Source organism: Rathayibacter sp. AY1C9 (assembly GCF_002932315.1).
Lineage (GTDB): Bacteria > Actinomycetota > Actinomycetes > Actinomycetales > Microbacteriaceae > Rathayibacter.
Genome location: NZ_PSVZ01000008.1, coordinates 1 through 54,836 on the forward strand (window position 1 = coordinate 1; position 54,836 = coordinate 54,836).

Consider the following 54,836-nt stretch of genomic DNA (forward strand, 5'->3'; position numbering starts at 1 on the left):
ATTGGCATTGAACATAGTGCACGCTGTTGAGTTCTCAAGAATCGGACACATCCCGCCTCCACACCAGAACGGTGCTTCACAACGAAAGTGATCGAAGATATTGTTGCTTGCGTCATACGCGTCTTCTCGGTAGACTAGGAGAAGTTTCTTTCTCCCTGTCGCCGTGGCAACTTGTATAACTTAGCACATCCGCAGGCCGTGTCAAATCCGGCTTCTTCGCGATGCCGTCACGCTCATAGGCGCTCCGACGTTGCTCGGTTCAGGACCTGAGTCCTGCGCCGGGCGGCGAAGTTGCTGGATCCGAGGGATCCTGCGAAGGCTTTACATCCGTTCGGCAGACCTGCTCCGAAAAGCTGTCTTGCCGAGTGGATGGTCCCGATTGAGGCCGGGACGTAGGAGCTGCTGCTCTTTCCGTTTCCCTGCGGCCTTTGTGGCGACTCGGAATAAGTTACGCAGCGATCGCGGTGCTGTCAAACGACGGGCCGAAATCGCACATCCCGGGCGTGTCGGGATCAGGGGTCCTCCCCGTCGGCGCCCGGTTCCGCGGGCGGATCCGGGGTCCGAGCCGGCTGCATCGGACCGAGGCGGGCACCCGCGCGCGCGGGAACCGACTCCACCGAGTGGAAGGACCCTCCCCGGTAACGACGAGGAGCGCGCGACCCGGATCGCTCCGGTACCGCGCGCTCCTCGAGGGGATGCCGGGACTACGCCCCGATGCCGACCGCCTCGGGGGAGACGTCCGCACCGGGAGCCGAGGGCTCGAGCGCCTCGGCGACGCGCTGCGAGAGCGACGAGTCGACGTTCGCCCAGTACTGGAGCACGCGCTGCCGCAGCTCCGGACGGGTGACCTTCGACACGTGGCCGGCGATGTTCGCGACCAGGCGGGCGCGCGCGTCGTCGTCGAGGACCTCGCGGTAGAGCGTCCCCGCCTGACCGAAGTCGTCGTCCTCCGGGTGGAGGGTCGCCGCGGCGCGCGTCAGCTCGCCGTCGGTCTCCCAGCCGGCCGACTCCGCCGCCCGGGCGGGATCGGCGTGGGCGCCGCCCATCGTGTTCGGCGCGTAGACGGGCACCTCGGACTTCTGGAAGTCGAACCGCATGGGGCCGTCCTTCGAGTACGAGTGCACGGGCGACTTCGGCGCGTTCACCGGCAGCTGCGCGTGGTTGGTCCCCACGCGGTAGCGGTGCGCGTCGGCGTAGCTGAAGATGCGCGCGAGGAGCATCTTGTCGGGGCTGGCCGCGATCCCGGGCACGAAGTTCGAGGGGGCGAACGCCGCCTGCTCGATCTGCGCGAAGTAGTTCTCGGGGTTCCGGTCGAGCGTCATGGTGCCGACCTCGATCAGCGGGTAGTCCGCGTGAGGCCAGACCTTGGTGAGGTCGAACGGGTTGAACCGGTAGCTCTTCGCGTCCTCGTACGGCATGACCTGCACGGACAGCGTCCACGAGGGGAAGTCGCCGCGGTCGATGGCGGAGGACAGGTCGCGGATGTGGAAGTCCGCGTCCTCACCGGCGATCTGGTCGGCCTGCTCCTGGCTCAGGATCTCGACGCCCTGGTCGGTCTTGAAGTGGTACTTGACCCAGAAGCGCTCGCCGGCGGCGTTGATCCACTGGTAGGTGTGCGAGCCGAAGCCGTCCATGTGCCGCCACGAGGAGGGGAGGCCGCGGTCGCCCATGAGCCACGTGACCTGGTGGGCCGACTCGGGCGAGAGCGTCCAGAAGTCCCACTGCATGTCGTGGTCGCGCAGGTGGCTGCCGGGCAGGCGCTTCTGCGAGCGGATGAAGTCGGGGAACTTGATGCCGTCGCGGATGAAGAAGACGGGGGTGTTGTTGCCGACGAGGTCGTAGTTGCCCTCGCTCGTGTAGAACTTCAGCGCGAAGCCGCGGGGGTCGCGCCAGGTGTCGGGCGAGCCCTGCTCGCCGGCGACCGTGGAGAACCGCGCGAGCATCTCGGTCTCGACTCCGGGCTGGAAGAGCGCGGCACGCGTGTAGGCGCTGACGTCGGCGGTGGTGGTGAAGCGTCCGAAGGCTCCGCCGCCCTTGGCGTGGACGACCCGCTCCGGGATGCGCTCGCGGTTGAACTGGGCCAGCTTCTCGACGAGGTAGTGGTCGTGGAGCGCGAGGGGTCCGTCGGCTCCGACGCTCAGCGAGTGGTCGTCACTCGCGACCGGTGCTCCGGAGTTCGTGGTGGTGAATCGTTCCTCGGTCATGTTCCTCCTGTCGGCGAGGGGCACGGAGCCCGCCGGTGCGGTGTAGCGGATGTCGGTCAGTGGGCCAGGGCCAGGCAGTCGGGGCAGGTGCCCCAGAACGTGACGTCGGCGGTGTCCACGGCGAAGCCGCTCGCGGTCTGCGGATGCAGGCACGGCGCCTCCCCGACGACGCAGTCGACGTCGGCCACGGCCCCGCAGCGCCGGCACACCACGTGGTGGTGGTTGTCGCCGACCCGCAGCTCGAACCGGCGGGGGTGGCCCTCCGGCTCGATGCGGCGGACGATCCCGGCGTCGGTGAACGCCGAGAGCACTCCGTAGACCGCCTGGGCCGAAGCCTCAGGGAGGCCCTCGCGCACTCGGGCCAGGACCGCGTCCACCCCGGAGTGCGGGTGCTCCTCGAGAGCGAGGAGCACCGCGCGCCGGGTGGCGGTGACCTTGAGCCCGGAGGCTCGGAGCCGCTCGTCCACTGTCGTCATGCCGAGGACACTACCCGAGTTGTCTTGAGCGGATCAAAACAACGGGCGGCGTGGCGCGCTCGTCCGGGTGAACGGCCGGGAACGCTCCGGCGGCCACGCGGAGGCTCCGATCAGGCGACCGGACCCTCGACCAGCACGACCTGGGCGGAGCGGGCGGCGCCCGCGGAGTCGGTCCACGAGATCGTCACCGACTCCCCGGGCTCGCGCTGCGCGAGCGAGGCGGACAGCTGGTCGGCCGAGGCGACGGCGACCCCGTCGACCGCGGTGACGACGTCCCCCGCCTCGAGGCCCGCCTGCGCGGCCGGCCCGCCCTCGACGACTCCGCCGATCACGGCGCCGGACGCGGTGGTCGCGAGCGCGCGCGAAGTCGGCGACGCGGTGCCGGAGGAGAGGGAGACGCCGAGGAAGGCCGGGTAGCCGATCTCGACGGTGGCCGTGTCGGCGCCCGCCTCGATGGTGGCGACGATGTCCAGGGCCTTCGAGATCGGGATCGCGAAGCCGGTGATGTCGGCCGTCCCGCTGGAGGCGGCGGTGTCCATCCCCACGACGCGGCCGGCGGAGTCGACGAGCGGGCCGCCGGAGTCGCCGGAGACGATGTCGGCGTCGGTCTGGATCAGCCCGGTCAGCGTCTCGGCGGAGATCCCCGACTCGGAGCGGGTGGTGATCTGCTGATCGAGACCCGTGACCGTGCCGGTGGCGGCGACCAGGTCGCCCGTCCCTCCCGCGTTGCCGACGGCGGTCACGGTGTCGCCCACAGCGACCCCGTCCGTGTCGAGCGAGGCGGGGGTGAGGCCGGAGGCGTCCTCCAGCTGCAGGACGGCGACGTCGTTCGTCGCGTCGGTGCCGACGACGCGGGCGGTGTAGCTGCGGCCCGTCGACTCCACCGTGACCGAGATCGCGGTGGCGCCCTCGACGACGTGGTTGTTGGTGAGGATCATGCCGTCGGAGGTGAGGATCATGCCGGTGCCGGCCGAGCGGGCGCCCTGGTAGGTGAGCTCGGAGGTGATCGTGACGACGCCGGCGGTCTGCGCGGTGCTCGCGGCCACGGCGTCGGTCGCGCCGGTGGCCGGCTCGGAGGCGGAGGAGCCGCCCTGCGTCGAGCCGTACGGGGAGGAGCCGCCCTGCGTCGAGCCGCCCCAGGAGGGGACGATCACGTACCCGCCGCCGAAGGATCCGCGCGAGCCGCCGGGGTAGACGATCGTGGTGGCGCCGGCCGAGGCCGAGGAAGCCGCCTCGGTGCGGCCGGCGGTGGCGACTCCGCCTGCTGTCACTCCGATCAGCACGGCGAGGCCGAGGCCGCCGGCGATCAGCGCCCGACGACGACGACGACGGTCGTCCGCGCGCAGCGCGCGCACCTCGTCGGCGCCCGTCGCCTCGGTGATGGCGGGCTGGTCGGTGAGCTCTCGCTCGTCGGATTCGTGTCGCTCGTTCATGGTGTCGTCCTCGTGCCGGGGCCGCCCCTGACGGCGACCGGTTCCCATTCCACGCCCGGCCTCCCCGCGTCGCCTGGACGCTGCTTATGCGGTTCCTATGAGCACTCGCCCCTCTTAATGGTTGTAGCTTCAACCAAAAGCGGGTAGCGTCTCCGCGTGACCACCTCCTCCCCCGACCTGCTCGCTCCCGACACCGCGATGGGCGCGGTGACCCTCCGCGTCGCCGACCTCGACGGGATGATCGCCTACTACCGCGACGCCGTGACGCTCGAGCTGCTCTCGCACGACGGACCGGTCGCGGTGCTCGGCCGCGGCGGAGTGCCGGCCGTGATCCTCCAGCACGCGCCCGAGCTGGTGCACGCCTCGCCGCGCAGCGCCGGCCTCTTCCACACGGCGATCCTCTTCGAATCGGAGGCGGCGCTCGCCGCGGCCGTGTACAGCGTCGCGACCCGGCACCCCGGCTCGTTCACCGGCAGCTCCGACCACCTGGTCAGCAAGGCCTTCTACTTCGACGACCCCGAGCACAACGGCGTCGAGCTCTACTGGGACCGCGACCGCACGCAGTGGTCGTGGACGCACGGGCGGATCGAGATGAGCACGCTCTTCCTCGACCCGAACGCGTTCCTGCAGGAGCACCTCACCGAGGAGTCGATCGCGCAGCCGCGCCTCGGCGGCGCCTCCGTCGGCCACGTGCACCTGAGCGTGGGCGACGTCGCCACCGCGAAGGAGTTCTACGTCGACCGGCTCGGCTTCGAGACGACGATCGCGTACGGCGGGCAGGCGCTCTTCGTCTCGGCGGGCGGCTACCACCACCACATGGCGATGAACACCTGGAACTCGGCGGGCGCCGGACGCCGGCAGCAGGCCCTCGGCCTCGGACAGGTCGAGATCGTGGTGCCCGGCGCCGACGACCTCGGCGCGCTCGGCGAGCGGCTGGCCCGCTCCGGAGTCGCCACCCGCGACGACGGCCGCACCCTCGCCTTCGAGGACCCCTGGGCGAACGCGATCCGCGTCACGACCTCCTGAGCGCCGCCGACCGCGGGGACCCCCGCGGGTACGATGGTCGCGCGGAAGACCGCACTCCCCCGAGACTCCGGAGAACACGGTGCCCACGATCGTCGTTGAAGTCATGCCCAAGGCCGAGCTGCTCGACCCGCAGGGGAAGGCCGTCGCCGGCGCGCTCGCGCGGCTGGGCCACTCCGCCCTCCACGGCGTGCGGGTGGGCAAGCGCTTCGAGATCACCGTCGACGAGGTGACCGACGAGGTGCGCGCCTCGGTGCAGCGCATCGCCGACGAGATGCTCTCGAACTCGGTGATCGAGGACGTCGTCGGGATCCACTACCCGGCGGAGGCCGCCCGATGAGGATCGGCGTCATCACCTTCCCCGGCTCGCTCGACGACCGCGACGCCCAGCGCGCCGTCCGGTTCGCGGGTGCGGAGCCGGTCGCGCTGTGGCACGGCGACCACGACCTCGACGGCGTCGACGCGATCGTCCTGCCGGGGGGCTTCTCCTACGGCGACTACCTGCGCTGCGGCGCCATCGCCTCCCACTCCCCGATCATGCGCGAGGTCGTCGACGCGGCGAACGCCGGGACCCCGGTCCTCGGCATCTGCAACGGCTTCCAGATGCTCACCGAGGCGCACCTGCTGCCCGGCGGCCTGATCGCGAACGACATCGGATCCTTCGTCTGCCGCGACCAGCGCCTGATGGTCGCGAGCACCGAGACCGCCTGGACGAACGGCTTCGAGCCCGGCCAGGAGATCACGATCCCGCTGAAGAACGGCGAGGGCGGCTACATCGCCTCGGCCGACACGCTGCTCGAGCTCGAGGCGGAGGGACGCGTCGTCGTCCGCTACCTCGGCCACAACCCGAACGGCTCCATGAACGACATCGCCGGCATCAGCAACCGCCGCGGCAATGTGGTGGGGCTCATGCCGCACCCGGAGCACGCCGTCGAGGAGGGCTTCGGGCCCGACACGGCCGCCGCGATGCGCTCGGGTGTGGACGGGCTGACGTTCTTCACGTCGGCGCTGAAGTCGCTGCTCGCCTCCGCCTGACGCATCCGGTCCGGGCGGCTCCGCCCGCCCGCGACGCACGAGACCCCCGGTTCCGGCCGGGGGTCTCGTGCGTGATGGGCGATGTTCGCGGAGCCGCTCAGGGCCCGGTCAGGACCTCGGGCTCGGGGGTCATCGAGATGGTGGGGATCGAGGCGGTGATCACGGTGCCGTCGGAGCGGCGGGTGCCCTCGATGTCGGACGTGGTCGGCGCGCCGTGCAGGCGGCGGCCCTGGTGCGTGAGCGGGACGCGCACGGGGCTGCCGGCAGCGACGTGCACGCGCTCGTCGCGGACGGTGATCGCGGCGGAGTCGCCGGTCTCGACCGTCAGCAGGACCTCGGTCTGCGTCACCTCGACGCGCACGCGCGTGCCGTGGAGGGTGATGCGGAAGGCGAGGCGGTCCCAGTCGTCGGGCAGGCGCGGGTCGAGCGTGATCCGCCCACCGTGGTCGCGCATCCCGCCGAAGCCGTAGACGAGGGCGCTCCAGACGCCGCCCGTCGAGGCGACGTGGATGCCGTCCGCGGTGTTGCGGTGCAGGTCGGCGAGGTCGACGAACAGCGCCGACAGGAAGTAGTGGCGGGCCAGGTCGCTGTAGCCGACCTCGGCGGCGATGATCGACTGCACGACGGCCGAGAGGGTCGAGTCACCGGTGGTCAGCGCGTCGTAGTACTCGAAGTCGGCGCGCTTCTGCTCGGCGGTGAACTCGTTGCCCTGCAGCAGCAGCGCGAGCACGACGTCGGCCTGCTTGAGCACCTGGAAGCGGTAGATCACCAGCGGGTGGAAGTGCAGCAGCAGCGGGCGCTTGCTCGCGGGGGTGTTCTCGAGGTCCCACAGCTCCTTCTCGAGGAAGGCCGCGTCCTGCGGGTGGATGCCCGCCCGCGCGTCGAAGGGGATGTGCATCTTCTCGGCGGCGCGCGCCCACTCGAGCACCTCGCCCTCGTCGAGAGCGAGGCGGTCGGCCATCCGCTCGTACGCGGCGGGCTCGACGGCCTTCAGCAGCTCGACGGCGCGGGCGGCCGAGCGGAGGTTCGCCCGGGCCATGACGTTCGTGTACAGGTTGTCGTTGACGACGGTCGTGTACTCGTCCGGCCCCGTCACTCCGTGGATGTGGAAGTGATCGTCGCCGTTGCTGCGCCAGAAGCCCAGATCGGCCCACATCCGCGCGGTCTCGACGAGGATGTCGATCGCTCCGCGGGCGAGGAAGTCGTCGTCGCCCGTGGCACCCACGTACTGCATGAGCGCGTAGGAGATGTCGGCGTCGATGTGGTACTGAGCGGTGCCGGCGGCGTAGTACGCCGACGACTCCTGACCGTTGATGGTGCGCCAGGGGAAGAGCGCGCCGCGCTGGTTGAGCTCGGAGGCGCGCGCCCGGGCGGCCTCGAGCATGTTCTGCCGGAAGCGCAGGGCGTTCCGGGCGACGAGGGGCGCCGTGTAGCTGAGGAACGGGAGGACGTAGACCTCGGTGTCCCAGAAGTAGTGGCCGCCGTAGCCGGAGCCCGAGACGCCCTTGGCCGCGACTCCGCCGCCGTCGGTGCGGGCGGTGGACTGGGCGAGCTGGAAGAGGTTCCAGCGGGTGGCCTGCTGGATGGCGGGCTGGCCGTCCAGCTGCACGTCGGAGCGGGTCCAGAAGTCGTCGAGCCACTCGCGCTGCTTGACGAACTGCTCCTCGACCGGCGTCTCGCGGGCGCGGTCGAGCGTGCGGTCGCAGCGGTCGGCGAGCTCGCGCACGGGCACGCCGCGGGAGGTGTGGTAGGTCAGCGTCTTGACCAGGCGGACCGGCCGGCCGGCCTTGGCCTTCACGCGGTAGACGTGCTTGGCGAGGTCGTCGTCGATCTGGGAGGTCTGGTCCCACTCGTTCTCGGTCTCGAGCTGGTGCTCGGCGCCGCAGGCGACGGTCATCTGGGAGTTGGTGGTCCGGTAGCCGAGGAGGTAGCGGGTGCCGCTGACGCGCTTGAGGCGCGGCTGGAGCACGCGGTCCTCGAACGACTCCGCCTTGCGCGGGTCGAAGCCGGCCCCCTCGCTGCCGGAGGGGGCGTGGTACTCGTCGACGCCGTCCTGGCGGTTGAGGATCTGGCTCGAGATCAGCACGGACGCGTCGTGGTCGAGCATCTCGACCTCGTAGTCGAGGATCGCGAGGTGCCGGTCGGTGAACGAGACCAGGCGGCGCGAGCGGATCAGGACGCGCTTGCCGGAGGGGGTGCGCCACTCCAGCTCGCGGGTGAGCACGCCGTTCGCGAAGTCGAGGCGGCGCGAGTAGGCGAGGACGTCGGCCTCGCTCAGCACGAAGGGCTCGTCGTCGACGTAGAGGCGGATGATCTTGGCGTCCGGCACGTTGACGATGGTCTGGCCGACGCGGGCGAAGCCGAACGCCTCCTCCGCGTGGCGGATGGGCCAGGTCTCGTGGAACCCGTTGATGAAGGTGCCGTAGGCGTAGCCGTCGCGCCCCTCCTCCACGTTGCCGCGGAGGCCGAGGTAGCCGTTGCCGGTGGCGAAGAGCGTCTCGGTGCGGCCCTGCAGCTCGGAGGCGAACTCGGTCTCGACGAGGGCCCACTCGTCGATCGGGAAGCGGTTCCGGTCGAGCGGGTCGGAGGTGATGGGGTTCATGCGGCGTCCTCGGGGGCGGGAGCGGTGGGGAGGAAGGGGAGCAGCTCGGCCAGGTCGTCCACGACCAGGTCGGCGCCGTGCTCGAGCAGGGTGTCGGCCCCGACTCCGCGGTCGACGCCGACGACGAGGCCGAAGCCGCCCGCGCGGCCTGCCGCGACTCCGGAGTGCGCGTCCTCGAGGACGGCGCACTCGGCGGCCGGGAGGCCGAGGAGCTCGGCCGCGTAGAGGTAGGTGTCGGGCGCGGGCTTGCCGGCGATCGAGCGCTCGGCGGCGAGGAGCCCGTCCACGACGACCTCGAAGCGGTCGCGGAGGCCGGCCGCCTCGAGCACCGGCACGCCGTTGCGGGAGGAGGTGACGACGGCGACCTGCACGCCCGCGGCGATCGCGGCGTCGACGAAGCGGAGCGAGCCCGGGTAGGGAGCGACGCCGGTCTCGGCGAGGGTGCGGTTGAAGGCGTCGTTCTTGCGGTTGCCGAGCCCGCAGACGGTCTCGAGCGACGGGTCGTCCTCGGGCGCGCCCTCGGGGAGGGTGATGCCGCGCGAGGCGAGGAGCGCCCGGACGCCGTCGTACCGCGGGCGTCCGTCGATGTACCGGAAGTAGTCGGCGTCGGTGTAGCCCTCGGCGATCCCGCGCGAGGAGAGGTACTCCGTGAACAGCCGCGACCAGGCCTGCATGTGGACGTCGGCGGTCGGCGTGAGCACGCCGTCGAGGTCGAACAGGAGCGCGCGGACTCCGCGGAGGGCGGAGGCGTCGGGGCGCGTCGGGGATGCAGTCACGGCGGGGAGGACCTCTGATCGGGGGCAGGCGTTCGGCGGTTCCGCCGATGACGGTCGTCCGCCGCGGACTGCAGGTATCGTATACGCCCCCCGGCCGCCGTGTGGAACCGTTTACACGTCCGTCATCTGCGCGCCGCCGGGGGCGTCGATCCGCTCGGGGGCGAGGCGGTGCCGCCCGAGGGGGAGCATGAGCGGAGTGCCCGAGGTCGGGTCGGTGATGATGCGGCTGTCGAGGCCGAACACGGCGAGCACCGTCTCCTCGGTGAGCACCGCGGCCGGGCTGCCGGAGGCGTGCACCGCGCCGTGCGCGATCGCCACGAGGTGGTCGGCGTAGCGGGCGGCCATGTTGAGGTCGTGCAGGACCATCACCACCGTCGTCCCGCGGGTGCGGTTGAGGTCGACGAGCAGGTCGAGCACCTCGATCTGGTGGCTGACGTCGAGGAAGGTGGTCGGCTCGTCCAGCAGCAGCACGTCGGTCTCCTGCGCGAGGGCCATCGCGATCCAGACGCGCTGGCGCTGCCCGCCGCTGAGCTCGTCGACGGAGCGGTCGGCCAGGGCGGCGGTGTCGGTCGCGTCGAGCGCGGTCGCGACGGCCTCGTCGTCGTAGACGCTCCAGCGGCTCAGCATCCCCTGGTGCGGATGGCGGCCGCGGCCGACGAGATCCGCGACGGTGATGCCCTCCGGGGCGATCGGCGACTGCGGGAGGAGGCCGAGCGTGCGGGCGAGCTGCTTCGCCGGCGTCCGGTGCACGGCCCTGCCGTCGAGCAGCACGGCGCCGGAGCGGGGCGCGAGCAGGCGCGACATCGAGCGCAGGAGCGTCGACTTGCCGCAGGCGTTCGCTCCGACGATCGCGGTGATGCGGCCGGGCGGGACGACGAGGTCGAGGCCGTCGACGACCGTCCGGTCGCCGTAGCCGAGGGTGACCCCCTCGGCCGTCAGGGTGTGCGCGGTGGTCACAGTGAGCCTCCCGCTCTGTTGCTGCGGACGATGAGGTAGACGAGGTACGGCGCCCCGAGGACGCCGGTGACCACTCCGACCGGGTAGCGCAGGCCCAGCCCGAACTGCCCGACGAAGTCGGCGACGAGCACGAGCAGCGCGCCGACGAGGGCCGAGGGGATGAGGAGCGACGCGCCGGGCCCGATCAGGCGGGCGGCGATCGGGCCGGAGAGGAAGGCCACGAACGCGATCGGGCCGGCGGCGGCCGTCGCGAAGGCGATCAGCCCGACCGCGGCGACGATCACGACGAGGCGGGTGGCGTTCACGCGGATGCCCAGCGCGGAGGCGGTGTCGTCGCCGAGCTGCGTGGCGGAGAGGTCGCGCGAGCGCGAGAGCAGGACGGGGGTGAGGACGACGACCGCGGCGAGGACCGGCACGACCTCGCTCCAGCTCGCGCCGTTGAGGCTCCCGGTGAGCCAGCGGGACGCCTCCTGCAGGTCCCACGCGGCGGCCTGCGAGAGCACGTAGGCGGTGAGGGAGTCGAGCATCGCGGCGACCCCGATGCCGATCAGGATCAGCCGGGTGCCGGCGACTCCGCTGCGGTAGGACAGGGCGTAGACGAGCAGGGCGACCACAAGTCCCGCGACGATCGCGAGGGCCGAGACCTGCGCCGCCCCGAGCGAGAGCGTCACGATCGCGAAGGCCGCGGCGGCGCTCGCCCCGGCGCTGATCCCGATGATGTCGGGGCTGGCGAGCGGGTTGCGGAGCATGGTCTGGAAGCTCACTCCGCCGAGCCCGAAGCACAGGCCCACCAGCAGGGCGAGGACGGCGCGCGGGAGGCGGAGGCGCCCGACGGTGAAGCTCGCCCCGGGGACCTGCTCGCCGAGGATCACGCGCAGCACCTCGTCGGGCGAGTAGACGGTCTGGCCGACCAGCAGGGAGACGGCGAGGACGGCCGCGATCAGGACAGCGAGCACGGCGACGACGATCCGGCGGCGGGCCCCGCGGCGGCGGCGGCCGGCCGCGACGGCGCGGGCGGTGGCGGAGGGCGCCTCGACCAGCGCGGTCACAGCTCGCGCACCTTCTGGCGGCGGACGATCGCGATGAACACCGGGGCGCCGACCAGCGCGGTGACGATGCCCACATCGATCTCGCTCGGGCGCGCGACGACGCGGCCGACGATGTCGGCGGCGATCAGGAGCACGGCGCCGGTCACCGCCGAGAACGGCAGCAGCCAGCGGTGGTCGACGCCGACGAGGAGGCGGCAGGCGTGCGGGACGACCAGGCCGACGAAGCCGATGGGCCCCGTGACCGCGGTCGTCGCTCCGCAGAGCACGACCGCGCCCAGGGCGGCCCCGCCGCGCGCGAGGGCGACCCGCTCCCCCAGGCCCGCGGCGAGCTCGTCGCCGAGCGCGAGGGTGTTGAGGCTCTTGGCCGAGAGAACGCAGAGGACGAGGCCGGCCAGGAGGAAGGGGAGCACCTGCGCGATGCTCGCGGACGTGGCGCCGCCCACTCCGCCGATCTGCCAGGAGCGGATGCCGCCCGCGACGTCGGCGCGCGGCAGGACGATCGCGCTGATCACCGAGACCAGCGCGGCCGAGGTGGCGGCCCCGGCCAGGGCGAGCTTGAGCGGAGTCGCGCCGCCGCGCCCGAGCGACCCGACCGTGTAGACGAAGACCGCGGCGACCGCGGCCCCGCCGATCGCGACCCAGACGTAGGCGGCGGAGCTCGTCAGCCCGAAGAAGACGATGCCCGTCACGACCGCGAGCGAGGCTCCGGTGTTCACCCCGAGGATGCCGGGGTCGGCCAGCGGATTGCGGGTCACCCCCTGCATCAGCACGCCGGCGACGCCGAGGGCCGCGCCCGCGATCGCGGCGAGCACGGTGCGCGGGATGCGCTTGGCGACCGCGGCCTGCGCGAACCCGTCCGTGGACCCGCCGAACGCGGCGACCACGTCGCTCCACGCCACCTCCCGCGACCCCACCAGCACCGAGACCACGGCGGCGGCGAGCAGCACGGCCACGGCCGCGACCAGCCAGAGGGCGCGCAGCCGCCTCGGGCGGCGCACGGCGGCGACGCCCGAGGCGGCGGGAGGAGCGGCGAGGGTCACGCGGGTCGGATCCCGGCTCAGGCGGCCGGAGTGCTCTGCGCGGCCTTGGCGGCGGCCTCGTCGAGCAGGTCCAGGTAGTCGTCGAGGACCCACGAGATCGAGAGCGGCGTCGGGTTGGCGGCGGTGCCGAGCGGGGTGGAGGGCAGGCGCACGATGGCGTCGTCGGCGACCGCGGGGATCTGCGAGAGCAGCGGGTCGGCCTTGAGGGTGCTCACGAGCTCGTCGGCGCCGTAGGTGACGATCACGTCGACGTCGCTGAAGGCGTCGGCCTGCTCGGCGCTCTGCGTGAGCGAGAACTTGTCGGTCGCGGCGGAGGCGGTCGCGATGCTGCCCGGGGTGGCCATGCCGAGGTCCTCGAAGAACGCGGGGCGGGTGTCGTGCGAGGTGTAGAAGCTGACCTGGCTGAGGTCGGTCGGGTCGACGTGGGTGAGGAACATCGCCGAGGTGCCGGCCAGCTGCGGGTGCGCGGCGACCTTCTCCTCGATCTCGCTCTCGAGCTCGGTGATCAGGGCGGCGCCCTCGTCGGCCCTGCCCATCGCCTCGCTGTTCAGCGTGATCATGTCGCGCCAGGAGGTGCCCCAGGCGGTCTCGGGGTAGGCGACGACCGGGGCGATCTCGCTCAGGGTGTCGTAGTCCTCCTGCGTGAGGCCGGAGTAGGCGGCGAGGATGACGTCCGGGTCGGTGTCCGAGACGGCCTCGAAGTCGATGCCGTCGGTCTCGTCGAAGAGGACGGGGGTCTCGGCGCCGAGCTCGTCGAGCTTCTCGCTCACCCAGGGGAGGAGTCCGTCGCCGTCGTCGTCGCCGAAGTTGGCGGCGGCCATGCCCACGGGGACCACGCCCAGCGCGAGCGGGACCTCGTGGTTGGCCCAGTTGACCGTCGCCACGCGCTCGGGCGCCGACTCGATGGTGGTGGTGCCGAGAGCGTGCTCGATCGTGATCGGCGTGAAGCCGCTGTCGGCGGCGGCGTCGTCTCCGGCGGCCGAGCCGCTGCAGCCGGCGAGGCCGATCGTCAGCGCGGTGGCGGCGAGCAGGGCGAGGGGCGTGGTGGCGCGGGGCATGGGTCCCTTTCGAGAGGCTGTGCGGGAGGCGGCGCAGGGTCCGAGTGGACCGGCACTAAGGACAGCCTAACCAAAGAATGTGCGTGCTCTCAGCCCCGATTCCTCGCCTCCCGAGGTCGGAGGCGCCCCGAGGTGCCGCTCGCGGAGCCCGGAGACGGCCCCGCCACGGCCGCGGACGTCACGCCGTCGCGAGCCTCTCGACGGTGCGCAGGTTCCGGGTCGTGGTGCTCGAGCGGTAGGCGGAACGGGCGAGGATCCTCGCGACCGGAGTGTCCGTCGAGGAGCCGCGCGGGCAGCGCCAGTAGAGGACACCGGCACCCCGGGCGACGAGCTCGACCGCCGGATCCGGCTCGCCGATCGCGGCCTGCGCGGCGTCGAGCGCCTCCTCGTCCGAGCCGAAGACGGCGTACGGATGCGCCTCCTCGTCGATCCGCGGGAACGGATAGGCGGCGAGCACCGCGGCGAGCGCCTCCTGCGTCACGAGCACGATCCAGGCGTCGTAGCCGAACCGCTCGGCGAGCGCCGCCTCGAGCGCGGGCTTCAGCTCGGCGGCCGGGCGATCGGAGTCGAAGGCCGCGTTGCCGCTCGCGAGGACCGTCCGCACCCGGTCCACGCCGATCCCGGCGACCGTCTCGGCGAGCTCGGCGCTGCGGACGGTGCGGCCGTTGACGTTCACTCCGCGGAGGAGGGCGAGGAACCGGGTCATGCGGCCGACGGTAGCGTGACGGCATGGCACGCGGAAGCGGACGACGACGACCCCGGCGGACCCTCGAGGAGGAGATCCTGCGGGCGAGCGAGCGCGGACCCGGGGCGAGGACGCGGGCGGAGACCGTCCCTCCCTCCGGACGCCGGCTGGTGGCGCCGCCCGCCTCGGGCACCCTGCTCCACCTCGACGTGGACGCGCTGGTGGCGCTCGCCGCGCGGGAGGACCTGCTGATCGCGCTGGAGCGGCGGATCGGCGAGCACGCGGTGGCCGCGACTCCGGTGCTCTCGTGGTGGTCGGCGACTCCGTCGGTCCCGGGCGAGGAGGAGGAGCGCCGGCTCGACGCGCTCGTGCTGCGGACGGTGGAGCTCGGGGCGGGGCCGGCCGACGACGTGGACTCGCGGCTGCGGGAGCTGGCGCACGAGGGCGGTCTGGACGAGCTGGGCGCCGCGCTGGCGCTGCTCGCGCGGGTCCCGGATCCGCCGGCGGCGTTCCAGGATCCGGACGGGTTCCTGCGCGTGACGGTCCCGGAGTCGCCGTTCGAGCGGCGGCTCGAGGTCCTCGCGGAGGCGCAGGGCCGGGCGGGCGAGCTGCTGGTGCTGCTGCGCGACTGCGCGTTCACCGCGACCCTGCCGCGGCGGCGCTCGGCGATCGCAGCGATGAGCGGGCGGATCCGGGCGGCCGCGGTCCCGGGGCGCCTCGACTCCCGGCGGCTGGACGAGCTCGCGCAGGCGGTGGACGCGGCGCTCGAGAAGCGGTGGACCGTGCTCTGACGGCGGTCCGCGTTACGGGCGCGCCCGTCGCGGTGACCGTTCGCGCACCGGTTCAGCCCCCGCGCACCCCGGGTGAATAGGCTGGACGGATGCCTCTCACCGGTCTCGACCTCCGCCGCTTCCCCGCCGCCCTGAACGACGAGGGCGGTCCCGACGCCGCCACCGCCGCGTGGGCCACCGCGATCAACGCGGGCTTCCACGAGAAGGAGTTCACGCCGGAGAAGCTGCGCGACTGGGCCGAGCACATGGTCGCCGATCAGCGCGTGCTCACCGCGGTCGTCGACTCCTCCGCCCCCGAGGGACTCGACGGCGCGGGCGTGCCGGTCGGCACCTACGCGGCGTTCCCCGGTGCCCTGCAGGTCGGCGGGGGACGCGAGCTGCCGGCGCACCTCGTCTCGCAGGTGACCGTGCGGCCCACGCACCGGCGCCGCGGCATCCTGCGCGCGATGATCACCGAGGACCTGCGCCTGGCGAAGGAGGCCGGCACCCCGGTCGCCGCGCTCACGGCGAGCGAGGCCTCCATCTACCGCCGGTTCGGCTTCGGCCGCTCGGCCTTCACCCGCTCGATCCGCGTCGACACCGGACCGCGCTTCGGCCTGCAGACCGAGCCCGCCGGTCGCGTCGAGGTGGTCGCGACGAGCTGGCTGCAGCCGCGCATCCCCGCGGTGTTCGCCGCGTTCCAGGCGTCGACCCCCGGCTCGCTGACCCGCCAGTCGCGCTACGAGGCGAACTCCGTCGGCACCGCGTCCGGCGAGACCGCGCCCGGCCTCGACGTCCGCTCGGCCGTCCACCTCGACGAGGAGGGGACGCTCGACGGCTTCGTGACCTACCGCGCGGTCGGGCCCGAGGACGACAAGACCCTCGAGATCGTCGACCTCGTCGCCCCCGGCGCCGACGCCTACCTCGCGCTCTGGGGCTACCTCGGCGCGGTCGACCTCGCCTCCGCGGTGACCTGGGACATGGCGCCGGTGGACGATCCGCTGACCTGGGCGCTCCGCGACGCACGCGTGGTCCAGGTGAGCCACGTGGGCGACCTGATCTGGCTGCGGATCCTCGACGTCGCCGCCGCGTTCTCGGCCCGGCCGTGGACCACTGACGGCTCGGTCGTGGTCGAGGTGGCCGACGGGCTCGGGCTCGCCGACGGCCGCTACCGCCTCACCGCCTCGGGCGGCTCCGCCACCGTGGAGCGCACCGGGGACGAGGCCGAGCTCGCGCTGGACGTGGCCGACCTGGGCTCGCTGCTGCTGGGCTCGGTGCGGCCGTCGATCCTGGCGAAGGCCGGGCTGGCGCGCGTCACGGGCGAGGCGGGGCGGATGGACCGCCTGTTCGCGCCGATCGCGACGCCGTACTGCATCTCGTTCTTCTAGGGGGCACCGCCCTCCCGGGGGCACCGCCCTCTCGGCGGCAGTGCACGGCCGGCGGCGTCCGGCTCCCGCGCCGCCGGCGTCCCCGCGCACCGCAGCCGCCGCGGACTGCCAGCCGCCTCCGGGCGTCCGCGCATCCCGCGTCGGTCATGCTGGAGGACCCGTCCCCGACACCGGCAGGAGTTCCGCGTGGGTGCATCCGTGATCGTCGACGTCATCGTCGTGCTGAGCCTCATCGGCGCGCTCGTCGACGGTCTGCGGCGCGGCCTGCTCCGGACCCTCGGCGGTCTCGCCGGGATCGTCGCGGGCGCGATCGGCGCCTCGTTCGCCGTGCCCGCCGTCTCGTCGTGGACGGCCGGCAGCGAGTGGCGCCTGCTCGCCGTGATCGGCACCGCCGTGCTGCTGCTGGGCGTCGGCTACGCGATCGGAGCGACGCTCGGCGCGGTCATCGGCCGCGGAGCCGACCGCGTGAAGCTCGGCCTGCTCGACCGGCTCGCCGGCGGCGTCGCCGGCGTCGCGATCTCCGGCCTGGTCTGGATCGCCGTCACCTCGGCCGTCTCCCTCCTCGGCGTCCCCCTCGTCACGACCTCGGTCGCCGGATCGACGGTCATCCGCACGATCGACGACCTCACCCCCTCCCCCGTCCGCGCCTTCCTCGCCCAACTGCAGTCGACCGTGGTCGACGAGGGCACGTCCTGGGTCGTCGAGGCGCTCGACGCTCCCACCCAGGCGCCCGCGATCCCGGACGTCTCGACCGACGACCCGGAGGTCGCCGCCGCCACCCGCTCGGTCGTGCGCGTCTCCGGCACGGCCTGGGCCTGCGACGTCGGAGTGACGGGCAGCGGCTTCGTCGTCTCGGACGACCGCGTGATCACCAACGCGCACGTGGTCGGCGGAGTCTCGCAGCCGGTCGTCGAGGCGCCGGGCGAGGCCCCGCGCACCGGCCGCGTCGTCTACCTGGACCCGGCCGCCGACCTCGCCGTGATCGCCGTCGACGGGCTCGACGCCTCTCCGCTCCCGCTCGACGACGCCGTCGCCGCCGGGGACGACGCCGTGGTCGCGGGCTACCCCTTCGGCGGCCCGCTGACCCTCGGCTCGGCCGAGATCTCCTCCGACGCCACGGTCTCGCTGATGGTCGACGGAGCACCGACCTCACGGGAGGTGCTGACCCTCGCCGCCGTCGTCAACCAGGGCAACTCGGGCGGCCCGCTGCTCTCTCTCGAGGGCACCGTGTCGGGCGTCGTCTTCGGCAAGGCCGCCTCCGTCGACAACGTCGGCTACGCCATCCCGCTCTCGGTCCTCACTCCCGTGGTCGAGCAGGCCGCCTCGCTGACGGATGCCGTCGATCCGGGGGCCTGCCGCTCGAAGTGAGCGGTCACGGCAGCGGTCCGTCGACCAGCACGAGGGTGAGGTCGTCGAGCCGCACCGTCTCGGGCCGCGCCGACTCGAGGTAGGCGGACACGCGCGGATCGACGGGGAAGCGCGCCGACCGCTCGATCGCGATGGCGACGATCCCGGCTGACGACGGATCGGTCGTCACCCGGTCGCCGAGGTAGGGCACGTAGACGCCCGAGGACATGCCCTGTGCGAGGACCAGGCCGCCGTCGAGGCCGCGCTCGCGCAGCACGTCGGCCACCCGCGCGATCCCGGTCGGCCGCTCCTGGGCGATCCCCGCCGAGGTGGCGATCGCGATCACGAGGGAGGCGGCCACCAGCACCGCGCCGACGCCGCGGGCGAGGGGTGCGGGCAGCACGATCCCGCCGCGCAGCGCCTCCGCGATGCCGATGCCCGCCAGCGCGCAGAGGAGCCACGCCCACGCCGCGTAGTAGTGCGGCAGCGCGACCGAGCTGATCGCCAGGTGGAACACGAGGAGGAGCAGCGTCGCGGCGCCCAGGTAGAGCACCAGCGCGCGGCGCCGCGGAGCGAGCAGGGCCAGCAGGGTCCCGAGGAGCAGCACGGCGAGCGCCGCCGGCCCGATGCCGACGACCATGAACCAGAGGTTCGCCCACCACGGAGGGAAGACGTACGCGGTCCCGGCGACCTCGATCAGGTGGCCGTCGGCGTTGTGCTCGGACTGGAACTCGAGCAGGTACCGGATCGCCTCGACCGGGTGCACCGGCAGGTAGGCGAGCACCCCGGTGACGACGAACGCGACGGAGAGGGCGAGGCCGCCCCGCAGAGCCCGGGCCCTGCTCCCCGACCAGAGCAGCGGCAGCAGGAGCACGGGCGCGAGGACCGCGGTGGTCAGCTTCGAGGTGACCGACAGCGCCAGCAGCGCACCGGCCAGCGCGATCAGCCAGCCGCTCCGCCTGCCCGGGGAGGCGTGCGACCAGGTCCACGCCGCCGCCATCGCCGCGACGGCGAAGAGCACCATGAACGGCTCCAGGAGCGCGAGGCGGTCGATCCGGGTGCCGGCGCCCACGGCGGTGCGCGGGAGGAGGAGGAACAGGCCGGCCGGGACGAGCGCGAGCGTCGGGCCGAGCTCGCGCCGGAACCAGAGCCAGAGCACCACCCCGGTGAGGAACGCGGCCGCGCCGGCGGCGATCCTGCCCGCGAGCAGCCCCTCGCCGAGCAGCACCTGCGCGAGCCCGATCAGGTACTTCGCCGTCGGCGGATGCTCGAGGTTCGCGCTCACGTCGCCGTGCAGGTAGTCCCAGCCCGCGGCGAGGTACACGGGCTCGTCCGACGAGATGTTCGCCGCTCCGAGGTTCCCGAAGCACTGGTAGAGCCCCCACAGCACGGTCCCGATCAGAGCCGCCCGCTTCACCCGCCCGATCCTAGGCGCCGGTGCCCGCACCGCTCCACCGGAGGGCCCGGACCCCGGCGACCGCGGCGGGTAGGATCGACGCGCATCCCGTCCCCCTCCCCTGGAGCCTCCAGCACATGGCAGACAGCCGCACCGCCGTTCCCGACACCACTGCGAACGCGGAGGCGACGCCCGAGCGGGAGCAGCCCTACGCGGCCCTCGGACTCAAGCCCGACGAGTACGCGAGCATCCGCGAGATCCTCGGCCGCCGCCCCACGAGCGGCGAGCTCGCGATGTACTCGGTGATGTGGAGCGAGCACTGCTCCTACAAGTCGTCGAAGATGTACCTCCGCCAGTTCGGGCAGAAGGTCTCCCCCGCCATGAAGAAGAACCTCATGGTCGGCATGGGCGAGAACGCCGGAGTGGTCGACGTCGGCGAGGGCTGGGCCGTCACCTTCAAGATCGAGAGCCACAACCACCCGAGCTACATCGAGCCCTTCCAGGGTGCGGCGACGGGGGTCGGCGGCATCGTCCGCGACATCATCTCGATGGGCGCCCGGCCGGTCGCGGTCATGGACGCGCTGCGCTTCGGGGCGATCGACGACCCCGACACCGCGCGCGTGGTGCACGGCGTCGTGGCCGGCATCTCCTTCTACGGCAACTGCCTCGGCCTGCCGAACATCGGCGGCGAGACCTACTTCGACTCGGTCTACCAGGGCAACCCGCTCGTCAACGCGCTGGCCGTCGGCGTCCTCCGCCACGAGGACCTGCACCTCGCGAACGCCCGCGGTGTCGGCAACAAGGTCGTGCTCTTCGGGGCGCGCACCGGAGGCGACGGCATCGGCGGCGCGTCGATCCTCGCCTCCGACACCTTCGCCGACGGCGGACCGACCAAGCGCCCCGCGGTGCAGGTCGGCGACCCGTTCGCCGAGAAGGTGCTCATCGAGTGCTGCCTCGAGCTGTTCCGCAAGGACCTCGTCGAGGGCATCCAGGACCTGGGCGCCGCGGGCATCTCCTGCGCCACCTCGGAGCTGGCCTCCAACGGCGACGGCGGCATGTTCATCGAGCTCGACTCGGTGCTGCTGCGCGACCCCTCGCTCACGGCGGAGGAGATCCTCATGTCGGAGTCGCAGGAGCGGATGATGGCCGTCGTCACGCCCGAGAAGCTCGACGCGTTCCTCGAGGTCGTCGGCAAGTGGGACGTCGAGACCAGCGTGCTCGGCGAGGTCACCGACTCCGGCCGCCTCATCATCAACTGGCACGGCGAGGAGATCGTCAACGTCGACCCGCGCACCGTCGCGGTCGACGGCCCGGTCTACGAGCGCCCGATCGAGTACCCCTCCTGGCTCGACGCGCTGCAGGCCGACTCCTCCTCCCGCCTGCCCCGCTCGACCGGCGGCGACGCGCTGCGCGCCGAGACCCTGGCGCTCCTGGGCTCGGCGAACCTCGCCGACAAGAGCTGGATCACCTCGCAGTACGACCGCTACGTGCTCGGCAACACCGCGCTCAGCTACCCCGACGACGGCGGCATGGTCCGCGTCGACGAGGAGTCGGGCCTCGGCTTCGCGGTCGCGACCGACGCGAACGGGCGCTGGTGCCAGCTCGACCCGGCACAGGGCGCCCGCCTGGCGCTGGCCGAGGCGTTCCGCAACGTCGCCGTCACCGGAGCGACCCCGGTCGCCGTCTCGGACTGCCTCAACTTCGGCAGCCCCGAGAACCCCGAGGTGATGTGGCAGTTCCGCGAGGCCGTGGGCGCGCTCGCCGACGCCTGCCTCGAGCTCGAGATCCCCGTCACCGGCGGCAACGTCTCGTTCTACAACCAGACCGGCGACGTGCCGATCTTCCCGACCCCCGTCGTCGGCGTCCTCGGCGTGATCGACGACGTCGCGCGCCGCATCCCCTCCGGCTGGCAGGACGAGGGCGACAACCTCTACCTCCTCGGCACCACCCGCGACGAGCTCGACGGCTCCGCGTGGGCCGGCACGATCCACGACCACCTCGGCGGGCTGCCCCCGCAGCTCGACCTGGCCGCCGAGCGCGCGCTGGCCGAGCTGATCTCGGCGGGCGCGAAGGAGTCGCTCATCGCCTCCGCCCACGACCTCGCCGACGGCGGGCTCGTGGTGGCGCTGGCCGAGTCCGCGCTGCGCTTCGGCGTCGGCGCGCGCATCTGGCTCGACGAGCTGATGGAGCGCGACGGCGTCGACGCGACGGCCGCGCTGTTCTCGGAGTCGACCGGCCGCGTGCTCGTGTCGGTGCCGCGCGAGGACGACGTGAAGTTCCGCGGGCTCTGCGAGGGCCGGGGCTACCCGGTGCTGCGCATCGGCGTGACCGACGCGGCGACCCCCGCGGTCGAGGTGCAGGGTCTCTTCACGCTGCCGCTGGACGAGCTGCGCTCGGTGAACGGCGCCGTGCTGCCGCGCCACTTCGGCTGAGCCTCCGGGCGATCCGAGTCCGCAGGAGTCGCGGTGGTCGAGCTGGACCACCGCGACTCCTGCGGTACCGGCTCCGGTCCGGAGTTCCGTGATTACGGAATGTTTGCAAAAGTGGAGCATGACCTCCTCCCGAGACCTCGCCGGCGAGGTCGACGAGCTCCGAGCGCGGATGGACCGCCTCGAGCGCGCCGACACCCCCGCCGCGCCCGCCGCCGACGATCCGCTCTGGGCCCTGACCGCTCTCCGCGAGCGCCTGCCCTCTCCCGGCGGAGTCGTCTTCGCCGGCTCGGTCGCCACTCCGGCCGGCCCCGTCGAGTGGCAGTACGGCCTCAGCACCGACGCGTTCTTCGAGCGCGACTGGGGAGCGAGCCCCGGGCCGACCGCGCTCGCCGCGCTGGGCAGCCCCGTGCGTCTGCGGTTCCTGCAGGCGGTGGCCGGCGGAGTCGAGACCGTCGCCCAGCTCGCCGAGAGCGAGGGCGCGGGCACCACCGGGCAGATCTACCACCACGTCAACCAGCTGGTCGCCGCCGGCTGGCTGGAGGCGCGCGGCCGCGGCCGCTACGGCGTCCCGCCGGAGCGCCTCGTCCCCCTGCTCGTGATCCTGCTCGCCTCCGGAGGACCCCGATGACCCGCCGCCGCCTCGCCCTCGCCGCCGCCTCCGCCGCGGCCGTCGTCCTGCTCGGCGGAGTGCTGCTCCGCCCCTCCGCTCCCACCCTCTCGACCGAGGCGACGGGCGACGCCGAGATCGCCGAGTGGCTCCTTACCGACGTCGGAGACGGGGCGCGGAACCACCTCGTCGCCGCCGTAGTCACGCCCGACGGCGTGCGCTACGGCGGACTCGGAGCCGACGAGCGGACCGAGGTCGAGATCGGATCGGTCACGAAGACGATGACCGCGCTCCTCCTCGCCCGGAGCGCCGCCGAGGGGACGGTCGGGCTCGAGGACCCCGCCGCGGAGCACGCCGACGTCGGCGGCTTCACCGGGACGCTCGAGGAGCTGGCGACCCACCGCTCCGGCCTGCCGCGCCTCCCCACCGGTGTCGGCGACCTCGCCTCGACGCTGTTCGCCCAGCTGCGCGGCACGGACCCCTACGCGGGCTGGTCGGCCGACGACGTCCTCCGGCAGGCCGCCGAGGCGGACCAGGGCGAGCACGTGCACGCCTACTCGAACCTCGGTGCGGCGGTGCTGGGCCAGACGCTCGCCCGCGCCGAGGGCCGCGACTACGCCGACCTCCTCCGCGAGCGGGTCCTCGCTCCGCTCGGGATGTCCGCGACCTCCGTCCCGGAGACCGCGGACGCCCTCCCCGCCGACGCGCCGACCGGCTTCTCGGCGAGCGGGCGGTCCGTCGACGCGTGGACGATGGCGGGCTACGCGCCGGCGGGCGGCGTCCGCTCCACGGCGGCGGACATGGCCCGCTACGCGCAGGCCCTCCTCACCGACGACCCCGCGCTGGGCGTGCCCGCGGCGAGCGTCCTGGATCCCCGATTCGACGCCGACGGGGCGCGGATCGGCCTCGGCTGGTTCACCTCGGAGTCGGAGGACGGCGGATCCGTGACCTGGCACAACGGAGGGACCTCCGGCTACTCGACGATGCTCGCGATGGACCGGGAGCGCGGCCTAGCCGTGTTCGTCAACGGGGACACGGCGAGCTCGGTCGACGAGCTCGGTCTGCGCCTGCTGCAGCGCGCCGGGGAGGAGTCGTGATGATCGCCTCGATCCTCGTCCTGCTCGTCGTCGCGTTCACCGTCGGCCGCTTCGCCCTGGGGAGCATCCCCCGGCGCCGGGCGGCCGGGTTCCTCGACCGCGACCGCGTCCGGACGCTCGCCCGCGGCGTCGAGGCCGTCGCCGTGCTGCTGCTCGGGCGGGCGCTCGTCGACTGGTCGGCGCTGACGCTGCTCCCCTGGGCCGTGCTGGTGGCTCTCACCGCGGCCGGGGCGGCCGGCGCCGTGCTGCGCTGGGACGGGCTGCCGTGGTTCGAGGACTCGGCGCGCCGCCGCTCGCGGACGACCGGGCTCGCGGCGACCGTCGCCGTGTCGGCGGTCCTGATCGGCGTCCTGGGCTGAGCGCCGCGCACGTGCCGTCGGATCCGCGCCTTCCGCGGTGGTCGCGTGCTGCTGCGAGGCGCGAGGAGTGGCGGCGGGCGCGGGCGGGAGCGGCGTCAGCCGGTCTGCGCGGGGAGGTCGTCGGGCTCGGCGTTGTCGAGGACGCGGCCGTTCTGGTCGCCGACGCTCAGGACGGTCGTCGGGCGGAGGTTGAGGGTGTCGCCGCCGTAGAGGCTGTCGATGTCGACGCCGTCGCGGCGCACTGAGTTCAGCGCGGAGAGGAAGTCGGAGCTGATGCAGAACCGGTCCGCGATCCGCTCGCTGATGTCGCCCGCTGCCACCAGATAGGAGGCCGGGGCGCCGTCGGAGGCGGTGCTCGCCGTCCCGGTCGCGCCGACGCGGGTGCCGCGGTCGCGCACGCGCTCGAGGTCGACGCCGTCGAGCGTCCCCTCGTCGAGCGCCTGGACGACGCACTCGCCCGAGACGTCCTCGACGGGTGCGGGAGTGGTCGAGACGCTCGGCACCGGCCGCGGCGTGGACTCGGCTCCGGCGGCGGGCGGTGCGGTGGAGGCGGTCGGCTCGGCGGGTGGGGCGGCGGGGCTCGTCGCCTCCGCCGTGCAGCCGGCGAGCAGGACCACGGCGGAGAGGGCGATCACGAGGCGCTGCGTCGTCCGGACCATTCCGCGACTCTAACCCGGCACCCGGGCGGCCGGGCGCCACCGCGCCCAGCGGGCTGCGGGCGATCCGGTCGAGGCCGCTGGACCCGGCCGACGCGCAGGCCCGAGGCGGGGCGCGGGGTGGCCCCTGGACGGCGCGCCCCCGATTGACCTCCCCCGTCGATCGCACCCATGCCGAGCACCTGTTGGACACGCGGCCCGAACCGGAGTCGACTGGGACCATGCAGTACACGCACCTCGGCCGCACCGGCCTGTCCGTCTCCCGCACCGTCCTCGGCACCATGAACTTCGGCATGCAGACCGAGGAGTCCGACTCGTTCGCGATCATGGACCGCGCGCACGAGCTCGGCGTCAATTTCTTCGACACGGCCAACGTGTACGGAGGCGAGGCCGGCCGCGGCGCCACCGAGGAGATCGTGGGCCGCTGGTTCGCGCAGGGCGGCGAGCGCCGCGAGCGCACCGTCCTCGCGACCAAGGTCTTCGGCGACATGGGCGAGTTCGCCGCTCCCGGAGCCGAGCGCGGCCGCGACTCCTGGCCCAACGGCGGCCGTCTCTCGGCGCTCACCCTGCGCCGCGCGCTCGACGAGAGCCTCCGCCGCCTGCAGACGGACCACATCGACCTCTACCAGTTCCACCACGTCGACCGGACGACTCCCTGGGACGAGATCTGGCAGGCGATGGAGGTCGCCGTCCAGCAGGGCAAGGTCCTCTACGTCGGCTCCAGCAACTTCGCCGGCTGGCACCTCGCCCAGGCGCAGGAGGCGGCGCGCGCCCGCCACTTCACCGGCCTCGCCTCCGAGCAGTCGATCTACAACCTGCTCGTCCGCGACGTCGAGCGCGAGGTCCTGCCCGCCGCGCTGCACTACGGGCTCGGCGTCATCCCCTGGTCGCCGCTGCAGGGCGGACTGCTGGGCGGCGTGCTCGAGAAGACCGCGGAGGGCGGGCGCCGCTCCTCCGAGCGCACCCTCGCCGCGATCGAGGAGCACCGTCCCGCGCTCGAGCAGTGGGAGGCGTTCGCCCGCGAGCGCTGCGAGGCGCCCGGCGAGCTGGCGCTGGCGTGGCTCCTCCACCAGCCCGCCGTCACCGGTCCGATCACCGGGCCGCGAACGCTCGAGCAGCTCGAGAGCGCCGTCGCCGCCGTCGACATCACCCTCGACTCGGAGGCCCTCGCGCGCCTCGACGAGATCTTCCCCGGCCACCGGACCGCCCCCGAGGACTACGCCTGGTGACCACCCACCCCACTGCGAAGGAGCATTCATGAAGCAGCGCACTCTCGGCGACGTCCAGGTCGGCGCGATCGGACTCGGCGGCATGCCGATGTCGATCGAGGGCCGCCCGGACCTCGAGCGCTCGATCGCCACGATCCACGCCGCCCTCGACGCCGGCGTGACCCTGATCGACACGGCCGACGCCTACCACCTCGCCACCCAGGACGACCTCGGCCACAACGAGCTGCTGATCGCGGAGGCGCTGCGCAGCTACGGCGGCGACACCTCCGCCGTGCTCGTCGCCACCAAGGGCGGCCACCTGCGGCGCGAGCCCGGCCCCTGGGACCAGGATGGCCGCCCCGAGTACCTCAAGGAGGCGGCCCGCGCGTCCGCGAAGCGCCTCGGCGTCGACGCGATCGGCCTCTACCAGTACCACCGGCCCGACCCGGCGGTCCCCTACGCCGACTCGATCGGAGCGCTGGCCGAGCTGCTCGACGAGGGCGTCGTCCTCCGCGCGGGCATCTCGAACGCCGACCCGGACCAGATCCGCGAGGCGCACGGCATCCTCGGCGAGCGCCTGGTCTCGGTGCAGAACCAGTTCTCGCCGTCGTTCCGCTCCAGCGAGCCGGAGCTCGAGCTCTGCGCCGAGCTGAAACTGGCGTTCCTGCCGTGGAGCCCGCTCGGCGGCATCTCCTCGGCGGGCGAGCTCGGCTCGCGCTACTCCGCGTTCGCGGCGGTCGCCGAGGCCCGCGGCGTGACGCCGCAGGTCGTCTGCCTCGCCTGGGAGCTGGCGAAGGCCCCGGTCGCGCTGCCGATCCCGGGCGCCTCCCGCCCCGAGAGCATCCGCGACTCCGCCACGGCGGCCGACCTGGAGCTCACGCCCGAGGAGTTGGCCTCGCTCGACTGAGCCCGTTCATGACGGAGGAGGGATCCGGTCGAGGCACCGGTCCGACGCGCATCGCGGGATCTCGGCGCTGGTCCCTCCTCCGTTGCGAGCACGATCCGGCTCAGACCGCGTCCTGCAGCGGCTGCGGGAGGGCCGAGACGAACGCGCGGGCCGCGGCGCTCGGACGTTCCGGCACCGCCACCATCGTCCGCCACACCAGGAGCGGATCGGCGAGCGCCACCGCCCGCAGCCCGGCCGGGCGCTTCTCGGCGAAGTGCGCCGGCACGACCGCGATCCCCATGCCGTACTCGACCAGGTCGAGCAGCGTGTGCACGTCGTTCACCTCGAGCTCGACCTCGAACGCGAGGCCGTGCGCCGCGAACGCCCGCGCCGCGAGGTGACTCGCCGCCCAGTGCTCCTGCAGCCCCACGATCGTCTCGCCCGCCAGGTCCGGGATGCGGCAGCCGACGCGGCTCGCGAGCGGGTGACCCGGGCGCACGAGCACCGCGAAGCCCTCGCTCGCCAGCGGCATCGTCCGCACGCCGCCCGGCACGGCTCCGATGTCGGCGACCAGCGCCAGGTCGAGGCGGCCGGCGGCGACGGAGTCGAGCAGCGTGCCGGACCCCTCGTGGATCAGCCGGAGCGCGACTCCCGGGTGCTGCTCGCGGAAGGTCGCGAGCTCGCGCGGCAGGTGCACGCCGCCGAGGCACTCCTCCGTGCCGACCGCGAGGCTCCCGCGGAGCACCCCCTGCACGGCGAGCACCGCGTCGCGGGCGGCGAGCGCGCTGGCGACCGAGCGCTCCGACTCCGCGAGCATCGCCCGACCGGCCGGCGTCAGCTCGACCCGGCGCGTGCTGCGGGTGAAGAGGGGGCTGCCCAGCTCGCTCTCGAGCGCGCGGATCGACGCCGAGAGGCCCGACTGCGAGATCTGCAGGGCGCTCGCGGCGCGGGTGAAGTGCTGCTCCTTCGCGACGGCGAGGAAGTGTTCGAGCTGACGCAGTTCCATGGGTCCATCCTCGTCGCGCGGGCGGAGGAGCGGGGACCGGACCCGGCACTCCCCAGCGGCCGCTCGGCCGCCGGGTGCGGACTCGGCCGTCGGGTACGGCGGCCGCCGTCGCGAGAGCCGGCCCGGCTCAGGCGTCGGCGGACGAGATCGCGAGGACGATCGCCGTCAGCGTCGCCCGCAGGCGCTCGAGCGACGCGGGCTCCGACTCGTCCTCGAGGATCGACTGCTTGACCGCGTCGTCGTAGCCCGCCACCAGCAGGCGCACGGCGGTCGTGGGCTCGAGGGAGAACTCGCGGCGCACCTGGCGCAGCGCCCCGTGCACGATCTGCACGAGCGAGGCGTCGAAGCCGGCGCGGAAGTCGCGGTACTGCGGAGCGATCCGCGGGTCGCGGAGCGCGAGCAGCTCGAACTCCGACTCGACCACGCACCAGCGGCGGTTGTCGGTGGCAGGACCCTGGAGGAAGTCGAGGATGACCACGGCCAGCGTCTCGGCCGTCAGCGGCTCGTCGGCCGAGACGACGCGCGGGATCGTGCGGTCCATCTGCTCGACGAGGGCGGTCACCCGGGCGCCGTTCTCCCGCTCCATGAGCGCGAAGAACAGCTCCTCCTTGCTGGAGAAGTTGGAGTAGAAGGCGCCGCGCGAGAACCCGGCGCGCTCGCAGATCTGCTCGACGGACGCGCTGTGCACGCCGGTCTCGGCGAAGACGTCGTAGGCCGCGTCGAGCAGGCGCTCGCGGGTGCGGCCTCGGCGGGAGGTCTCGGGAGGGGTGGAGTCGATCGCCGTCATCACCAGCCTCCTGCCCGCCCTGTCAACACCTTCGACGCCGTTCACCTTATCCGATACATTCACGTATCGAATACGGTCCTGTATCGGATACGCTCGTGTATCGGAGCCCGGCTCCGCCCTGGTACAGAGACGTATCGCCACCCTCCCCACCATCGTCAGGAGACCGCGTGTCGTCGCTGCTCTACCGTCTCGGTCGTCGCGTGTACCGCGCCCACCGCCTCGTCGCCGTCCTGTGGCTGCTGATCGTGGTGGCGGGCGGAGGAGGAGCGCTGCTGCTCAACCAGGGCACCGACAACACGTTCTCCATCCCGGGCACGCAGTCGCAGACCGCCCTCGACCAGCTCGAGCGCACCTTCCCCCAGGTCAGCGGCACGTCCGCGCGGTACGTGGTCGTCGCGCCCGACGGAGGCAGCGTCCAGGACGCCGACGTGAAGGGCCCCGTCAGCGACGCGGTCGCCGCGCTCGGCGACGTCGACGAGGTCGCGGCCGTCACGGACCCCTACTCCGACAGCGTGTCCGGCACGATCTCCGACGCCGGGAACGCCCTCGTCATCACCGCGCAGATGGACGGCTCCGCCACCACCACGAGCCCCGAGAGCCGCGACGCGCTGAAGGCCGAGGCGACGACCCTCCAGGACGCGCTGCCCGCCGGCTCCGTGGTCTCGCTCGGCGGCGACCTCTTCGCCCAGAACCTCCCCGGCGTGACCATCACGGAGGCGATCGGCCTCGTGGTCGCCCTCGTCGTCCTCGTGCTCACCTTCGGCTCGTTCCTGGCCGCCGGCATGCCGCTGATCACCGCACTGCTCGGCGTCGCCCTCTCGATGTCGGCAATCTTCATCGCCACCCGCTTCGCCTCGATCTCCTCGACCACGCCGCTCCTGGCGCTGATGCTGGGCCTGGCGGTCGGCATCGACTACGCCCTCTTCATCATCAGCCGCCACCAGGACCAGCTGAAGCAGGGCATGGACCCGGAGGAGTCGACCGCGCGGGCGACCGCGACCGCGGGCTCCGCCGTCGTCTTCGCGGGCCTGACCGTGATCATCGCGCTCGTCGGCCTCTCGGTCGCGGGCATCCCGTTCCTCACCACGATGGGCGTCGCAGCGGCGGGCGGAGTCGCGATCGCCGTGGTCATCGCGCTCACCCTGACCCCCGCCCTCCTCGGCTTCGCCGGCGCGCGGCTGCGCCCGAAGGAGCGCCGCGCGAAGAAGAAGGCCGCGAAGGCCGCCGCCGCCGCGGGCACCCACGTCGACACCGAGGCGCACGAGGAGGCGGCGACCGCCTCCCCCGGCGGCCACGTGCACGCCGAGGTCCCGCGCGGGTTCTTCCGCGGCTGGGTCCGGGTCGTCACGCGCTTCCCGATCGTGACGATCATCGCGGTGATCGGCGTGCTCGGCGTCGCGAGCATCCCGGCGCTCAGCCTCCGCCTCGCCCTGCCGGACGCCGGCTACCAGGCCGAGGGCACTCCCGCGCGCACCACCTACGACCTGCTCGCCGAGAACTTCGGCGCCGGCTACAACGGCCCGCTCATCGTCACCGGCACGATCATCGGCTCGACCGATCCGCTCGGCCTGATGGACGACCTCAAGGGCGAGATCGAGAAGCTCGACGGAGTCGCCTCGGTGCCGCTCGCGACGCCCAACGAGACCGCCGACACCGGCATCATCCAGGTCATCCCCGAGGGCGGCCCCGACTCCGAGGCCACCAAGGCGCTGGTCGCCGAGATCCGCGACAAGCACGACTACTTCCAGCAGGAGTACGGCGTCGACCTCGCGGTGACCGGCCAGACCGCGGTCGGGATCGACATCTCGGACACGCTCGCCAAGGCCCTGCTGCCGTTCGGCCTGCTCGTCGTGGGCCTGTCGCTGGTGCTGCTGACGATGGTGTTCCGCTCGCTCTGGGTGCCGATCAAGGCGACGCTGGGCTACCTGCTGTCGGTCGGCGCGTCCTTCGGCGCCGTGGCGGCGGTGTTCGAGTGGGGATGGTTCTCGGACGCTCTGCACGTCGACAAGACGGGCCCGATCATCAGCTTCATGCCGATCATCCTGATGGGCGTGCTCTTCGGCCTCGCTATGGACTACGAGGTGTTCCTGGTCTCGCGGATGCGCGAGGACTACGTGCACGGGAGGCCGGCGCGCGCCGCTGTCGAGTCGGGCTTCGTCGGCTCGGCCAAGGTGGTCACGGCCGCCGCGGTCATCATGTTCTCGGTCTTCGCCGCCTTCGTGCCGGAGGGGGACACCAACATCAAGCCGATCGCGCTCGGGCTCGCCGTGGGCGTCTTCGTCGACGCGTTCATCGTGCGGATGACGCTGGTGCCCGCCGTGCTGCACCTGCTCGGCGACCGCGCCTGGCACATGCCGCGCTGGCTCGACCGCATCCTCCCGTCCTTCGACGTCGAGGGCGAGGGCCTCACGAAGGAGCTCGCGCTGGCCGACTGGCCGGAGCCCGGATCCACGGACGTGATCGCGGCCGAGGACCTCCGCCTCGACGGACCCGACGGTCCCGTCTACAGCGGCGTCTCGCTGCGGGTCGCTCCCGGCTCCTCCCTCGTGGTCCACGGGCCGCACCGCTCCGGCCGCACCGCGCTGCTGCTGAGCATCGCCGGTCGGCTCGCCCCCGACTCCGGGCGCCTGAAGGTCGCGGGCCTGGTCGTGCCGATCCGCTCCGCCGCCGTGCGCGGCCGGGTCGGGCTGGTGCGCCTCGCCGGAGCCGCCGACCCCGTCGCCGACGTCCGGTCGGCCCTGGAGTCGGCTCCGCCGATCCTGGTGCTCGACGACCTCGACACGGTCACCGACCCGCAGCTGCGCGGCGCGATCCGGGCCGAGCTCGACGCCGCCCGCGCCGCCGACGACGCGTTCACCGTGGTCGCCTCCTCCGTCGACGCCGAGGCGCTCGACGACCTCCTCCCCTCCGACCGCGGCGTGCTCGCGGTCTCGCCCGCGGCCGAGCGCCGCGCGATCGCAAAGGTCCTCTGACAGATGGCTCTCCTCTCCCTCGAACGCCCCCGCGGCGTCAAGAAGGTGTCCTGGCTGACCCTTCTCGGGATCGTCCTGGTCCCCCTCGTCATCGGCGGCCTCCTGGTGTGGGCGCTGTGGAACCCGACCGAGCGACTCGACACGATCACGGCCGCCGTGGTCAACGAGGACACCCCGGTCGAGATCAACGGGCAGACCGTGCCGCTCGGGCGCCAGCTCGCGGCCGGCCTGGTGACGGGCGGCACCGACTCCGCGAGCTCGGACGCCCCCTCCTCCACCCCCTCGGCGAGCGCGACGCCGTCCGCGAGCACGACCCCGGTGCCCAACGTCTCCGGCTCGGACTCGACGGGCAACTTCACCTGGGTCCTCACGGACAAGGACGACGCCGCGAAGGGCCTCGCCGACGGCAGCTACGCGACCGTCGTGACGATCCCCTCCTCCTTCTCCGCCGCCGCCACCTCGTACTCGGGCGACGCCGCGGAGGCGACGAAGGCGACCATCGACATCGCCACCAGCGAGAAGGCCAAGCTCGTCGACGACGCCATCTCGGCCACGGTGACCAGCACCGCCACCTCCCTGCTCAACACGCAGCTGACCACGGCCTACCTCGAGAACGTCTACGTCGGCTTCAACACCCTCAACGAGCAGATCGGCCAGGCGGCCGAGGGCGCGGGCACGCTCGCCGACGGCGCCGACCAGCTCGGCACCGGCGCCTCCACCATCGCCGACGGCACCAGCAGCCTCGCCGACGGGATCGACGAGCTCGCCACCGGCGCCTCCTCGCTCTCGGACGGCGTCGGGCAGATCGGCACCGGAGCCTCGTCCCTCGCCGACGGCGTGGGACAGCTGGGCACCGGAGCCTCCGATCTGTCCGGCGGAGTCGCGCAGCTGGCCACCGGTGCGCGCGGCCTCTCCGGCGGAGTGGGACAGCTCGCGACGGGCGCCCGCGACTCGGCGACCGGGGCGACCGCGCTGCAGGGCGGCGCCTCCGACCTGGCCGACGGGCTCGACCAGCTGAGGGAGGGAGTGGTGAGGACCGGCGACGGGACCCAGCAGGTCGCCGCCCTCAGCGCCGGCGCCGCCGCCGCGACTGCGGGGACCTTCGAGGCGCTCAGCGCCGCGCTCGAGGGCTGCGAGACGACGCAGTGCCTCGCCGCGCGCGCCGTCATCGCCTCGGCGGACGGACCCACCGGCGCGACCACCCTCGCCACGACGACCGCGGGAGCCGTCGCCGGGATCGACGCGGGCATCCGCCTCGGCGGCGACGGGCAGCCCTCGCTGATCGACGCGGTCGGGCAGTCCGCCACCGGCGCGCGCACTCTCTCGGGGGGCATCGGACAGCTGTCCGGCGGCCTGACGCAGCTCGCCGACGGCGCGGACGACGCCGCGGGCGGAGCGTCCCAGCTCGCCGACGGCCTCGACACCACGGCGGCCGGGTCCGCGCAGCTCGCGACCGGCGCCACCACCGCCGCGGCCGGTGCCCGCGACCTCGCGACCGGCGCGACCACCGCCGCGGGCGGTGCCGCCGACCTCGCCACGGGAGCCTCCTCCGCCGCCGACGGAGCCGACCAGCTCGCCGACGGAGCGAGCGGGGTCTCGGACGGCGCCGTGCAGCTCGCCGACGGCACCCGCACGCTCGCGACCGGCCTCGACGCCGCCGTCGCGCAGCTCCCGACCTACACCGAGTCGGAGTCGACGAACCTCGCCGACGTCGTCTCGGACCCGGTCGAGAACGCGAGCAGCGCGACCGACCTGTTCGGAGCCTCCAGCGTCCCGTTCTTCGCGACGCTCGCCCTCTGGCTGGGCGCCCTCGCGACGTTCCTGGTGCTCGCGGCGTTCTCGCACCGTGCACTCTCCTCGACCCGCTCCTCCGCGGCGCTCGCCCTCTCCTCCTACGTGCCGGCGCTCGTGATCGGCGTGGTGCAGGGACTCGCGGTCGCGATCGTGATGAGCGGGGTCGCGGGCTTGGAGCCGGGCCGCTGGGTCGGCTTCGCCCTTCTTTCGATGCTCACCGGCGCCTCGTTCGCCGCGGTGAACCAGGGGCTGGTCGCCCTGCTCGGAGGGATCGGCCGCTTCCTCGCGATGGTCGCGGCGGTGATCGCGCTCGGCGCGGGCATCATCTCGACGGTCCCCGGGCTGTTCGACGACGTGCTCGGGTTCCTGCCGCTCTCGGCGGCGCAGAACGCGCTGTCCGGAGTGGTCGAGGGCACCGACGGCACGGCCGGCGCCGTCGTCGGCCTGGTGATCTGGCTGCTGTTCGGCCTGCTGCTCACCGTCGCCGCGATCGCCCGACGCCGGGTCGTCTCGGTCCGCGCCCTGCACCGCACCGCGGAGGCGTAGGCCGCGCCTCGCGCCACTCCTCCCCCGAACCCGGGACGGGTGGCGCGAGGATCGCGCCACCGCCGCGCCTCTCCGGGCGACCGGCCCCGGCCGGGGCTAGCCTGACGCGATGGAGTCGGAACCGATGGCGATCCGGACGCGACGGGTGTACGGCCCATCGGTCCTGCGGCGCCTCCGCGCCCTCCTCCTGCGGCTCCTCGGCGCCGGCCTCGCGGCCGTGCTCATCCCGTTCGCCGTCCTCGCGGACCGCCGCGGGGTCCTCGACGAGTCGGTGCTCGCGCTCGGGCTCCTCGCCCTCACCGTCGTCATCGGACTGGCCTCGGCGGTCTCGCTCTTCGTCGTCTCCCCCACCAGCGTGATGACGACCGAGACGCAGGTCGTGCTGATGCGCGGCCGCCGCCGCCGCGAGCAGTGGCCCCGCCGGTCGGTCCGCTTCCTCGAGTCCGCCGACGGCGACGGCTTCGTCGCCTGGTGCCGCGGCGACGGAGTCGAGGTCCGCTGCGCGCATTTCCGCCCGGAGGACCTCGCAGCCCTGCTCGCCGACCTCGGCGCCGCCGCCCGCGTCCGCGACGCCCTGCCGCCCGCTCTGGCCGGGCCCGCCTCGGCCGTCCGCTTCCGGCCGCACCGCGCTCCGCTCCAGCGCCGGGCGGTCGCCCTGGTCGTCGTCGCCACGGAGGCGTTCGCCGCCGGCGTCCTGGCCGTCGCCCTCGCGGGATCCCCGTCGGGCGACCGCGCGCAGATCGCGCTGGGGGCGGTCGTCGTGGCGCTCTCCCTCCCGCTCGGGCTGGTCGCGGCGCGGCTGGCGCTGCGGCCCGGGCTGCCGGGCTCGATCGTGGTGTCGGAGTCGGCCATCCAGATCGACGGGCTGATCTTCCCGCTCGAGGCTCTGCGCTCGGTCGTCGCCTCGAGCCCGACGGGGAGCCATAGCCTCCGCCTGACCCTCACCGAGACGAACGGCCGCGTCACGGAGGTCCCCCTCGGGCTGCGGGTGCCGACGCTGCGGCGCGACCAGCTCTTCCCCGACTACCCGCTGCTGCTCGGCGTGCTGCGCGAGCGCACGGCGGGGCTGCTGCGGATCGAGGGCTGAGCCTCAGTCCTCGGCGCCGTCGGCGATGCGCTGGTGGTGGTGGATGACCTCGGCGACGATGAACCCGAGGAACTTCTCGGCGAACGCCGGGTCGAGGTGCGACTCCTCGGCGAGCGCCCGCAGCCGCGCGATCTGGCGGGCCTCGCGCTCGAGGTCCGCGGCGGGCAGCCCGTGCGCGGCCTTCAGCCGGCCGACCTTCTGCGTGAACTTGAAGCGCTCGGCGAGCAGGTGGATCAGCGCCGCGTCGATGTTGTCGATGCTCTGACGGATCTGCACGAGCTCGGCCCGCGCCAGGGACTCCTCGTGCGACGGCTCCTCGTGCGACAGCTCCTCGGTCATGCCCCGACCCTAACGGACCGCCCCCGGACACGACGACGGCCCCTGCCCGGAGTCCGGGAGGGGCCGTCCAGAGGGCCCGGTCAGTCGACCAGGTTGATCTGCACGGGGATGTTGCCGCGGGTGGCGTTGGAGTACGGGCAGAGCTGATGCGCCGCGTCGGCGACCTTCTGCGCGTCCTCGGAGCTCGCCTTCGGCACGTAGACGTCGAGCTCGACCGAGAGGCCGAAGCCGTCGGAGTCGTTCTTCCCGATCGAGACGCTGGCCGAGACGGCCGCGTCGGTCGTGTCGATCTTCAGCTGGCGACCGGCTCCGTGCAGGGCGCTGAGGAAGCAGGCGGAGTAGCCGGCCGCGAACAGCTGCTCGGGGTTGGTCCCCTCGCCGGAGCCGCCGAGCTCCTGCGGGGCGCGGGTGTCGAGGTCGAGACGGTCGTCCTCGGTGCGGACGTGGCCGTCGCGTCCTCCACCGGAGGCGTGGGCGATGGCGGTGTAGAGAGCATCCATCCCCCCATCCCACCACTCGGCCGCCGTGAGTCGGGTGAACGCGGGATGCACGTCCGTGCGTTCTCCCGGGAATCCCCCTCGGGAGCGCTCCGGGGAGCGTCAAGCCCCTCCCCCTCGGCGCCCTCCGGGTGTGCGGTGGAGGGACACCGACCCCGACCGGCGCGAGCCGGAGAACGGACACGAGCATGCGAGCACTCACCTGGCAGGGCATCGAGAAGGTCTCGGTCGAGACCGTCCCCGACCCCCGCATCCAGCAGCCGACCGACGCGATCGTCCGGATCACCTCGACCGCGATCTGCGGCTCCGACCTGCACCTCTACCGCCTCCTCGGGCCCTACATCGACCGCGGGGACGTGCTCGGCCACGAGCCCATGGGCGTCGTCGAGGAGGTGGGCTCCGGAGTCACCACCCTGAAGCCCGGCGACCGGGTCGTCGTGCCCTTCACCATCGCCTGCGGCGAGTGCTTCATGTGCCGCCGAGGGCTGCAGTCGCAGTGCGAGACGACGCAGGTCACCGAGTACGGCTCGGGAGCGGCGCTCTTCGGCTACACGAAGATGTACGGCCAGGTCCCCGGCGGGCAGGCCGAGCTGCTCCGCGTGCCGCTGGCCGACTACAACACGATCGTCGTCGGCACGGACCTGCCGGACGAGCGCTACCTCTTCCTCAGCGACATCGTGCCCACCGCCTGGCAGGGCGTGGAGTACGCGCAGGTGCCCGACGGCGGGACCCTGGTCGTCTTCGGACTCGGCCCTGTCGGCCAGTTCGCGGCGCGGATCGGCGCCCACCGCGGCTACCGCATCCTCGCCGTGGAGCCCGTCGCCGAGCGGCGCGCGATGGCCGAGCGGTACGGCGTGGAGACCTTCGACCTGTCCGACGACATCGCCGCGCAGCTGCGCGACCTCACGGACGGGCGCGGCCCCGACTCCGTCGTCGACGCGGTCGGCATGGAGGCGCACGGCTCGCCTGTCGGCTCGTTCGCGCAGTCGATGGCGGGGCTCCTGCCCGACCCGATCGCCCGCAAGGCGATGGACACGGTCGGCGTCGACCGCCTCGCCGCGGTGCACGCCTCCCTCGACCTGGTGCGCCGCGGCGGCACCGTCTCGCTGAGCGGGGTCTACGGCGGAGAGGCCGACCCGATGCCGCTGAAGTCGATGTTCGACAAGCAGGTGACGGTGCGGATGGGCCAGTGCAACGTGAAGCGCTGGATCGACGACCTGCTGCCGCTGGTGGAGGACTCCTCCGATCCGCTCGGCGTGATGGACCTCGTGACCCACCGGGCGCCGCTCGAGGACGCTCCGGCCCTCTACGAGACCTTCCAGAAGAAGGAGGACGGCTGCATCAAGGTCGTCCTGCACCCCTAGCCGGGGAACAGCGAAGGCGGCGCCCCCCGAGGGGAGCGCCGCCTTCGCGGTACTGCCGAGACCTACTTGAAGACGTCCTTGACGTCCTCGCCGGCCTTCTTGGCCGAGGCCGCGGCCTGGTCCTTCTGGCCTTCGGCCTTCAGGCTGTCGTCGTTCTTGTGGTCGCCCAGGGCTTCCTTCGCCTTGCCGGCGATGTCCTGAGCGGCGTTCTTGATCTTGTCATCGAGCCCCATGGTGGTGCCTCCTTCGCTGATCGTTGGCACGACCGTAGGACCGGGAACTGCCCGCTTCCTGGGAGCGGGAAGGGGCTTGCCCGGGCGCCCGCTGGACTGCGATGATTCGCGCCCTCGACCGGTGCCGGCCGGTCGAGGGCGCGGGATCAGGTCGCCGGGGTGGCGGACTCGGACGGAGCGGACTGCGAGGGCGCGTTCGTGGGCGTCTGCGACGATCCGTCGTCGGCGCTGGTGGGCACCGCGCTCCCCGACTGGTAGGGCGTCTGGGCGTCGCCGGTGCAGCCGGCCAGCAGGCCGATCGTCAGAGCGGAGGCGCCGAGCGCCCCGAGGACCCGTGCGGCGCTCACTTGCCCGTCACCGCGTCCTTGACGGCCCCCACTGCCTTCTCGACGATGTTCGGCTTCGGGTCGGTGCCGTAGAGGCGCTCGTCCGGCTGGGTGGGCGGGGGCATCGGGACGTTGCCGCCGGGCTCCGCGACGCGGTAGCTGAACTCTCCCTTGCCGTCCGGGGTCGGGCCCGAGGCCCAGCTGCCCTCGGAGGCCGCTGCTCCGTCCGAGAAGTTGATGTACTCGTACGACACGGAGCGCTCCTCCTTCGAGATCGGGAAGTTCGAGGGCACGGGCAGGTCCTCCCGGCCCTCCGCGCGCAGCTCGGCGGCCGCCGCTATCCACTGGTTCTGGTGCATGGTGTCGCGGGCCAGGAGGAACGACAGGAGGTCGCGCACGCCGTGGTCGTCGGTCATGTGGTAGAGCCGGGCGACCTGGAGCCGGCCCTGCATCTCCGCGTTCGCGTTGGCGGTGAAGTCGGCCAGCAGGTTGCCGCTGGCGGTGATGTAGGAGCCCTGCCACGGGTTGCCCATGCTGTCGACGGGGCGCGCGCCGGCGCCGGCCACGATGGCGTGCTGCACGTCGGAGCCGCCGATGACCGCCGCGAGCACGGGGTCCTTCTTCATCGCGTCCTCGGACTGCTCGACCGGGGCCTTCTCGAGCAGCTGGGCGATCATCACGGCGATCATCTCGACGTGGCCGAACTCCTCGGCGCCGATGCCGAAGAGCAGGTCCCGGTACTTGCCCGGGTCGTGGGCGTTCCAGGCCTGGAAGCCGTACTGCATCGCCACGGTGATCTCGCCGTACTGGCCGCCGAGCACCTCCTGGAAGCGGCGGGCGAAGACCGCGTCGGGCTTCGAGGGCGTGGACGTGAACTGGAGTTCCTGACGGTGGAAGAACATGACTGGTTGCCTTTCCGGGGTAGCCGGGCGGATCCGGGTGCGGACGTCCGATGTCTGTCCTCTCGACGGTAGGGAGCCCTGTTCGCGGGTCAGAAGGGGCTTGACGCGGTGGCGGAGCAGTCGATCCACGGGCTCTCGGGCCCCGCCCTCGTGGGCGCGGGATGGTAGCCCCATCGGGGGGTCAGCCGCTATGCCCTTCCCGGTACTCGAGGGCCCGAACAGACTGGCGACGCCGGCACGCATTCATTCCCCACTCGATCCTGGAAGGGACAGACGATGTCGAACATCGATCCCGCTTCACCTCCGTTCGGAGACGGCGCCGCGAACTTCGGCGCGACCGAGACCCCCATCGACAGCGGGGCGCACGTCGCCTCCACGGACACCTCCTCCGGCTCCTCCTCGGGCGGCACGGCCGACTCCGCGAAGGAGAAGGCGAGCGCCGCCGCGGGCACCGCCAAGGACCAGGCCGGCGCCGTCGCCGGCGACGCCAAGCAGGCCGCGAGCGAAGTGCTCTCGACCGGCAAGGACGAGGCCGCCAACGTGGTCCAGGAGGCCAAGGTCCAGGTCAAGGACCTCTACGACCAGAGCCGCACCCAGCTCACCGAGCAGGCCCACGCCCAGAAGGAGAACGCCGCCAAGGGCGCCCGCGCCTTCAGTGACGACCTGACCGCGCTGGCCAACGGCGAGGGCGGCAGCGACAACGCCGCCGCGAAGCTCGTCTCCCAGGCGGCCACCCGCGTGCAGGGTGTGGCCTCGTGGCTCGAGAACCGCGACCCGTCCGAGCTCCTCGACGACGTCCGCGCGTTCGCCCGCCGCCGCCCGGGTGCCTTCATCCTCATCGCCGCGGCGACGGGACTCGTCGGCGGGCGCCTCATCCGAGCCCTGACCGCCGAGGCGAAGGACGAGAAGGAGGCGACGAGCACCCGCACCGACGGGCCCGAGTTCGACGCCCCCGCCTCGACCACCGCGTACTCCGACGCCTCCGCGTACGACGCGCCCGTCGCGTCCGCCTACGGCACCGTCGGATCGAGCTCCCTCGAGCGCGACTACGCGCCGACCGAGCCCGTCGCCGACCCGCTCGACGGCGGCTTCCCGAACGGCGGCCGGCTGTGACCGACCCGACGGGCGTCCACCGCTCGACGGAGACGCCCGACCAGCGGGCCGGGTCGACGTCGCTGGGCGATCTGCTCGGCGAGGTCTCGCGCGACCTCTCCACCCTGATCCGCCAGGAGATGGCCCTCGCCAAGGCCGAGCTCAAGGAGTCCGCCGGCAAGGCGGGCAAGGGAGCGGGCCTCCTCGGCGGGGCGGGGTACGCCGCGCTGATGGCCGTGCTCTTCCTCTCGATCGCCCTCTGGTGGGGCCTGGGCACTCTGATCGGCAACGGCTGGTCCGGAGTGGTCGTGGCCGTCATCTGGGCGATCGTGGCCGCGATCCTCTACGCGGTGGGCCGCAAGAGCCTGAAGCAGGTCGACGGCGCTCCCGAGACGGTCGACTCCCTCAAGAAGATTCCCGACACCCTCAAGCCGAACGGGGCAGGACGATGACGTACGACGCAGGACAGAACAAGACACCCGAGGAGATCCGGGCGGACATCGAGCGCACGCGCCTCGAGCTGGGCGGGGACGTCGACGCGCTGGCCGAGAAGGTCAGCCCGTCCGCCATCGCGCAGCGTCAGACCGACAAGGTCAAGTCGGCCGTGGGCTCCGTCCGCGACCGCGTGATGGGCTCGGCGCACGACGCCTCCGACTCGCTCTCGAGCGGTGCGGGCTCGGCGAAGGCCAAGGCCGAGGGCAACCCGTTCGCCGTGGGGCTCATCGCCCTCGGCGCCGGACTCCTCGTCGCCTCGCTCATCCCCGCCTCCAGCAAGGAGAAGGAGGCGGCGAGCCGCGTCAAGGAGCAGGCCCAGCCGGTCGTCGACAAGGTGACCGACGCGGCCAAGGAGGCGGCGAGCGAGCTCCGCGAGCCCGCGCAGCAGGCGTTCGCCTCCGTCAAGGAGACCGCGACCGACGCCGCGCAGAACGTCAAGGAGGCGGGCACCTCCGCCACCGACGACGTGAAGGACTCGGCCCGCGAGGCCAAGCACGCCGTCCAGGAGGACGTGCAGCACTGATCCGTCGGCGCTGACAGGGCGGTGGGCCTCCGGGCCCGCCGCCCTTCGTCGTGCCGCCGGGAATACACCGCCGCCCGCGCTCCTTGCCCTCCGTATGCGATCGATCGTCTACTCCCGCACCGGTGACTCCTCCGTCCTCTCCCTCGTCGACCGGGATGAGCGGGCTCCGGGCTCCGGCGAGGTCCGCGTCCGCGTCCTGGCATCGGGCGTGAATCCGACCGACTGGAAGGCGCGCGCAGACGGCGACCTCGCGTTCGACGAGGTCGTGCCGAACCAGGACGGCGCCGGTGTCGTCGAGGCGCTCGGCGAGGGCGTCGAGGGCCTGGCCGTCGGCGACCGGGTCTGGATGTACCTCTCCGCGCACCGCCGCCCCACCGGCACCGCGCAGGAGTCGGCGGTGCTCGCCGCCGAGCACGTCGTGCGCCTGCCCGAGGGCGTCGGCACCGACGTCGCCGCGAGCCTCGGCGTCCCCGCGATGACCGCCCACCGCGCCCTCACCGTGCACGAGCACGGCCCCTCCCGCCTCGCCCCCGGCGCCCTCGCCGGCCGCACCGTCCTGGTCCAGGGCGGCGCCGGAGCCGTCGGGCACGCCGCGATCCAGCTCGCGGTCTGGGCCGGGGCGACCGTCATCGCGACGGTGAGCAGCGACTCCAAGGAGCGGCTCGCCCGTGCGGCCGGTGCGCAGCACGTGCTGCAGTACCCGGACGACGCCCTCGCCGACCGGATCCGCGAGCTCGCCCCCGAGGGCGTCCAGCACGTGGTCGAGGTCGCACCGGCTCAGAACGCCGCGCTCGACGTCGAGGTGCTCGCCAACCACGGCAGCATCGGGTACTACGCGAACAACAACGGCGACGAGTTCACCGTGCCGATCGTCGCGAGCTTCGCGAAGAACGCCCGCTGGCAGGGCCTGCTGCTCTACACCGTGGGCGAGGAGGCACTGCAGGCCGCGGCCGAGGACATCACCGCGGCGCTCGTCGACGGCGCGCTCCCGGTGGGCGAGGAGGCGGGCCTCCCGCTGACCTGGTTCCCGCTCGAGGAGACCGCGGCCGCCCACGACGCGGTCGAGCAGGGCGCGACGGGCAAGGTGCTCATCCGCGTCGCCGACTGACCGGGAGGGCTCGCCTCCGATCGACGACCGGCCGGATCATCCCCGGAGCGGGGGCGAGCCCGGGACGGTCGAGCGGTCGGCCAGGCCGGCCACGAGCTCGGCGAGCGCCTCCTCCGCCGTGCGGGTCGGCGCCCAGCCGAGCTCGGCGCGGGCGCGCTCGGTCGACATGACCGGGACGTTGCCCGCGATGTCGAGCCAGCCCGCGTCGGTGCGCTGCAGGCGCAGGTGCCAGGTCGCCGTGACGACGGAGCGGAGCAGCCCGAACGGCACCGTGACCAGGCGGGCGCCGAAGGCGTGCGCCAGCCGCTCCGGAGTGAGGACCGGCTCGGCCGCGATGTTGAAGGCCCCGCCGGCGCGCCGGTCGAGCGCGCGCCAGAAGGCGTCGGCCACGTCGTCGGCGTGCACGCCCTGGAAGACGATGCTCCTCGGCAGCGGAAGGACCGGGATCCGGACCGCCTTCAGCCACCGCGTCGGGTAGTGGGGTCCGGCGAAGAGCCCGGCGATCTCGGTCGCCGCTCCGCGCTGGAAGACGAGCCCCGGGCGCAGGCGTGTGACGACGATCTCGGGGTGCCGCTCCTCGAAGGCGTCGAGCTGCCGCTCGTTCGCGGCCTTGTGGCGGCTGTAGGTCGAGGTGTGCAGGCCGCCCGTGGGCCAGTCCTCGGTCACCCGGATCGACTTCGGCGCGGCGCTGTAGGCGCCCACTGACGAGGCGACGGCGACCTGGCCGACTCCCGCGGCGGCGACCGCCTCGAGCACGGCCGCAGTGCCTCCGACGTCGACCAGCCGCTGGAACGGCTCGTCGTGGCTGGGCTGCAGCGCCCAGGCGAGGTGGACGACGGCGTCGACGCCGGCGAAGGCCTCGCGGAGCCGCCGTGGGGCGACGCTCGACGCGAGGTCGATCTCGACCCAGCGCACGTCGCGGTACTCCTCCGAGCGGAGCCGAGGGGCCCGGCGGGCGATGCCCACGATCTCCTCCACCCCGGCCTCGCCGTGCAGGCGCCGCAGCAGGGCCGTCCCCAGGTTGCCGGTCGCCCCGACGATCGCGATCCGCATGGCGTCATCCCTCCGGGAGCGGCGCACGCCGGCCCCCTCCTCCGAGGCTAGGCAGGGGCGCCGCCGCGGAGGAGCCGCTTGACAGCGGGCACGACGGGACGCTCGGCGGGGACCGCCGGCGGCCGGCGGGGTGAACGCTCCTCCCCAGGGCGGATGCGGCCTAGACCACGGCGGGAGCGGGCGCATCCCCCCGCGCGGCCGGCCGCCGATCCCTAGCCTGGGACGATGCTGCCGACACCGCCCCGCCGCGCCCTCCCCGTGCGACACGAGGTCGAGGGCGTCACGCTGCGGACGGTCGACACCGGTCCGGCCGGAGCGGGCGCGGTGTTCGTCCTGATCCACGGGATCGGGATGTCGCACCACACCTTCTCGCCGCTCGCCGCCCGCCTGAAGCGGCACGGCCGGGTGATCGGCGTCGACCTCGCCGGCTTCGGCGCGAACGCGCGACCGCGGCGGAGGATCGGCCTCGAGGACCACGCGCGGCAGGTCGAGCAGGTCCTCCGCGGACTGGGCGTCTCGCGCGCGGTCGTCGTCGGGCACTCGATGGGGTCGCAGGTGGCGGTCGAGCTGGGGCTGCGCGCGCCCGGCCTGGTCGACGGCGCGGTGCTCATCGGGCCGGTGGTGGATCCGCAGCGGCCCGGAGCGGTCCGCCAGGGGCTCGCGCTGCTGCGGGACTGCCTCGGCGAGCCGGTGGGCGTCGACGCGATCCTGCTGGCCGACTACCTGCGCGGCGGCCTGCGCTGGTACCTGCGCCAGCTGCCCGAGATGCTGCGGCATCCGGTCCAGGTGCGCGTCGCCGAGCTGGAGGTGCCGGTCCTCGTCGCCCGCGGCCGCGACGATCCGATCGCCACCCGGGACTGGTGCGAGCGGCTCACGGCCCGCGCGCGCGAGGGGCGGCTCGTCGAGTTCGCCGGCTCGCGCCACGTCGTCCCCCGCACCGAGCCCGGAGCGCTCGCCCGCGAGATCCTCCGCTTCGCCGCTGCGCTCGGCGAGAGGCCCGCCGCCCCGCTGCCCCTCCGGTCGGAGCCAGCCGCATGAGCCGGCTCCGGCGCCTGGTGCGCGACGCCGTCTGGTGGATCCGCGACTACGCCTACGCCGTCGCCTGGCAGGTACGCGGCGTCCTCTCGCGCCGCGCCCCGGACGACTACCTCGATGGCGACCGGCGTCCCGTCGTGGTCCTCCCGGGGATCTGGGAGACCTGGTCCTTCCTCCGCCCGATCATCGATCCGCTGCACGAGCGCGGGCACCCTCTCCACGTGCTGACGAGCCTCGGCCGCAACGGCCGCCCGGTCGCCCGGACCGCGGAGGACGTGGCCGCCTACCTCGCCGAGCACGGGCTCCACGACGTGGTGATCGTCGCCCACAGCAAGGGCGGGCTGATCGGCAAGTACGTGATGACCGAGCTCGACCCGGACGGCCGGGTCGACCGGATGGTCGCCGTGGCGACTCCGTTCGGCGGCTCCCGCTACGCGCCCTACCTGGTCCTCCGGAGCCTGCGCGCCTTCTCTCCGCGCGACGCCACGACCCTGCTGCTGTCGAGCCGCTCCGGAGCGAACGCGCGGATCACGTCCGTGTTCGGCCTCTTCGACCCGCACATCCCGGAGGGCAGCATGCTCGAGGGCGCGGTCAACGTCCGGATCGAGACCGGCGGGCACTTCCGCATCCTGAGCGACCCCGAGACGCTCACCGCGGTCGTCACGGCGGTCTCGGCGGAGGAGCGCGCCGACGGAGAGGCGCCCTGACGGCGGAGGAACCCCTCCGTAGCAACCCGCGTCGCCGCGGCGGAACCCCCTGGCGCCTCCGGCCCGCGAGGCGGAGCGTGGAGCCATGCCCGCCTCCTCCACCGGCCCGACCGAGCTCCTCCTCGTCCGCCACGGCGAGAGCCTCGCCAACATCGCGGCGAGCGCCGCCGAGGCCTCGGGGGCGCACGAGATCGCCGTCGACCGCCGCGACCCCGACGTCGAGCTCTCCCCCGCCGGCGAGGAGCAGGCCCGCGCGCTCGGCCGCTGGCTGGCCGAGGAGGCGCGGCCCGCCTCCGCCTGGACGTCGCCCTACCGCCGCGCCTCCGCGACCGCGCGTCTCGCCCTCGGCGAGGCCGGCATCGACCTGCGGCTTCGCCCCGACGAGCGCCTGCGCGACCGCGACCTCGGCGTCACCGACCGCCTCACCTCCGCCGGCGTGCGGGCCCGGATGCCCGAGGAGGCGGCGCGGCGCGAGTGGCTCGGCAAGTTCTACTACCGGCCGCCGGGAGGCGAGGCCTGGACGGACCTCGCGCTCCGCGTCCGCGCCTTCGTCGACCACCTCGCCGTCGCCGCGCCTCCCGGGCCGGCGATCCTCTTCTGCCACGACGCGGTCGTCCTCGTCCTCCGCTACGTCCTCGAGGGCCTCTCCGAGCACGAGCTGCTCGACATCGGCGCTTCGACGCCCGTCGCCAACGGCTCCGTCACCCGTCTCGTCCGCGACGGCGACGCGTGGCGCCTCGAGCTCTTCAACCGCACGTCCCACCTCGAGCGCTCCGGCGCCCCCGTCACCCGGCACGACGACCGCGCGGACGGAGAAGGAGACCCTCATGAGTGACCTCGTCTCCCGCGCCCTGCTCGAGCAGCGCTGGCCCCTCCCGGAGCCCGGAGGCTCGAAGCACTCCCGCGGCGACGTGGTCGTCGTCGGCGGCGCCCGCAAGACGCCCGGCGCCGCGATCCTCGCGGGGATCGCCGCGCTGCGGACCGGCGCGGGTCGCATCACGCTCTGCGTCGCCGAGTCGGTCGCGTCGGCCACCGCGGTCGCGCTGCCGGAGTGCGGAGTGGTCCCGCTCGCGGAGACGCGCACCGGCTCCGTCTCGGGCCGCGGGCTCGACGTCCTGGCCGGCGAGCTCTCCTCCGCCGACGTCGCCCTGATCGGACCCGGCCTGGACGACCCGCGCGCGACCGCCGCGACCCTCCGTGCCCTCGCTCAGCTCCTCGACGACGTGCCGGCCGTGCACCTCGACGCCTTCCCGCTCGGGGTCCTGCCCGGGCAGCGCGGTATCGCGCGGAGGCTCGCGGGCCGGCTCCTGCTGACCCCGAACTCGGAGGAGGCGTCCCGCCTCCTCGGCGAGGAGGTCGACGACGTCGAGCGGGCCGCCCTCGCTGTCGCCGAGCGCTACGGCGCGGTGGTGAGCCTGTTCAACACGATCGCCTCGCCCGACGGCGACGCGGTGCGGATCGAGGGCGAGCACCCCGGGCTGGCCACCGCGGGCAGCGGCGACGTGCTCGCCGGAGCGACGGCGGGCCTGCGCGGGCGCGGCGTCGCTCCGATGGGCGCGGCCGCGTGGGGCGCGTTCCTGCACACGGAGGCTGACACGCGCCTCTCCGCACGGATCGGCCCGGCCGGGTACCTCGCGAGCGAGATCCCGGGGGAGTTCCCGCGCGTGCTGGCGGGCTGAGCGGGACGGGTGCGCTGAGGACGGCAGTCGTTCCGAGGCGGGCCGGCGGTGCGAGCGCCCCGGACCGAGCCGGCGGCGTGAGAGGCGGCGGTCACCGTGACCGCGGCGTCGACCTCAGTGCGCGACGTCGGCGACCGAGAACGCCACGCCCGGCGTGATCAGGATCGAGGTCTCGCGGGGCTCGCCCTCGCCCTGGTTCACCGTGATCCAGCGCGACGCGGAGCCGTCCAGGGCGCGGTCGATGCTCTCGCGCACCTCCGCGGCCGACGTCTCGCTCAGGCTGAACGGCGCTCCGCCGTAGATGATCTCGACGCGCTTCACAGCATGCTCTCCTCGCTCTGACGGGCGGTCCCGTGGGGCTCCTCGCTGATCCGCAGCCCGTGCGCCGTGTGCGAGTCGGCGAGCAGCTGGCGGATCCAGTCCGGGTTGATGTTCGGGGCACGGCCGCCGTGGTACTTGAAGCGCAGCGGGATGGCGGGGTGCAGCCAGATCGAGGTGCGTCCGTCGCCGACCGCCTGCGAGTCCTTCCACGAGAAGTAGAAGGACTCGTTGCGCGCGAGCTTCGAGCCGATCACGATCTGCAGGTGCGCCAGCAGACGGTCGTCGAAGTCGGCCTCGAGGGTCGAGTCGTAGATCAGTCGCCCCATCAGGCGGTTCTCCGTTCGGGAAGTCGCCCGTCCGCGAAGGGTCGGGCGGAGTCGTGAGTGTCGATCCTACCGGCGCCCCGGATGCTCACCAGGAGTCGTCCTCGCCGTGGAAGTGCGGGATCTCGGTGTCGACGGCGGAGAGGGGCCCGGCGCCGCCGTCCTCCTCGGCCACGGGGTGTGAGACGCCCAGGCGGGCCGTCTCGCGGGTGAAGCGCTCGACGAGCTCCTCGTCGAGCAGCTCCTCGGCTCCGTCGTCCTCGGACTCCGAGAACAGCTGGCTCGCCGGTCCGATCAGCAGCGCCGCCCGTCCGGGCCGGCCGGACTCCTGGCGGATCGGGATGTCGACCGTGATCGACCCCTTGGTGAGCGCCAGCGCCTCCGCGTAGGCCAGCAGCGACCGCGCGATGGCGGTACCCGTCAGCACGGAGCTGCCGGCGTAGTGGATGCGTTCCATGCCTCCTTCCTACTCCTCGGGCGGCCGCCCGGTCAGCGGTTGCGCGGTCGAGGGAGGGAGCGCTAGCGCCGCGTCGATCCGGCGGTCGAGCGCGTCGCGGACGGCCGGCCACTCGGCCGCGAGGATCGAGTGGACGGCCGTGTCGCGCCACGAGCCGTCGGCCCGCCGCTGGTCGTGGCGGAGCACCCCCTCGAACACGGCGCCGAGGCGGAGGATCGCGGCCCGCGAGCGCGCGTTCACCGCATCCGCCTGGAGCTTCACCCGCTCGTAGCCGCTGTCGAAGGCGAGCCCGAGCACCAGCCGCTTCGCCTCCGGGTTCACGACGGTGCCCCACGTCTCGGGCGCGTAGGCCGTCCAGCCGAGGTGGGCCGCCTCGCGCGTCTCGTCGAAGTCGGCCAGCGAGGTCGTGCCGACGACGCGCCCCTCCTGCAGCACAGCGAACGGCAGGCCCGTGCCCCAGGGGTAGTAGCGGTCGACGAAGGCGCGGAACTCCTCCGGGGTGCCGGGGAGGCCGGCGGGTCCTCCTCCGTAGCCGCCGGCGAACACCTCCGGACGCCCGATCGCCCGCCCGAGCGGCTCGACGTGCTCGGCGGCGAGCGGCTCGAGGACGATCGAGCGGCCGACGAGCGTGACGGGACCGGGGCGGCGGGGACTGCTCATGCGATCAGTGTGGGGCACCGTGCCAGCATGGCTCCATGAGCATCGCCGCGCTGTTCGAGTCCGCCGCCGCCGCCCTCATCGGCCTGCTCGCGCAGGTGCGGGAGGACCAGTGGGAGCAGCCGGGGCTCGGTGTCTGGGACGTCCGCGGCCTCGCGGGCCATGCGTCGCGAGCGGTGCTGACGGTCGAGGCGTACCTCCTCGCTCCGGAGCCGCCCGAGCCGACCATCGAGGACGCGCTCGACTACTACGCCGCGCTGGCCGGGAACGTCGCCGACCCCGCGGCGGTGGCGCGACGCGGGGTCGAGGCGGGGCTGCTGCTCGGCGACAGGCCGGCTCAGGCGCTGGCGGAGGCGGCGGGCCGCGCGGTCGAGCTGGTCGCCGCCCAGCGTCCCGGCCGCCTCGTCGCCGTGGGCGGCCACGCGATCGAGCTGGACGAGTACCTCCGGACCCGGCTGCTCGAGCTGGTCGTGCACACGCTCGACCTCTCGCGGGCCACCGGGATCCCGCACGTGCTGCCCGCCGAGGCCGTCGAGGCGTGCATCGCGCTGACCGGTGGGCTGGCCGCTCGAGCCGGACGCGGCGAGGAGCTCCTGCTCGCGCTGAGCGGGCGGGAGCCCCTCGCCGCGGGGTTCTCGGTGGTGTGAGGGCGCCGGCCCTCCGGCTGCGGGTTCTGCGCGGCGCCGGCCCTTCGGCCACCGGGTCCTCCGTGGTGAAGGCGCCGGCCCTCCGGCTGCGGGTTCTGCGCGGCGCCGGCTCTCAGGCCACGGCGAGAGCGGCGACCGGCGACACCTTCGTGGCGCGGCGGGCGGGCAGCACGGCCGAGACGACCGTGATCACGACGCCCACCACGAGCACCGCCACCAGGATCGGCACCGGGACGGTCGGCGGGATCAGTCCGATGCCCGGCAGCGAGCCGAACACCGAGATCGCGCCGCACCAGCCGTAGACGATCCCGAGCACGATGCCGAGCACCGCGGCAGCGATGATCATCTGCGCAGCCTCGAGCACCACCATCGACCGCACCTGCGAGCCGGTGAAGCCGAGCGCGCGGAGCAGGCCCAGCTCGCGCCGGCGCTGCAGCACGCTGAGCGACAGCGTGTTGACCATGCCGACGGCGGCCAGGACGACCGAGAAGCCGAGCAGGACGCTCATCACCGCGGTGCTCACCTGGATGAACTGCTCGAACGCCGCGATCACCTCGGGATTCGTCTCGCCCGAGCGCTCCATGATCGTGCCGAAGGTGGCGGCGGCGACCGCGAACATCGTGACCAGCGACACTCCGATGACCAGTCCGATGACGGCGCGGGCGCTGCGCGCCGGATTGCGGACGGCGTTGGCGGACGCCAGGCGGGCGACGGGGCCCCGGCCGAAGGCGCGGCCCACGAGGGCCGTGAGCGGAGGGAGCAGGACGGGCGCCCCGAGGATCACGCCGGTGAAGGACGCCATGCCTCCGACCAGCCCGAGGAGGACGCCGCCGGGGTTGGCCAGCCCGAACACCACGCCGCCGGCGAGCAGCAGCGCGCCGACCACGACGAAGACGATCGCCGTGATGTTGCGGGCGGTGCGGCCGCGCAGCTCCTCGTAGCGGGGTTCGGCGGGGGATCCGGCGGCCTGCGACGGCGCGACCGCGAGCACGCGGCGCGATCCGGACCACGAGGCGATGACCGTCGAGGCGACCACGGCGATCAGCGGCAGCACGAGGCCGGGCGAGACGAGCGGGTAGTCGAAGCGGGGCAGGGTGCCGCTCCGGATGGCGAGCTCCGCGGCGAGCGCCACGAGAGCGACGCCGGCGACCAGGCCGATCGCCGCTCCGAGGAGCCCCTGCAGGAGGCCCGTGCGGACGATCCCGCTGCGCAGCGACCGGCCGGAGGCGCCGAGCAGGCGCAGCAGGGCGATCTCGCGGGTGCGCCCGGCGATGACGGTCGAGACCGCGTTGGCCGTGACGATCCCGCCCACGAACACCGCGATGCCGAAGAAGACGGCGCCGACCATCCCGAGCATGAGGGCGACCTGGCCGATGCCGTCGATCCCCGCTGCCGCGAAGGCCGCGACCATGTCGGCGATGACCTGCACCAGCACGGCGCCGAACGCCGCGGCGAGTGCGGCGACGGTGACGATGGCGCCCCCGCCCTGGCTCGAGCCCGTGCGCACGCCGCTCACGCCGCGCCCTCCATCGTGAGCATCGCGCGCGAGATCTCCTCGGCGCTCATCCCGCGGCGGTCGTCGACGACGGCCCCGTCGCGGAGGAAGACGATGCGGTCGGCGTAGGCCGCCGCGATCGGGTCGTGGGTGACCATCGCGATCGACTGGCCGTACTCGCGGGTGGAGGCCCGGAGCAGGCTGAGGACCTCGCGGCCGGTGCGCGAGTCCAGGTTGCCGGTGGGCTCGTCGGCGAAGATCAGCTGCGGCCGGGTGGCGAGGGCGCGGGCGATCGCCACACGCTGCTGCTGCCCGCCCGAGAGCTCGTGGGGCCGGTGCGTGAGGCGCTCGCGGAGCCCGAGGGACTCGATCAGCCGGGCGATCCACTGCTCCTCGTCGCCGGTCACGGAGCGGCCGTCGAGCTCGAACGGGAGGCGGATGTTTCCGCGCACGTCGAGCGTGGGGACGAGGTTGAAGGCCTGGAAGACGAAGCCGACGCTGCGGCGGCGGAGCACGGTCAGCTCGACGTCGCTCATCGAGGTGATCTCGGCGTCCCCGAGGAACACGCGGCCGGAGGAGGCGGTGTCGAGGCCGGCGAGGACGTGCATGAGCGTCGACTTGCCGGATCCGCTGGGGCCCATCACCGCGGTGAACTCGCCCCGCTCGATCGAGAGCGTGACGTCGTCGAGGGCGACGACGGGCGGCGTGCTGCCGTAGAGCTTGCGCACGCCCTCGACGCGCGCCACGACGGAGGAGGTCTGGTTCTGCATGTCCTCGACGCTACGGAGGCACCCGTGTCGCCGGCGTCGTCCGCAGTGGCTCGCCGCGTCATCCCTCCGGCGGATCCGCGATGGTCCTGCGGGGTCAGCGGGGCCGGAGCCCCGCCCGGCGGAGGGCGAGGGCCGCCAGCGCGGCGGTGACGGCGGGGTCACCGGTCCGCCAGCCCGCGGCGGCCTCCGGGTGCGCGGCGAGGATGTCGCGGGGGGACGCCCGGGTGAGCGCGCGAAGGGCCAGCAGCTCGGTTCCGCCACCGGTCGAGCCGAGGGCGCGCAGCTCGGCGGTCCGGCGGGCGAAGCGGAGCCGGGGCCGGAGCCAGAGCACGGCCAGGAGCAGGAGCGGGAGGCCCCCGACGGCGAGCCCGGCGACCACGGCCAGGGCGCTCGCGAGCTGCTGCTGGTCGCGTCCGGCGGCGGCCAGCACGGAGCCGGCCCCGCTCGCCTCGTCGAACGGCGCGCGCACGGCGTCGCCGAGCAGGGGGATGCCGCCGAGGGTGGTCCCGGCGTCGCTCATGGTCGAGCCGAAGCCGCTGCCGGCGCTCTCGAGCCGCCGGCCGATCTCGGCCAGGCCGGCGATCAGCGAGCCGACCGCGATCCCCGCGGCGATCGCCACGACGGCCACGCCGAGAGCGAGGGCGTCGGCCAGGATCTGCCGCGCGCGGACGGCCGGGAGGTCGGCGTAGATCTGCATGCGCCGATTATCCGGCGCGCTCGGCGGCGGGCGTGTCCACACCGGCGGAAGGATTCGTCGAGAGGGCCCGGGATCCGCGTCACTCCGCGAGGTCCCCGACGTTCTTCCTCCGTTGTGACCACGTCGGCCGCCTCCGAGAGGTCTGCCCGACCCGGCTCCTCGCCGCTTCTAGTCGAGCAGGTCGTGCAGCACGACGACCTGCTCGCGCTCCGGCCCGACGCCGATCGCCGAGAACCGGGCACCGCTCATCGCCTCGAGCGCGCGCACGTAGTCCTGCGCGGTCTGCGGCAGGTCCGAGAACTCGCGGCAGCCGGAGATGTCCTCCTGCCAGCCGGGGAACTCCTCGTAGATCGGCTTCGCGTGGTGGAAGTCGCTCTGCGAGACCGGGACCTCGTCGTGGCGCACGCCGTCGACGTCGTAGGCGACGCAGACGGGGATGGTCTCGAGGCCCGAGAGCACGTCGAGCTTGGTGAGGACGAAGTCGGTGACCCCGTTGATCCGCGCCGAGTAGCGGGCGATCGGGGCGTCGTACCAGCCGCAGCGGCGCGGGCGGCCGGTCGTGGTGCCGAACTCGAAGCCCTGCCGGCGGAGGTACTCGCCCCACTCGTCGAAGAGCTCGGTCGGGAACGGGCCGGCGCCGACGCGGGTCGTGTACGCCTTGATGACCGCGATGACGCGGTCGATGCGGTTCGGTGCGACTCCGGAGCCGGTGGCCGCTCCTCCCGAGGTCGCGTTGGAGGAGGTGACGAACGGGTAGGTGCCGTGGTCGACGTCGAGCATCGTGGCCTGGCCGGCCTCGAACAGCACCGTCCTGCCGGCGTCGAGCGCCTGCGAGAGGATCAGCGACGTGTCGGCGACCATCGGGCGCAGGCGCTCGGTGTACTGCAGCAGGTCCTCCAGCACCTGCTCGACCAGGATCGCGCGGCGGTTGTAGACCTTCACCAGCAGGTGGTTCTTCTGGTCGAGGGCGCCCTCGACCTTCTGGCGGAGGATGTTCTCGTCGAAGAGGTCCTGGATGCGGATGCCGACGCGGTTGATCTTGTCGGCGTACGCCGGGCCGATGCCGCGGCCGGTGGTGCCGATCTGGCGCTTGCCGAGGAAGCGCTCCGTCACCTTGTCGAGGGTGCGGTGGTAGCTGGTGATGACGTGCGCGTTGGCGCTGACGAGCAGCTTCGACACGTCGACGCCGCGGGCGCTCAGCGCCTCGAGCTCGTGGAACAGCACCTCGATGTCGACGACGACGCCGTTCGCGATGACCGGGACGACGCCCGGGGTGAGGATGCCGGAGGGGAGCAGGTGCAGGGCGTACTTCTCGTCGCCCACCACGACGGTGTGCCCGGCGTTGTTGCCGCCGTTGAACTTCACGACGTAGTCGACGCGGCTGCCGAGGAGGTCGGTGGCGCGTCCCTTGCCCTCGTCGCCCCACTGGGCGCCGGTGATGACGATTGCTGGCATGGCGTGTCCTTCTCGACGGGAGGGGCGGGGGTGGGCGGGTGCGGCGCGGCAGTCGTGCCGCCTCCGCGCGACCAGCCGCTCGATTCTAGCGGAGGGGCCGGAGGACGGCTCCAGCCCACGAGGCCGGTGCAGTGCACGCCCGCGGCGCGAGGCCGCACCGGCGGACTCCCCGGCTCCGAGCCGGCCCGCGGACTCCCCCGGCACCGGGCCGCCCCGCGGACGCATCGCCGAGCAATGCTCTCGATCCCGTCATGCGCAGTTCACACGCGGCGCATAGATTCGAGGACGTTCACACTCCACTCATCACGCGAACAGGACCACGATGCGCAGACTCCGCGCCGCAAGCCTCCTCGCCGTCGTCGCACTCGGAGCCGCCACCGCCGCTCCGATCGCCTCGGCCGCCCCTCTCGACGACGGCGTCGAGCTCACCCTGGTGTCGACGACCGACACGCACGGGCACGTCTACGACTGGGACTACTTCGCGAACGCGCCGTACCCGGCCGACGGTGCGCTCGGCCTCACCCGCGTCGCGACCGAGGTCGACCGCCTCCGCGCCGAGAAGGGCGAGGAGTCCGTGCTCGTCATGGACAACGGCGACGCGATCCAGGGCACGCCACTCACCTACTACTACGGCCTCGGCGACGGCGCCGCGGGCGTCCTCTCCGGCGAGACGACGCACCCGATGGCCACCGCGTTCAACACCATCGGCTACGACGCGCAGGTCGTCGGCAACCACGAGTACAACTACGGGCTCGACATGCTCAGCGCGTACGAGGGCGACCTGAACGCCCCGCTGCTGGGCGCGAACGTCGTCGACGTCGCCACCGGCAAGCCGTACCACGACCCCTACACGCTGATTGAGCGCGAGATCGACGGGAAGACGGTCACCGTCGGCGTCCTCGGCCTCGTCACCCCCGGCGTCCGCGTCTGGGACAAGCAGTACGTCGACGGCGTCCTCGAGTTCCAGGACATGGTCGCCGCCGCGAAGCAGTGGGTCCCGATCGTGCAGGAGCAGGCGGACGTGGTCGTCGTCCTCGCGCACACCGGCCAGGGCACGGTCCCGGACGCCGAGTACGACGCCGCCGACCTCAACGAGGACGTCGTCAACAACATCGCGACGCAGGTCCCCGGCATCGACGTGGTCGTCGCCGGCCACAGCCACAAGGACCTGCCGCAGACGCTGTTCACCAACGTCGCCGGCGAGCAGGTGCTGGTCACCCAGCCCGAGTTCTGGGCGCAGGGCCTCACCGAGGTCACCCTGAACCTGGTGCCGGACGCCGCGGGCGGCCTCGAGGTCGACTGGTCGGCCGGGAACGCACCCGTCACGCAGCCCGTCTACGCGAAGGACATCGCCGAGGAGTCGCCCGCACTGGTCGACGCCCTCGCCGAGCAGCACGCCGCCACGATCGAGTACGTGAACACCCCCGTCGCCGACTCGGTCGAGGAGCTCTCGGCCGCGACCTCGCGCTACGAGGACACCCCGATCATCGACTTCATCAACACCGTCCAGGCCGAGACCGTCGAGTCGGCGCTCGAGGGCACCGAGTGGGCCGACCTGCCGGTGATCTCGCAGGCGTCGCCGTTCTCGCGCACCGCCGTCTTCCCGAAGGGGCAGGTCAGCATCCGCGACATCGCGGGCCTGTACATCTACGAGAACACCCTCCGCGGAGTGGAGCTGACCGGAGCCGAGGTGCGCGACTACCTCGAGTTCTCGGCCCGCTACTTCGTGCAGACCGCCGAGGGCGCCGTGTTCGACCCCGAGACCGGCACCAACGCGACGACCGAGGACCGCCCCGACGGCATCCCGGACTACAACTACGACGCGATCTCGGGCCTGGACTACGTGATCGACGTCTCCCAGCCCGCCGGCTCGCGGATCCGCGGTCTCGCCCACGCCGACGGCACCCCGGTCGCCGACGACGATCGCTTCGTGATGGCGGTCAACAACTACCGCCAGAGCGGCGGAGGCGCCTACCCGGCCGTCG

General features: G+C 73.3%; 54 protein-coding genes (1 of these 54 running past the window's edge). 26 read left to right on the forward strand and 28 right to left on the reverse strand.

What is annotated here, in order from left to right:
• Nucleotides 1-704: 704 nt before the first annotated feature.
• From C5D09_RS07575 to C5D09_RS07585, 3 genes are all read right to left on the reverse strand, one after another.
• The gene (locus C5D09_RS07575; RefSeq protein ID WP_104269005.1) at nt 705-2,204 is read right to left on the reverse strand and encodes a catalase; all 1,500 of its coding nucleotides are present in this window, start codon (nt 2,202-2,204) and stop codon (nt 705-707) included.
• Nucleotides 2,205-2,260: 56 nt separating this feature from the next.
• Nucleotides 2,261-2,680: a Fur family transcriptional regulator gene (locus C5D09_RS07580; RefSeq protein ID WP_104222735.1), complete on the reverse strand. Its 420-nt coding sequence runs from the start codon at nt 2,678-2,680 to the stop codon at nt 2,261-2,263.
• A 110-nt stretch (nt 2,681-2,790) separates the two neighbouring features.
• Nucleotides 2,791-4,113 carry a S1C family serine protease gene (locus C5D09_RS07585; protein WP_104269006.1) on the reverse strand — a complete coding sequence of 441 codons (1,323 nt, stop codon included), beginning with the start codon at nt 4,111-4,113 and terminating at the stop codon, nt 2,791-2,793.
• Nucleotides 4,114-4,311: 198 nt separating this feature from the next.
• Between C5D09_RS07585 and C5D09_RS07590 the strand changes: the two genes are divergently transcribed.
• From C5D09_RS07590 to purQ, 3 genes are all read left to right on the forward strand, one after another.
• Entirely contained in the window at nt 4,312-5,139 is an 828-nt protein-coding gene (locus C5D09_RS07590) for a VOC family protein (RefSeq protein WP_104239376.1), read from the forward strand.
• A 79-nt stretch (nt 5,140-5,218) separates the two neighbouring features.
• A complete protein-coding gene (purS, locus tag C5D09_RS07595; protein WP_104222736.1) occupies nt 5,219-5,476 on the forward strand; it encodes a phosphoribosylformylglycinamidine synthase subunit PurS in 258 nt (85 codons plus the stop codon).
• Nucleotides 5,473-6,171: a phosphoribosylformylglycinamidine synthase subunit PurQ gene (gene purQ / locus C5D09_RS07600; protein ID WP_104222737.1), complete on the forward strand. Its 699-nt coding sequence runs from the start codon at nt 5,473-5,475 to the stop codon at nt 6,169-6,171. Before purS ends, purQ begins: the two co-directional genes overlap by 4 nt.
• 97 nt (nt 6,172-6,268) lie before the next feature.
• On the opposite strand, the gene C5D09_RS07605 is transcribed toward purQ, so the two are convergent.
• From C5D09_RS07605 to C5D09_RS07635, 7 genes are all read right to left on the reverse strand, one after another.
• Nucleotides 6,269-8,773 (reverse strand): glycoside hydrolase family 65 protein, encoded by a 2,505-nt coding sequence (locus tag C5D09_RS07605; protein ID WP_104222738.1) that lies wholly within the window; start codon nt 8,771-8,773, stop codon nt 6,269-6,271.
• Nucleotides 8,770-9,549 carry an HAD family phosphatase gene (locus C5D09_RS07610; protein ID WP_104222739.1) on the reverse strand — a complete coding sequence of 260 codons (780 nt, stop codon included), beginning with the start codon at nt 9,547-9,549 and terminating at the stop codon, nt 8,770-8,772. Before C5D09_RS07610 ends, C5D09_RS07605 begins: the two co-directional genes overlap by 4 nt.
• A 111-nt stretch (nt 9,550-9,660) precedes the next feature.
• Complete coding sequence (locus tag C5D09_RS07615; RefSeq protein ID WP_104269007.1) at nt 9,661-10,506, reverse strand: ABC transporter ATP-binding protein; 846 nt, start codon at nt 10,504-10,506, stop codon at nt 9,661-9,663.
• Nucleotides 10,503-11,555 (reverse strand): iron chelate uptake ABC transporter family permease subunit, encoded by a 1,053-nt coding sequence (locus tag C5D09_RS07620; protein ID WP_244230540.1) that lies wholly within the window; start codon nt 11,553-11,555, stop codon nt 10,503-10,505. The genes C5D09_RS07615 and C5D09_RS07620 overlap by 4 nt, the downstream gene beginning before the upstream one ends.
• A complete protein-coding gene (locus C5D09_RS07625; RefSeq protein WP_104247462.1) occupies nt 11,552-12,595 on the reverse strand; it encodes an iron ABC transporter permease in 1,044 nt (347 codons plus the stop codon). The genes C5D09_RS07620 and C5D09_RS07625 overlap by 4 nt, the downstream gene beginning before the upstream one ends.
• Nucleotides 12,596-12,612: 17 nt before the next feature.
• Entirely contained in the window at nt 12,613-13,653 is a 1,041-nt protein-coding gene (locus C5D09_RS07630) for an iron-siderophore ABC transporter substrate-binding protein (protein ID WP_104269008.1), read from the reverse strand.
• 178 nt (nt 13,654-13,831) lie between these two features.
• Nucleotides 13,832-14,359: a DUF1697 domain-containing protein gene (locus C5D09_RS07635; RefSeq protein WP_104269009.1), complete on the reverse strand. Its 528-nt coding sequence runs from the start codon at nt 14,357-14,359 to the stop codon at nt 13,832-13,834.
• Between the two features lie 23 nt (nt 14,360-14,382).
• On the opposite strand from C5D09_RS07635, the gene C5D09_RS07640 reads away from it, so the two are divergent.
• From C5D09_RS07640 to C5D09_RS07650, 3 genes are all read left to right on the forward strand, one after another.
• Nucleotides 14,383-15,129, forward strand: a complete 747-nt coding sequence (locus tag C5D09_RS07640; RefSeq protein WP_104269010.1) for a DUF2254 family protein — start codon at nt 14,383-14,385, stop codon at nt 15,127-15,129.
• A gap of 89 nt (nt 15,130-15,218) precedes the next feature.
• Nucleotides 15,219-16,496, forward strand: coding sequence for a GNAT family N-acetyltransferase (locus tag C5D09_RS07645; RefSeq protein WP_104269011.1), 1,278 nt, complete (start codon nt 15,219-15,221; stop codon nt 16,494-16,496).
• Nucleotides 16,497-16,682: 186 nt separating this feature from the next.
• Complete coding sequence (locus C5D09_RS07650; protein ID WP_244230541.1) at nt 16,683-17,864, forward strand: MarP family serine protease; 1,182 nt, start codon at nt 16,683-16,685, stop codon at nt 17,862-17,864.
• A 4-nt stretch (nt 17,865-17,868) separates the two neighbouring features.
• Here the strand turns inward: C5D09_RS07650 and C5D09_RS07655 are convergent, their stop codons facing one another.
• A complete protein-coding gene (locus C5D09_RS07655) occupies nt 17,869-19,260 on the reverse strand; it encodes a glycosyltransferase family 39 protein (RefSeq protein ID WP_146084419.1) in 1,392 nt (463 codons plus the stop codon).
• 116 nt (nt 19,261-19,376) lie between these two features.
• On the opposite strand from C5D09_RS07655, the gene purL reads away from it, so the two are divergent.
• From purL to C5D09_RS07675, 4 genes are all read left to right on the forward strand, one after another.
• Entirely contained in the window at nt 19,377-21,671 is a 2,295-nt protein-coding gene (purL, locus tag C5D09_RS07660; RefSeq protein WP_104234263.1) for a phosphoribosylformylglycinamidine synthase subunit PurL, read from the forward strand.
• A gap of 118 nt (nt 21,672-21,789) precedes the next feature.
• Nucleotides 21,790-22,299 carry a winged helix-turn-helix domain-containing protein gene (locus C5D09_RS07665; RefSeq protein WP_104269013.1) on the forward strand — a complete coding sequence of 170 codons (510 nt, stop codon included), beginning with the start codon at nt 21,790-21,792 and terminating at the stop codon, nt 22,297-22,299.
• Entirely contained in the window at nt 22,296-23,375 is a 1,080-nt protein-coding gene (locus C5D09_RS07670) for a serine hydrolase (protein WP_104269014.1), read from the forward strand. The genes C5D09_RS07665 and C5D09_RS07670 overlap by 4 nt, the downstream gene beginning before the upstream one ends.
• Nucleotides 23,375-23,734, forward strand: a complete 360-nt coding sequence (locus tag C5D09_RS07675; RefSeq protein ID WP_104269015.1) for a hypothetical protein — start codon at nt 23,375-23,377, stop codon at nt 23,732-23,734. Before C5D09_RS07670 ends, C5D09_RS07675 begins: the two co-directional genes overlap by 1 nt.
• 95 nt (nt 23,735-23,829) lie before the next feature.
• Here the strand turns inward: C5D09_RS07675 and C5D09_RS07680 are convergent, their stop codons facing one another.
• Nucleotides 23,830-24,393 (reverse strand): hypothetical protein, encoded by a 564-nt coding sequence (locus C5D09_RS07680; protein WP_104269016.1) that lies wholly within the window; start codon nt 24,391-24,393, stop codon nt 23,830-23,832.
• 218 nt (nt 24,394-24,611) lie between these two features.
• On the opposite strand from C5D09_RS07680, the gene C5D09_RS07685 reads away from it, so the two are divergent.
• Together C5D09_RS07685 and C5D09_RS07690 are read left to right on the forward strand one after the other, a co-directional pair.
• Nucleotides 24,612-25,619 carry an aldo/keto reductase gene (locus tag C5D09_RS07685; protein ID WP_104269017.1) on the forward strand — a complete coding sequence of 336 codons (1,008 nt, stop codon included), beginning with the start codon at nt 24,612-24,614 and terminating at the stop codon, nt 25,617-25,619.
• 28 nt (nt 25,620-25,647) lie between these two features.
• Nucleotides 25,648-26,505: an aldo/keto reductase gene (locus C5D09_RS07690; protein ID WP_104269018.1), complete on the forward strand. Its 858-nt coding sequence runs from the start codon at nt 25,648-25,650 to the stop codon at nt 26,503-26,505.
• A gap of 100 nt (nt 26,506-26,605) precedes the next feature.
• On the opposite strand, the gene C5D09_RS07695 is transcribed toward C5D09_RS07690, so the two are convergent.
• Together C5D09_RS07695 and C5D09_RS07700 are read right to left on the reverse strand one after the other, a co-directional pair.
• Complete coding sequence (locus C5D09_RS07695) at nt 26,606-27,490, reverse strand: LysR family transcriptional regulator (protein WP_104222755.1); 885 nt, start codon at nt 27,488-27,490, stop codon at nt 26,606-26,608.
• A 127-nt stretch (nt 27,491-27,617) separates the two neighbouring features.
• Nucleotides 27,618-28,277, reverse strand: a complete 660-nt coding sequence (locus tag C5D09_RS07700; protein ID WP_104234269.1) for a TetR/AcrR family transcriptional regulator — start codon at nt 28,275-28,277, stop codon at nt 27,618-27,620.
• 167 nt (nt 28,278-28,444) lie between these two features.
• On the opposite strand from C5D09_RS07700, the gene C5D09_RS07705 reads away from it, so the two are divergent.
• The 3 genes from C5D09_RS07705 (at nt 28,445) to C5D09_RS07715 (ending at nt 34,676) form a co-directional block, all read left to right on the forward strand.
• Entirely contained in the window at nt 28,445-31,249 is a 2,805-nt protein-coding gene (locus C5D09_RS07705) for an MMPL family transporter (RefSeq protein ID WP_104247473.1), read from the forward strand.
• Nucleotides 31,250-31,252: 3 nt separating this feature from the next.
• Nucleotides 31,253-33,589, forward strand: coding sequence for a YhgE/Pip domain-containing protein (locus tag C5D09_RS07710; protein ID WP_104269020.1), 2,337 nt, complete (start codon nt 31,253-31,255; stop codon nt 33,587-33,589).
• A gap of 109 nt (nt 33,590-33,698) precedes the next feature.
• Nucleotides 33,699-34,676, forward strand: coding sequence for a hypothetical protein (locus tag C5D09_RS07715; protein WP_146085619.1), 978 nt, complete (start codon nt 33,699-33,701; stop codon nt 34,674-34,676).
• 3 nt (nt 34,677-34,679) lie between these two features.
• Here C5D09_RS07715 and C5D09_RS07720 read toward each other — a convergent pair whose 3' ends face one another.
• Together C5D09_RS07720 and C5D09_RS07725 are read right to left on the reverse strand one after the other, a co-directional pair.
• The gene (locus tag C5D09_RS07720; protein WP_104222760.1) at nt 34,680-35,015 is read right to left on the reverse strand and encodes a chorismate mutase; all 336 of its coding nucleotides are present in this window, start codon (nt 35,013-35,015) and stop codon (nt 34,680-34,682) included.
• Between the two features lie 80 nt (nt 35,016-35,095).
• The gene (locus C5D09_RS07725; RefSeq protein WP_104222761.1) at nt 35,096-35,515 is read right to left on the reverse strand and encodes an organic hydroperoxide resistance protein; all 420 of its coding nucleotides are present in this window, start codon (nt 35,513-35,515) and stop codon (nt 35,096-35,098) included.
• A gap of 185 nt (nt 35,516-35,700) precedes the next feature.
• Here C5D09_RS07725 and C5D09_RS07730 point away from each other — a divergent pair, with 185 nt between their 5' ends.
• Nucleotides 35,701-36,876, forward strand: a complete 1,176-nt coding sequence (locus C5D09_RS07730) for a zinc-dependent alcohol dehydrogenase (protein ID WP_104269022.1) — start codon at nt 35,701-35,703, stop codon at nt 36,874-36,876.
• A 62-nt stretch (nt 36,877-36,938) separates the two neighbouring features.
• Here the strand turns inward: C5D09_RS07730 and C5D09_RS07735 are convergent, their stop codons facing one another.
• The 3 genes from C5D09_RS07735 to C5D09_RS07745 all read right to left on the reverse strand — a co-directional run bounded on the left by C5D09_RS07735 (nt 36,939) and on the right by C5D09_RS07745 (nt 38,337).
• Nucleotides 36,939-37,109 (reverse strand): CsbD family protein, encoded by a 171-nt coding sequence (locus C5D09_RS07735; protein ID WP_104222763.1) that lies wholly within the window; start codon nt 37,107-37,109, stop codon nt 36,939-36,941.
• A 146-nt stretch (nt 37,110-37,255) separates the two neighbouring features.
• Complete coding sequence (locus C5D09_RS07740; protein WP_104222764.1) at nt 37,256-37,456, reverse strand: hypothetical protein; 201 nt, start codon at nt 37,454-37,456, stop codon at nt 37,256-37,258.
• Nucleotides 37,453-38,337, reverse strand: a complete 885-nt coding sequence (locus C5D09_RS07745) for a manganese catalase family protein (RefSeq protein WP_104222765.1) — start codon at nt 38,335-38,337, stop codon at nt 37,453-37,455. Before C5D09_RS07745 ends, C5D09_RS07740 begins: the two co-directional genes overlap by 4 nt.
• Before the next feature lie 276 nt (nt 38,338-38,613).
• Here C5D09_RS07745 and C5D09_RS07750 point away from each other — a divergent pair, with 276 nt between their 5' ends.
• From C5D09_RS07750 to C5D09_RS07765, 4 genes are all read left to right on the forward strand, one after another.
• Nucleotides 38,614-39,450, forward strand: a complete 837-nt coding sequence (locus C5D09_RS07750; RefSeq protein WP_104225698.1) for a hypothetical protein — start codon at nt 38,614-38,616, stop codon at nt 39,448-39,450.
• Entirely contained in the window at nt 39,447-39,881 is a 435-nt protein-coding gene (locus C5D09_RS07755; protein WP_104222767.1) for a phage holin family protein, read from the forward strand. Before C5D09_RS07750 ends, C5D09_RS07755 begins: the two co-directional genes overlap by 4 nt.
• Nucleotides 39,878-40,447, forward strand: coding sequence for a DUF3618 domain-containing protein (locus tag C5D09_RS07760; RefSeq protein ID WP_104222768.1), 570 nt, complete (start codon nt 39,878-39,880; stop codon nt 40,445-40,447). The genes C5D09_RS07755 and C5D09_RS07760 overlap by 4 nt, the downstream gene beginning before the upstream one ends.
• A gap of 94 nt (nt 40,448-40,541) precedes the next feature.
• Entirely contained in the window at nt 40,542-41,555 is a 1,014-nt protein-coding gene (locus C5D09_RS07765; protein WP_104269023.1) for an NADPH:quinone reductase, read from the forward strand.
• A 36-nt stretch (nt 41,556-41,591) separates the two neighbouring features.
• On the opposite strand, the gene C5D09_RS07770 is transcribed toward C5D09_RS07765, so the two are convergent.
• Nucleotides 41,592-42,608: an NAD-dependent epimerase/dehydratase family protein gene (locus C5D09_RS07770; protein ID WP_104222770.1), complete on the reverse strand. Its 1,017-nt coding sequence runs from the start codon at nt 42,606-42,608 to the stop codon at nt 41,592-41,594.
• A 225-nt stretch (nt 42,609-42,833) separates the two neighbouring features.
• Here C5D09_RS07770 and C5D09_RS07775 point away from each other — a divergent pair, with 225 nt between their 5' ends.
• The 4 genes from C5D09_RS07775 to C5D09_RS07790 all read left to right on the forward strand — a co-directional run bounded on the left by C5D09_RS07775 (nt 42,834) and on the right by C5D09_RS07790 (nt 46,029).
• Nucleotides 42,834-43,646 carry an alpha/beta fold hydrolase gene (locus tag C5D09_RS07775; protein WP_104269024.1) on the forward strand — a complete coding sequence of 271 codons (813 nt, stop codon included), beginning with the start codon at nt 42,834-42,836 and terminating at the stop codon, nt 43,644-43,646.
• Nucleotides 43,643-44,350 carry a triacylglycerol lipase gene (locus C5D09_RS07780; protein WP_104269025.1) on the forward strand — a complete coding sequence of 236 codons (708 nt, stop codon included), beginning with the start codon at nt 43,643-43,645 and terminating at the stop codon, nt 44,348-44,350. Before C5D09_RS07775 ends, C5D09_RS07780 begins: the two co-directional genes overlap by 4 nt.
• Before the next feature lie 85 nt (nt 44,351-44,435).
• Nucleotides 44,436-45,185, forward strand: a complete 750-nt coding sequence (locus tag C5D09_RS07785; protein WP_104247480.1) for a histidine phosphatase family protein — start codon at nt 44,436-44,438, stop codon at nt 45,183-45,185.
• Nucleotides 45,178-46,029 carry an NAD(P)H-hydrate dehydratase gene (locus tag C5D09_RS07790; RefSeq protein ID WP_104269026.1) on the forward strand — a complete coding sequence of 284 codons (852 nt, stop codon included), beginning with the start codon at nt 45,178-45,180 and terminating at the stop codon, nt 46,027-46,029. The genes C5D09_RS07785 and C5D09_RS07790 overlap by 8 nt, the downstream gene beginning before the upstream one ends.
• Nucleotides 46,030-46,143: 114 nt before the next feature.
• Here the strand turns inward: C5D09_RS07790 and C5D09_RS07795 are convergent, their stop codons facing one another.
• The 4 genes from C5D09_RS07795 to C5D09_RS07810 all read right to left on the reverse strand — a co-directional run bounded on the left by C5D09_RS07795 (nt 46,144) and on the right by C5D09_RS07810 (nt 47,790).
• Nucleotides 46,144-46,350: a hypothetical protein gene (locus tag C5D09_RS07795; protein ID WP_104222775.1), complete on the reverse strand. Its 207-nt coding sequence runs from the start codon at nt 46,348-46,350 to the stop codon at nt 46,144-46,146.
• A complete protein-coding gene (locus C5D09_RS07800; RefSeq protein WP_104222776.1) occupies nt 46,347-46,676 on the reverse strand; it encodes an ATP-dependent DNA ligase in 330 nt (109 codons plus the stop codon). Before C5D09_RS07800 ends, C5D09_RS07795 begins: the two co-directional genes overlap by 4 nt.
• 85 nt (nt 46,677-46,761) lie before the next feature.
• A complete protein-coding gene (locus tag C5D09_RS07805) occupies nt 46,762-47,130 on the reverse strand; it encodes a hypothetical protein (RefSeq protein ID WP_104222777.1) in 369 nt (122 codons plus the stop codon).
• A 9-nt stretch (nt 47,131-47,139) separates the two neighbouring features.
• Nucleotides 47,140-47,790: a GNAT family N-acetyltransferase gene (locus C5D09_RS07810; RefSeq protein ID WP_104258044.1), complete on the reverse strand. Its 651-nt coding sequence runs from the start codon at nt 47,788-47,790 to the stop codon at nt 47,140-47,142.
• Nucleotides 47,791-47,825: 35 nt separating this feature from the next.
• Here C5D09_RS07810 and C5D09_RS07815 point away from each other — a divergent pair, with 35 nt between their 5' ends.
• Entirely contained in the window at nt 47,826-48,434 is a 609-nt protein-coding gene (locus tag C5D09_RS07815) for a maleylpyruvate isomerase N-terminal domain-containing protein (RefSeq protein ID WP_104269027.1), read from the forward strand.
• A 112-nt stretch (nt 48,435-48,546) separates the two neighbouring features.
• On the opposite strand, the gene C5D09_RS07820 is transcribed toward C5D09_RS07815, so the two are convergent.
• The 4 genes from C5D09_RS07820 to C5D09_RS07835 form a co-directional block, all read right to left on the reverse strand.
• Nucleotides 48,547-49,950 carry an ABC transporter permease gene (locus C5D09_RS07820; protein ID WP_104261167.1) on the reverse strand — a complete coding sequence of 468 codons (1,404 nt, stop codon included), beginning with the start codon at nt 49,948-49,950 and terminating at the stop codon, nt 48,547-48,549.
• Nucleotides 49,947-50,699, reverse strand: coding sequence for an ABC transporter ATP-binding protein (locus tag C5D09_RS07825; RefSeq protein ID WP_104269028.1), 753 nt, complete (start codon nt 50,697-50,699; stop codon nt 49,947-49,949). The genes C5D09_RS07820 and C5D09_RS07825 overlap by 4 nt, the downstream gene beginning before the upstream one ends.
• A gap of 94 nt (nt 50,700-50,793) precedes the next feature.
• Nucleotides 50,794-51,396, reverse strand: coding sequence for a hypothetical protein (locus tag C5D09_RS07830; RefSeq protein ID WP_104247484.1), 603 nt, complete (start codon nt 51,394-51,396; stop codon nt 50,794-50,796).
• Nucleotides 51,397-51,564: 168 nt separating this feature from the next.
• A complete protein-coding gene (locus tag C5D09_RS07835; protein WP_104234282.1) occupies nt 51,565-52,851 on the reverse strand; it encodes an adenylosuccinate synthase in 1,287 nt (428 codons plus the stop codon).
• A 322-nt stretch (nt 52,852-53,173) separates the two neighbouring features.
• Between C5D09_RS07835 and C5D09_RS07840 the strand changes: the two genes are divergently transcribed.
• A protein-coding gene (locus C5D09_RS07840) for a bifunctional UDP-sugar hydrolase/5'-nucleotidase (protein ID WP_104247485.1) crosses the window boundary here: on the forward strand, nt 53,174-54,836 show its 5' portion. It continues 362 nt past the right edge of the window; only the first 1,663 of its 2,025 coding nucleotides appear in the window; it begins with the start codon at nt 53,174-53,176; its stop codon lies beyond the right edge, outside the window.

Excerpts from the sequence above, each read along its gene's own strand:
- C5D09_RS07775 (WP_104269024.1), top strand. The coding sequence starts at position 42,834 with ATGCTGCCGACACCGCCCCGCCGCGCCCTCCCCGTGCGACACGAGGTC.
- C5D09_RS07675 (WP_104269015.1), top strand. The coding sequence starts at position 23,375 with ATGATCGCCTCGATCCTCGTCCTGCTCGTCGTCGCGTTCACCGTCGGC.
- C5D09_RS07790 (WP_104269026.1), top strand. The coding sequence starts at position 45,178 with ATGAGTGACCTCGTCTCCCGCGCCCTGCTCGAGCAGCGCTGGCCCCTC.
- C5D09_RS07810 (WP_104258044.1), bottom strand. The coding sequence starts at position 47,790 with ATGAGCAGTCCCCGCCGCCCCGGTCCCGTCACGCTCGTCGGCCGCTCG.
- C5D09_RS07815 (WP_104269027.1), top strand. The coding sequence starts at position 47,826 with ATGAGCATCGCCGCGCTGTTCGAGTCCGCCGCCGCCGCCCTCATCGGC.
- C5D09_RS07800 (WP_104222776.1), bottom strand. The coding sequence starts at position 46,676 with ATGGGGCGACTGATCTACGACTCGACCCTCGAGGCCGACTTCGACGAC.
- C5D09_RS07700 (WP_104234269.1), bottom strand. The coding sequence starts at position 28,277 with ATGACGGCGATCGACTCCACCCCTCCCGAGACCTCCCGCCGAGGCCGC.
- C5D09_RS07825 (WP_104269028.1), bottom strand. The coding sequence starts at position 50,699 with ATGCAGAACCAGACCTCCTCCGTCGTGGCGCGCGTCGAGGGCGTGCGC.
- C5D09_RS07640 (WP_104269010.1), top strand. The coding sequence starts at position 14,383 with ATGGCACGCGGAAGCGGACGACGACGACCCCGGCGGACCCTCGAGGAG.
- C5D09_RS07750 (WP_104225698.1), top strand. The coding sequence starts at position 38,614 with ATGTCGAACATCGATCCCGCTTCACCTCCGTTCGGAGACGGCGCCGCG.
- C5D09_RS07685 (WP_104269017.1), top strand. The coding sequence starts at position 24,612 with ATGCAGTACACGCACCTCGGCCGCACCGGCCTGTCCGTCTCCCGCACC.
- C5D09_RS07645 (WP_104269011.1), top strand. The coding sequence starts at position 15,219 with ATGCCTCTCACCGGTCTCGACCTCCGCCGCTTCCCCGCCGCCCTGAAC.
- C5D09_RS07730 (WP_104269022.1), top strand. The coding sequence starts at position 35,701 with ATGCGAGCACTCACCTGGCAGGGCATCGAGAAGGTCTCGGTCGAGACC.
- C5D09_RS07695 (WP_104222755.1), bottom strand. The coding sequence starts at position 27,490 with ATGGAACTGCGTCAGCTCGAACACTTCCTCGCCGTCGCGAAGGAGCAG.
- purQ (WP_104222737.1), top strand. The coding sequence starts at position 5,473 with ATGAGGATCGGCGTCATCACCTTCCCCGGCTCGCTCGACGACCGCGAC.
- purL (WP_104234263.1), top strand. The coding sequence starts at position 19,377 with ATGGCAGACAGCCGCACCGCCGTTCCCGACACCACTGCGAACGCGGAG.
- C5D09_RS07725 (WP_104222761.1), bottom strand. The coding sequence starts at position 35,515 with ATGGATGCTCTCTACACCGCCATCGCCCACGCCTCCGGTGGAGGACGC.
- C5D09_RS07720 (WP_104222760.1), bottom strand. The coding sequence starts at position 35,015 with ATGACCGAGGAGCTGTCGCACGAGGAGCCGTCGCACGAGGAGTCCCTG.
- C5D09_RS07715 (WP_146085619.1), top strand. The coding sequence starts at position 33,699 with ATGGAGTCGGAACCGATGGCGATCCGGACGCGACGGGTGTACGGCCCA.
- C5D09_RS07630 (WP_104269008.1), bottom strand. The coding sequence starts at position 13,653 with ATGCCCCGCGCCACCACGCCCCTCGCCCTGCTCGCCGCCACCGCGCTG.
- C5D09_RS07605 (WP_104222738.1), bottom strand. The coding sequence starts at position 8,773 with ATGAACCCCATCACCTCCGACCCGCTCGACCGGAACCGCTTCCCGATC.
- C5D09_RS07680 (WP_104269016.1), bottom strand. The coding sequence starts at position 24,393 with ATGGTCCGGACGACGCAGCGCCTCGTGATCGCCCTCTCCGCCGTGGTC.
- C5D09_RS07760 (WP_104222768.1), top strand. The coding sequence starts at position 39,878 with ATGACGTACGACGCAGGACAGAACAAGACACCCGAGGAGATCCGGGCG.
- C5D09_RS07710 (WP_104269020.1), top strand. The coding sequence starts at position 31,253 with ATGGCTCTCCTCTCCCTCGAACGCCCCCGCGGCGTCAAGAAGGTGTCC.
- C5D09_RS07835 (WP_104234282.1), bottom strand. The coding sequence starts at position 52,851 with ATGCCAGCAATCGTCATCACCGGCGCCCAGTGGGGCGACGAGGGCAAG.
- C5D09_RS07690 (WP_104269018.1), top strand. The coding sequence starts at position 25,648 with ATGAAGCAGCGCACTCTCGGCGACGTCCAGGTCGGCGCGATCGGACTC.
- C5D09_RS07765 (WP_104269023.1), top strand. The coding sequence starts at position 40,542 with ATGCGATCGATCGTCTACTCCCGCACCGGTGACTCCTCCGTCCTCTCC.
- C5D09_RS07830 (WP_104247484.1), bottom strand. The coding sequence starts at position 51,396 with ATGCAGATCTACGCCGACCTCCCGGCCGTCCGCGCGCGGCAGATCCTG.
- C5D09_RS07575 (WP_104269005.1), bottom strand. The coding sequence starts at position 2,204 with ATGACCGAGGAACGATTCACCACCACGAACTCCGGAGCACCGGTCGCG.
- C5D09_RS07745 (WP_104222765.1), bottom strand. The coding sequence starts at position 38,337 with ATGTTCTTCCACCGTCAGGAACTCCAGTTCACGTCCACGCCCTCGAAG.
- C5D09_RS07665 (WP_104269013.1), top strand. The coding sequence starts at position 21,790 with ATGACCTCCTCCCGAGACCTCGCCGGCGAGGTCGACGAGCTCCGAGCG.
- C5D09_RS07635 (WP_104269009.1), bottom strand. The coding sequence starts at position 14,359 with ATGACCCGGTTCCTCGCCCTCCTCCGCGGAGTGAACGTCAACGGCCGC.
- C5D09_RS07785 (WP_104247480.1), top strand. The coding sequence starts at position 44,436 with ATGCCCGCCTCCTCCACCGGCCCGACCGAGCTCCTCCTCGTCCGCCAC.
- C5D09_RS07805 (WP_104222777.1), bottom strand. The coding sequence starts at position 47,130 with ATGGAACGCATCCACTACGCCGGCAGCTCCGTGCTGACGGGTACCGCC.
- C5D09_RS07585 (WP_104269006.1), bottom strand. The coding sequence starts at position 4,113 with ATGAACGAGCGACACGAATCCGACGAGCGAGAGCTCACCGACCAGCCC.
- C5D09_RS07580 (WP_104222735.1), bottom strand. The coding sequence starts at position 2,680 with ATGACGACAGTGGACGAGCGGCTCCGAGCCTCCGGGCTCAAGGTCACC.
- C5D09_RS07780 (WP_104269025.1), top strand. The coding sequence starts at position 43,643 with ATGAGCCGGCTCCGGCGCCTGGTGCGCGACGCCGTCTGGTGGATCCGC.
- C5D09_RS07590 (WP_104239376.1), top strand. The coding sequence starts at position 4,312 with ATGGGCGCGGTGACCCTCCGCGTCGCCGACCTCGACGGGATGATCGCC.
- C5D09_RS07735 (WP_104222763.1), bottom strand. The coding sequence starts at position 37,109 with ATGGGGCTCGATGACAAGATCAAGAACGCCGCTCAGGACATCGCCGGC.
- C5D09_RS07670 (WP_104269014.1), top strand. The coding sequence starts at position 22,296 with ATGACCCGCCGCCGCCTCGCCCTCGCCGCCGCCTCCGCCGCGGCCGTC.
- C5D09_RS07770 (WP_104222770.1), bottom strand. The coding sequence starts at position 42,608 with ATGCGGATCGCGATCGTCGGGGCGACCGGCAACCTGGGGACGGCCCTG.